The sequence below is a fragment of the Variovorax ureilyticus genome, from assembly GCF_037889935.1.
Taxonomy (GTDB): Bacteria; Pseudomonadota; Gammaproteobacteria; order Burkholderiales; family Burkholderiaceae_C; genus Variovorax; species Variovorax ureilyticus.
In genome coordinates this window covers 57,672-114,574 of sequence record NZ_JBBKZU010000014.1, presented here as the reverse complement: position 1 = coordinate 114,574, position 56,903 = coordinate 57,672, and the positions used below count along the sequence as shown (strand labels likewise).

Here is a 56,903-nt window from a genome sequence, read left to right as displayed (position 1 = left end):
GTTCTGCGTGATCTTTCGCCGCGCGATGTTATCGAGCAGAACGGGATGGTCAATTGCCAGCGAGCTGTCACACGCCGCGAAGGCAGCGACACGCTGCGGATGGTCCAGCGCAGTCTTCAGCCCGATGAAGCCACCGAGCGATTGGCCGATGATCGCGGCGCGGTGGATTCTCTCCCCGTCCAGAACCGCAATCGCGTCCGCGACAAAATTGTCCAGCGTGAACTCAGCAAGCGGCGCGATCGAGCGGCCGAAGCAGCGAATGTCCATAGTAATGCAGGTGTGCCGCGCGCCGAACGCGGGCAGTTGCTGCCACCAAGTCGCGGCATTCGAGCCGGCGCCATGCAGGAACAGCACCGCGGGGCCTGCGCCTTGTCGCTCGTAGTAGACCCGGCGGCTGCGGGATTCGACAAAGGGCATGTCAGTTTGCCTTGATGTTGAGACTGCGAACGAGCTGGCCCCAGCGCTCCGCGTCGCTGCGCACCAGCTCCGTGTACTCTGCCGGCGTGCTTGTGCGGGCCACCAGACCCAATGCATCAAGCTTCTGCAGCAGCGCGGGGTCTTTCAGCGCGTCTTGGAGAGCAAGGCTGATCTTCTGCACGATTGGAACGGGCGTTCCCTTGGGGGCCGAGAGACCGACCCATGCCGTCATGGTGAGTTGCTTGTACCCGAGCTCCGCAAACGTCGGAGCCTGCGGTGCCATGGCGCTGCGCTCCGCAGTCGATACGGCGAGCAGCTTCAGTTGCCCGCTCTTCACGTACGGGATCGCGGAGCTTGATGGAACCACGAAGACGGGCACCACACCCGCCAACACGTCCTGCATTGCTGGCGCGGCGCCCTTGTACGGAACGTGCGTCAGGCGGATGCCGGCAGCACGTTGCAGCAACTCCATTACAAGGTGCCCGGTGCTGCCCGCACCAGAGCTCGCGTAGTTGATCTTTTCGGGGGCGCGCTTCGCCTGATCCACGAGGTCCTGCAAACTGCGGATTCCGGCGTCGCTGCGGACGACCAGCCATTGCGGCCCGCCACCAATCAGTCCAATGTGCTCGAAATCGTTGACGATGTCGAAGTGCAGGCCCGAATACTCCGCCTGTGCCATCGTATTCAGCATTCCGGTCATCGTAAGCGTGTACCCGTCGGGCATCGCGGCGGCGCCGGCCTGGGTTCCTAGGATGTTGCCGGCGCTCGGGCGGTTGTCGACAACAATCGGTTGCTTCAGCCTCTGCGCCATGCGCTGCGCGATGGGTCGTATCGTTGCGTCGTACGGCCCACCCGCGGGCGCGGGCACGATCAAGCGAATCGGGTGCCTAGGCCAGTCATCAGACTGGGCTCGCGCGGGAACGGCAGATATTGTCAAACAGGCGGTCGCCAGGACGGCGCGCCAGGTAACACGGAATCTCATTTCGTCTCCTTGTTCGGTACGAATGTTGCGGCTGAGCTTCGTCACCAAACCAAATCCGCGGCGCACTTATCGTTGCGCGACGCTCCGATGCTATGGCGGTCGCTGCGCCTCCGCCGACGGCGCGCTCGTGCAGCCAACGGAGAATGCACTGCTAGATCGAAGGCCGGTCCTCACTGGCTCACGCAGGTGTAGTTGCTCGCGAGGTTGCCGCCGCTCGGATCCGTGCCGGTGTATTTCGGATACGTACCGTACCGGCACAGCGGCTTCGAGGCGATCACGTTATACGGCGGCAGGGCCGCCTTGTTCACGAGCGTCAGTTGCGCGCCCGGAGCCACACCGTTTTCGACCCAGTTCTCCAGCGGCGCAAGCAGGTCCACTGAACCCGGGATTCCGTAGCTCGGTGCGTTCACAGTGCCGGCGGCAACTCCGGCCGACGTGTGCGGCAGGCCGGTCGCGACGAAGGCTGCAAAGAAGTCGTCGACGGTGGAACGGCCCATTCTCGCCACGACGGAGTCCCAGTAGTTCAAGCCGGTCAGCTGGCTTTCCGCGGTGTCGGAGAGGTCCTCACGCAGGATCAGTTTGCCGCCGTGCGCGTAGAACGCGCTCAGGTCCGGGTTGGTCGCATCGATCATGTCCGACACCTGCAGGACGCGGGCCTTGAAGTTGGCGGGATCGTACGAGAGCGGGTCGAAGTTGGGATCCTGCGCGATGAAGTAGCGCACGTACGCATTGCCGAACTGGTAGAGGCGGCTCGCGGCGACGTCGGCGGCGTTGGCCGTGGTGGGCGCCTTGCTGCCGGCCATCCAGCGGTCCCAGTTGCCAGCCAGTCCTTCTCCGCCATAGTTGAAGCCCGCGTAGGAAGTCACGCCGTTCGCGAGGGGGAAGCTGAACTGGTAGCCGGCGTGTGCGGCGTTGATGGCCGCGAGCTGCGCATCGGAGAAGCACGTCGCAGCTTCGTCCGCACCGCTCGGGCAGCGCTTCGCGGCCAGTGCAGCGTCGGCCAGCGGCTTGCAGGCCCGGGTATTGGAGACAACCTTGTCGGCGATGCCGTCCATCGAATCGCACGCGCCCGCGATGGTGTCGTGCACCAGTTGGACCTTGTTCCCCAGCCACGCGCCTGGCTTCGCCTGCATGATGCCGCCGACGTAGTTGCCGAAGGTCTGCAGCGCGCTCCAGTTCATCACGGGGTCAATGGACACGATGCCGTCGTAGTCCTGCGGATAGCGCTGTGCCATCGCGAGCCCCTCGCGGCCGCCCTCGGAGCCGCCCATGTAGTAGCTCTTGATGGGAAGGTGCCCGTAATAGGCCACCCCGATTCGGAGTGCCGCATCATGGGTCTTCTTGTACGAACCAAACGCGTGGTTGGCCAGCGCCTCCGCGTTCAGCGCGAAGGCATAGGGATCGGCGTTCGCGGGGCTTTCGTGCCCGCTGTCCGTGCCGGCGGTCATGTAGCCGCGCGTGAGCGGCATCGGCACATCCGGCGGCGCATTGCGGCTTGGCTGCACGCCGGTGATCAGGGTGCCGTTGTAGCCACCGCCGCCGAACTGGAGCTTCTTGCCGTTCCACGAGGTCGGGAGGTTTACCTGCGAAAGGATCTCCGGCGCTGCGGAGTCCACGGGGTGGATCGACAACATCACTTGGCAGTAGTCCGGCGTCCCCTGGACGATGGCGGTGTTGCTCGCATTCGGCTTGTCCGCTGTGGCCGGGATGAGCGTCGCCGACGCCACAACCGCGCCCCGGGTCGGCTCGCTGATGGCCGACGCGTCGATGGTCATCCCCTTGAGTGCGGGACAGGCCTTCGCCGCATCCGCGACCACTTGCGGAAACGAGGGGCCGAGGACGGGGTTGCCCCCGCCGCCCCCACCGCCCCCGCAGGCGCTGAGGGCCGCGGCCGCAAGCAGTGCGACCGGAACCGGCCTGGAAACGCGCCCGTGGCGCCTTGTGAAGCTATCTTGGTTCAAGCTATGTCTCCTGGTGTGTGCTGCCCGGCGAGCCACTCGACGGGAAGGCGCAGTGTGGAAAGGCCCGCGAAAACCGTCCAATAAAATGAGTGTCCCGGGTATTCCAGGTCGTTATATGGGCCAGTTCAGTTCCACCACGCTCGAGAACCGACTCCTGGCCCGCGCCCGCTTCCGCCACATGCAGGTGCTGGTCGCGGTCGCGGAACTGGGCAGCATCCGGCGCGCGGCCGATGCAGTCGCCATGACGCAACCCGGCGTAACCAAGGTGCTCGCCGACCTGGAGGGGCTGCTCGAAACGGTGCTGTTCCATCGCCATTCCAGAGGGGTGCGCCCGACACCTGCTTGCATTGAGTTGCTGTCACTGGCTCGGCAGATCGTCGGCGGGGTTGCGAGCACGGCAGCCGCTATTGGCGCGCGCCACCGTCAGGGCGAAGGTACGGTCCGCGTCGCGGGCACGTCTGCCGCCATCAACGGCGCCATTGCCGCTGCGCTGCTGGCGTTCAACGAAAAGCATCCCAAAATCCAGGTGCAGGTGAGCGAGGCCGACGCCGACGACTTACTGCTGGCCACTGCGCGGGGCGAAGTGGATGTCGCGGTTTGTCGCGAGCCGCGGCTCGTTCCGGAAGGCTGGTCGTATCGCGACCTGGTCCAGGATCGACTTGTGATCGCATGCGGAGTGCATCATCCGCTTGTGCGAAAGCGCCGTGTTCGGCTCAAGGACGTGCAGCACGAACTCTGGTTGCCAGGCCATGCCGCTGCGCTTTCGCGGCGGCACATGGATGCATTCGCTGAGGAGCTTGGCAAGCCGTTACGCTACTGCGAGCTGGTCACCCGTATACCGGCCCTCACCTGGACGGCACTGCGCACTAGCAATGCCATTGCGCTCGTTCCCTACAGCGTGGTGCGTCCGTTCGTCGAGGCACGGACTTTGTCGATTCTCTCGTTCGAACGGAATCCGCCTCTTGCGCCCATAGGCCTTCTGCTGCCGGAGATCTCTCCTCGACCGGCAGCATTACTATTTTCCGAGTACCTTGAACGGTTCCACGCGATCACCTGAGAAGCATCGGGCCGTTTGCATGGCGACTAATGGCACCGTGCCATCATGCCTTGATGCGACGTACGGCCCCCGCAGGCGGCGCCTTCGCTCCGACGTATTCGCCATCATCGAGCGGCTTTGCGAGCGCCGACCAGCGCCTCCTGCAGCACCTTCATTGATCCAATGTGATTCGCGAGCAGCAATACAAGGCGCGCGTTCATCGCGTGGCTTTGCTCTGTGCTCAAGTCAAGGTGCGCCTCGATAAGCGCCTCGTAGAAGTCATCTGGAGACTCGAGATTCAGATTGGTTTCTAGTTCCATTTGAAAAGGCCCTCAATGAGCGCATCCCACCGCCTTGAACATTGCTGCGTGAATAGCATCTGCATCGGGTGAGCGCCAACGAGCACAAACATGCTGATCCGGACGCAGCAAATAGGCGGTATCGGGTCGCCCATCGAAGCGCCGAGCGAGGAAGCCTTCTACATCAGAGATTGTCCGTGCTCCGCTCAAAGAACGGTCGCCGATCAATAGTATCGATGGAGGTGCGAGCCCCTCTGGGACGGCTTCCGTTTCGCGAATTAGCGTCGCGGCATTCGGCCCGTCGAACACCAAGAGTGTGAACGCGCCCGAAATCAGTTGCCGCATTAACCATGTCGGTTTCCCCTGTGCTTTCACAGGTGCATCCGCAGCCGCCGCACCAGGCCTTATGGCGCTCTCAAAGATTTCTCGGTCAGGTGTATTGAGCTCGGACGCATCGACGGTGCAAGGAACGGAAAGCCGACCACTGTTCACGAGGCGGCGGGCGAACGCGTGATCGCGCGCAAGAAGCAGCGTCGAGTCGCGAAACAGCCGGCTGATGTCGCTCTTTGGCGTTATGAAGTCCGTCGCGCGGGTGGAGTTGAGGATGTTCTCGTCTGCCGCCTGGACGCGCTCGGTGTCATAGCTGCCCAGGACTTCGGGCGATGCCTTGCCGTGCAGCACGTACGCCAACTTCCAAGCGAGATTCTCGGCATCCTGAATGCCGGAGTTGGCGCCCCGGGCGCCAAAGGGCGATACGCCGTGGGCGGAATCCCCAGCGAAGAAGACGCGGCCATTTCGAAAGCTGTCCATTCGAAGGCAGGAAAACGTATAGACGCTGGCCCACTCCAGCTCAAACTCTGCATCCTTCATGGCCGTATGCGCCAGTAGCGCACGTACTCGAGGCAGGATGTTCTCGGGCCGCTTCTCGAGGTCGGGATCTGCGTCCCAGCCAAGCTGAAAGTCGATTCGCCAGACATCGTCCGGTTGCTTGTGGAGCAACACGCTCTGGTTGCGGTGGAAGGGTGGATCGAACCAGAACCAACGCTCTGCCGGAAAGTCAGCCTTCATCTTCACGTCAGCGATCAAAAAACGATCACGGAAGGTCTGACCATGGCTTTCCTCGCCACATAGGAGACGCATCGGCGAACGCGAACCATCGCACGCGACAACGTACATCGCTTCCAGGACGTAGCTTCCCTCGGGCGTTTCGACAGTCAGCTGAGCATGGTCGGCATGCTGCACCAGCCCCGTGACGGCACTTTTCCATCGCAGGTCGATCAGCGGCAACTCTTGAGCTCGCTCAACGAGAAAGCCTTCGACGTAGTACTGCTGCAAGTTGATGAACGCGGGGCGCTCGTGTCCCGCCTCAGGCAACAAGTCGAATCGATAAACCATCTCATCCTGGAAGAACACTTTGCCAACGCTCCAGGACACGCCCCTGTCGACCATGCGATCCCCGCAGCCAAGACGGTCGAAGACTTCCAGTGTCCGCTTGGCAAAGCAGATCGCCCGCGACCCTGTGGAAAGCCTGTCGTCGTTGTCGAGAAGCACGACAGCCACCCCTTGTTGCGCCAGATCTATCGCGAGCGAAAGTCCTACCGGGCCGGCGCCGACCACCACGACCGGATAGCGCAAGACTTTCGGCGCATCGTGGTCCGCGCAGCGGTGGTAGGAAAAGACAGTATTCTGGAAGTCGATGGAGCTCATAGAGGTGCCTCTTCGCCTCATCCCTCGAGAGCTTCCCACATCTGGCGGTCGCGTTCAGCTGTCCAGACGCGCGGGTCGGCGTACAGCGTGGACTCATCGAAGCAGCGCGTCACGTCGAAGGGCAGGCAATGGTCAAAGATCACCCAGTGACCGTACTTTGGCTTGAGCGCCGCGTATGTCTCCTTGTACACCGCGCTGAGATCCTTGCCAGCAGCTACGCCGGCCTTGACGGCAGCATGCATGTCGGTGATGAAGCTGCGAGTGCCGGCCAGGCCTTTGGCCACGTCATCAGGTGTGGTGAGTGCGGCGCCGCGACCAGGCACCAGAGCAACGGGCTTCAAGGCGGCAATGTTGTCCAGTGTCTGGGGCCAGTCGCCAAAGTAAGCGTCGCCGGCATACGGCGTAGCGTCAAACTCGACGAGGTCACCTGAGAACAGGATCTTCTGGTCCGGCAGCCAAGCCACAGTATCGCCCTTGGTGTGGCCGCGGCCCAACTGGATGAGTTGCACCTCGAGTTTGCCCAGCCAGATGGACATCTTTCCCTCGAAGGTCATAGTCGGCCAGGTCAGTCCCGGCGGCACCGACTCCACAGCCTGAAACAGACGCGGAAAGCGTCCGATCTCACTGGCCTTGTCCTGCTCGCCGCGCTCAACGATCAGGTCGTAGGTGTCGCGGCTGGCAATGATGTGCTGGGGCTCGTAGCCCGAGGCGCCCAGCACCCGCACCGCATGGTAATGGCTCAGCACCACGTACTTGATGGGCTTGTCGGTCACTTCGCGGATGCGGCGGATTACATCCTGTGCCATCACTGGCGTGGCCTGCGTGTCGATGACCATTACCGCGTCGTCGCCGACGATGATGCCGGTGTTGGGGTCTCCCTCGGCGGTGTAGGCATATGCGTTGTCCGAAAGCTTGGTGAAGGTCACCGGCTTTTCTTGAAGATCGGCCTGGGACGCAAAAGTCTTGCTCATGATGTTGCTAGAGTTTGATTGGGGGTTATCGAGGTTCGATGCCTTTTCGCGCGCGCGCCGGAGAATGGGCTCGATTCGCGAGTTCGCGGGAACGGACGCGATGTCGCGTCCAGAGCCGCAATGGGGAGCTTCTTGGTCTTAGTCCTCATCGCGTCGGCCGCATGCTGACAGTTCCTGCGCGGGCAAGTCAGGAAGTCAGTTCCAGCTTGATGCCAGAACGCTTCACCACCGGAACCCACTTCGCACGCTCGGCCTGGATGTAAGCCGAGAACTCCGCTGGCGTGGTCCCAAGTGGCTCGCCGCCGTATTCCTGGTAGCGCTGGATGACTTCGGGTCTACGGGCCACGGTGGCGCAAGCAGAGGCCAGTTTCTCGAGGATCGGCTTCGGCGTTCCCGCGGGGGCGAGCAGCCCGAACCATGTCGAAGCGTCGTAATCGGTAAACCCGAGTTCCTGAAACGTTGGAACATTCGGGAGGAGCGGATGCCGGCTCTTGCCGGTGACGGCCAGGGCTTTGAGTTTTCCCGCACGAATGTTGCTCATGGAAGCCGGAAGCCCGTCGAACATCACTTGTGTTTCGCCGCCCAACAGCGCCGTGTAGGGACTGGTCGTGTTGTAGGGGACGAACTTGTAGGTCGTACCCGTGATCGCGCCGAACCACTCACCCAGCAGGTGCTGGAACGTGCCCACGCCCACTGTTCCCACGTTGATGCTTCCCGGCTGTGCCTTCGCCAAGGCGACCAGTTCGGTCGCGTTGGACGCCGGCAAGCTGGGGTGCGCCACCAGAACGCTGCGCAGGGTTGTGAGCTGGCTGATTGCGTCGAAGTCCGTTGGCTTGTATGGAAGGTGCGTGTACAGCTCGGACATGTAGCAAAGCGAACTCGGGATCCCCATGAGCAATGTGTAGCCGTCAGGAGCCGCCTTTGCAGCCAGTGCAGTGCCGATGGTCGTGGCCCCGCCGGGTCGGTTGTCGACGATGACGGATTGGCCCAGGATGCTGGTCAAGCCTGCCGCCCAGTATCGGGTGTCCGCGTCCAGGCCCGATCCCGGGGGATTCGCCACGATGATGCGAATCGGTTTGGCGGGATAGTCTTGGGCGAATGCGCCCTTGACGAGCGCCGACATCAACAGGGAAGCACCGGCGCCCAGCGCCTGCCGTCTTGAAACTGCCATGCCTTGTCTCCACTTGCGCCACCGCCCTGGCTAGGACGGCTGCTTGTTGAAATACACGAGTCGATTCGTCTTCAAGGATCTTGTCGCGAGACTTTCATGTCGCTACTCGGCACGAATGTGCCGGGCGCGGACGACATCCGCCCAGCGGTGCTGCTCCGACTGCCACAGCGCCCCGAACGACTCGGGGTCGGTGAATGCCGGTTCGGTGGCCGTCTTCACGAAGAACTGTTTCATCTCGGGATGTTGGACTGCCTTTGCGAGCGCATGGTTCAGCTGCCGCACGAGGCCGGCAGGCATGCGCGGCGGACCGGCCAATCCCATCCAGAAATCAGCTGGCGCATCGAGGATCTTGTCCTCGACGAGCGACGGCACGTCCGGCAGCAAGGGCGAGCGCTTGCCCGAAACGATCCCCAGCGGCGTGAGGCGGCCAGACTGGATCCATGGCATCGAGGTACTGATCTCGCCGAACAGAACCTGCACCTCGTTGCTTACCGCAGCCTGCAGCATCGCGGCCCCACCTTTGTATGGGACGTGAACGATGTCCATGCCGGTTCGTAGCTTGACCAGCTCCATCACGAGATGCGGATTGCTGCCGATGCCGGTGGAGCTGTAGTTCAACTTCCCCGGCCGCGCCTTGGCGTAGCTCACCAAGCCCTGGAAGTCGCGAACGGGCACCGACTTGTTCACCAGAAGAACGGCTGCCGTTCGGAGGAACTGTCCGATCGCCGTGAAGTCCCTGGCGCCATCGTAAGGCGGCTTCTCGAGCATCAGCGGCGCAGTAATCTGTGCCGACGGCAGGGACAGCAGCAAGGTGTAGCCGTCCGCGAGTGCCTGCAGCACGTTGGCTGTGCCCAGTGTTCCTGCGGCTCCCGCGCGGTTGTCCACCACGACCGGCTGACCCAGTTCCTCACGCAGACGTTCGGCGATGGCGCGCGCAGCCAGATCGGCCGGACCGCCTGGCGGCACCGGCACGACCAGGCGGATCGGCCGCGAAGGATAGGCGTCCCGCCCCTGAGCGAGTGTGCAAGCCGGCAGCGCGGCCATGGCCGCGAGCAGCTGGCGGCGCGAAAGCGATGGCGCCACGGCCACATCGGGGCCGTGCACGCCCCGGAGTGTCTTCATTGCGGATTCCGACCGATGAAGAAGGCCTCGTCGGGATCCGAAGTGGGTGCCAGACCGGCGGCCTCGAGACCGCGCCGCAGGACGGCCATGTCGCGGCCATGCAAGCGCGGCGTCGGCTGCGGGATCGGGCCACCGTTGTAGCCCTGCAGCCAGGCCTGGTACTTCCAGATCGTCCGGTTGATGAGACCGCCCATCGCCATCGGGACGGTGCCGAAGGCCTTGCGCGCGGGGTCGACCTGGTACCAGGCCTGCGTGGCTTCATCGAACTTGCCCGCCTGGATCAGCTTGTGAACACGCGGCAGCCACGGTCCGTAGTAGGCCGAGTAGTTGGTGCCGCAGAAAGGAATGGGGATCACCTGCGCCAGTGGCACGAATTCGTATTCCAGCGGCGAGGAAATCACGACCTCCTTGTGGAACTCGCGATGCACCTCGATGGCCGACATGATGTGCGGCATGCCGCCTTCGGCCTTGATCGACACCACGTTCGGGCAGTCGTCCACCAGGCGGCGCAGCAGCGGCAGCGGGATGTCCGCGGGATGCAGGCGCCCGAATCCCCAGGCGGGCACCGGGAACAGGATCACGCCGAGCCGGGTCGAGTCGCAGACCGCCTTGGTGTAGGCGTAGACATCGTCGAGCGACTTGGGATGGAAGAACGGCGGATAGCCCAGAAGGACGAGGTCCGCGCCGGCTTCTTCGGCCAGCTTCACCGCCTCGATGTTCTCCTCGAGCGAGTTGAACACGGCATGGTGGATCACCATGATGCGGCCGGCCGCCTGCTCCACCATGGCCCGCGTGAATTCGGCGTACTGCGCCAGGGTGATCGCGTGCTCCGAACAGGCGAGCGTGCCGACGAATCCGTGGCCGATCGCGGTTTCGACGTCGTGCCGCGCGGCCTTCGTGTTGATGCGCTTGAAGTCGGACGTCATGGTCGGAATCGTCACGTTCGCGACGCCGTTCATGTGCTCACGCGCCCATTCGCGCGCTTCGTTGCGGTGGTATCGGGCCATCAGGTACTCCTTGGGTTGTCTCAGGGATTGCGCATCAGCGCTTGGATTCGAACTGGATGGGAAGCGGTGTGGCCAAGCCGGCCTCCAGCGCCTTGCGTACGATGAGTTCGGCGACGACGATGTCCTGGAGCCCGCCGCCGACCGACTTGAACATGCGGATGTCGGCCGAACGCACACGTTCGTCGCAAGCGCCGCTCACGAGGTCATTGAGGCTGAAGGCCTTGTCCCGGAACGCCAGGCCTGCCGCCTTGGCAGCGATCATGTCGCCGGTCTCGGTCAGTACTTCTTCCAGGCTGTCGCAGACGATCAGGTCGCTGCGTTCGACGACGCTGGCGTCGATCTCTCGCTGCTGGGGAATGGTCGAGCCGATGGAGACGACCGTCGCGCGAGGCTTGAGCCAGGCGCCGAAGAGGATCGGCTTCTCCCCCTGGGAGCGCGCAGCCGCCAGCACGATGTCGGCACCATCGACGGCCGCCTCTGCGTTAGCCGCAGCGCGCGCGGGCACGCCGAGGTCGCGCTCGAGGGCCTGTGCGAAGGCTTCCCGGCGCTCCGGCGTGGGACTGTAGACCACCACCTCGGTGAGGGGGCGGACCGCCGCGAAGGCTCTTGCATGATGGGAAGCCTCCAGGCCGCTGCCGAGCACCGCAAGGCGGGCCGGTGTGGCAGGCGCCAGTCCATCCAGCGCGAGGGCCGAGGTCGCCGCCGTGCGGAACGCGGTGATCGCGTTGGCATCGAGGAAGGCCGCGATGCGGCTCGTCTCCCGGTCGAACAGCACGATGACGTACTCGATGCCTGCGCTGACTCCCTGCACCCCCGCAGCCATCAACTTGGCGCCGAAGTAGCGCCCCGCGGGCGGAAAGGCCGGCAGCGTGCGCAACCACGCCTTGCCCACGGTGGCTACGGTTCGAGGCGGCGTCGCCCCTGCCTGCTCGGGCAGGCGGTACGAGGCGCGCAGGGACTCGATCGCCTCGCTCCAGGTGAACACCTGGCGCGCGACCGCGCCGGACACGAATACGGGACTGTCTGGATGTGTGCTCATGGCTTTTTGGTCTCGGTGATCTGTCAGGCGAAGGCTGGATGAAGGCCATCCCAGCACAGGTACTTCAGCTCGAGAAACTCGTCGATGCCGTAGTGCGAGCCCTCCCGGCCCAGGCCGCTTTGCTTGATGCCACCAAAGGGGGCAAGCTCGTTGGAGATCAGGCCCGTGTTGATGCCGACCATGCCCGATTCGATCGCTTCGGCCGCGCGCCAGATGCGTGCCGCGTCCTTGCTGAACAGGTAGGAGGCGAGCCCGAACTCGGTGTCGTTGGCCAGCGCGATGGCTTGCGCGTCGCTCTCGAAGCGCACGAGCGGCATCACGGGGCCGAAAGTCTCTTCCACCGCCACGGCCATGCCGGCCTCGACGTCCGCGAGCACGGTGGGCTCATAGAAACAACCGCCGAGTGCATGGCGTCGGCCGCCAGTCAGCACGCGCGCACCGCCGGCCACGGCGTTGTCAACGTGCTGCTCCACCTTGCTCACCGCGCCAGCGTCGATCATCGGCCCGATCTGCACGCCGGGCTCCAGCCCGTTGCCGATCTTGAGTTGCCCCACTCGCTCAGCCAGCCGCGCGGCCAGCGCATCGTAGATGCCAGCCTGGACCATCACTCGGTTGGCGGCGATGCAGGACTGCCCGGTGTTGCGGAACTTCGCGACGAGGATGCCTTCCACTGCGGTGTCGAGGTCGGCGTCATCGAACACGATGCACGGCGCGTTGCCGCCCAGTTCCATCGAGCACTTCTTGATCGTCGAGGCGGACTGCTGCAACAGAACCCGGCCGACCTCGGTCGAGCCGGTGAAGGTCACCTTGCGCACCAGGGGGTGGGAAGTCAGCACGCCACCGATGGCCCGCGTGTCGCTGCCAGTCACGACGCTGAAGATGCCGGGCGGCACACCGGCGCGCAGCGCGAGCTCGCCAAGGGCCAGTGCGGTGAGCGGCGTCTGGCTGGCCGGCTTGACCACCATCGCGCAGCCGGCGGCGAGCGCAGGGCCGGCCTTGCGCGTGATCATGGCTGCCGGGAAGTTCCACGGCGTGATGGCCGCGCACACGCCGATCGGCTGCTTGAGCGTGACGATGCGCTGCGTTTCCCGGGGCGCCGGAATCACGTCGCCGCGCACGCGCTTGGCTTCCTCGGCAAACCACTGCACGAAGCCGGCGGCGTAGTCGATCTCACCGAGTGCTTCGCTCAGGGGCTTTCCCTCTTCCAGCGTGATCAGCGTCGCAAGGTCTTCCTTGTTCTCGACGATCAACGACCACCAGCGACTCAGCACCTGCGAGCGGTGCCTGGCCGTGGTCTGGCGCCACGCGCGAAAGGCCTTGTCGGCCGCCACGATGGCTTGCGTGGTCTCCTCTTCCTTGCAGCGCGGCAGTTTGGCGAGAACCTCGCCCGTGGCGGGGTTGCGCAGCTCCGTATGGCCATGGGCTGTCTCGGTGATCCATTGCCCATCGATCAATGCCGCTTCGCGCAGCAGATCAGGGTTCTTGAGAAGGTGGCGAGTCACGGCACTCCTTTGGGGTTCTGGTCCATTCGACCGGGCTTCGATTCGACCACTCATGCGGAAAGTCGATCCAGCCTAGTTGCGATACGGCCCGTATTGTATGACTACATGACGGCCGGAAAGTCCAAGGGAAAACCCGCCCCGGAAGAAGCTTTTTCTCCTTGAGCGAGCGAACGTCCATGCACCCTTCAGCGTTCGGGTTTGCCCCCATATCGAAACGATGCGATCAACTTACCATGACCATTAGTGAGACTAGTCGTCTCGTATTTAAACGCAAGCGATTTCTTCGACAAGGGGACACCATGGACCGATCGATCGATGGCCTGAAAGGCCGTACCTCTCTCGTGCTCGGCCACTGCGCCGGCATGATCGACATCGTTGCGCTGCCGGTGTGGGTGGGCATCGTGCTGATCGGGCAATTCGGCCTGAACCCGCAGCGCGCGGGCTCGCTGGTCACGCTCTTCCTGGCCGCGGTCGTCATCTGCAGCCTGTTCGTTTCCCCGCGCGTCGATCGCATTCGCGGAGCGATCGCGGTCCCTGCAGCCTTCGGCGTCGCCGCGGCGGCTTTCTTCGCGCTGTCCACTACGAAGGACTATGGAGCGATGGCAATGCTGCACTTCATCGGCGGCCTGGCGGTCGGATGCGGCCTGTCGATCACCCACTCGACCATCGGTGCCAGCGCGAATCCTCACCGGCTGATCGCCATCGCGTTCACCGCGCTGAGCGTGCTGTCGTTCGGCTTCCTGGGGGGTGTTCCGCAGCTCGTGAGCGTGAAGGGCGGGCCCGTCCTGTTCGTGGTGCTGGGCTCGATCATGCTCGCGGCCGCGCTGGCCGCGGCCATCGGTTTTCCCGCGCGGGCGAGCACGCCGTCGCCGGCCCACAAACCGGTCGTGCACACGCCGCTAGCGCGCGGCGTCTGGTTCGCCATGGTCGGCACCAGCTTGATGACGCTGAGCCACTCGATGATGCTCAGCTACATGGAGCGCATCGGCGACGCGCACGGCTTCAGCAAGCAGATGGTGATGAGCGTGCTGCTCGCCGTAGGCATCGTGAACCTGTTCCCAGGCGTGCTCGCCGCGGTGTTCGAGCGCAAGTTGTCCTCGCAGACCGTGATGGTTGCCGGCCCCGTGCTGCAGGTCGTTCTGGGCCTGACGCTCACCCAGTCATCGCAGTTCGGCCCCTATGCCTTCGCGGCCGCGATCTTCCCGGCGGTGATGATCTTCACCCACACCTTTGTGTTCGCCTTCCTCGCTCGCAACGACGCCTCCACGCGCGCGGTCGCCGCAACGCCCGTCATCACGATGACCGGCTCCGCGCTGGGCCCGATCGTCGGCGGTGTGGTGGCCCAGAACCTGGGCTACTCGAGCATCGGCTGGGCCGTGGCGGTGGTGGCGACGATCGGCGCGTTGTGCTTCCTGCAGGCCGGCCGCGGAACGGCGCGCAAGGTGTCTGCAGCGGAAGCGGCCGCCACCTGAGCGACACCGCCGGTCGCGCAGCACCTTCTTCTCATTTCCTCACTGAAAGTTGACCTCATGAACATCATCGGACCCGACGAGCTCATCTTCGGCGTCACCGACGCCGCCGCCGCCGAACAATTCATTGCCGACTACGGCCTCCTGCCTCGCGGGCAAGGCCGTTTCGAGGCCCTTGACGGCACGGCCGTCATCATCAAGGCGGCCGACGATCCTTCCCTGCCCCCAAAGACCCTGGATACGGCGAACATGCTGCGAAAGACGGTCTACGGCGTCGCCGACGAAGAGGCGCTTCGCGCGATCGCAGAGGAACTCGGGCGCGACCGCGAGGTGAAGCACCTGCCTGATGGCTCCCTCGAATGCATCGATGACGTCGGCTTCGTCCTGGGCTTCAAGGTGTCCGGGCGACGGCCCGTCAACCTGCCCGCGGAGCGGGTGAACGCCCCCGGCGACCTGAACCGGCCGGTCAACACGCCCATCTCGCCCTCGTCGGGGCCCGGCGAACAACCGCGGCCGCGCACCCTTTCCCACGTCGTCTACTTCGTTCCCGATGTCGAGCGGGCCGAAGCTTTCTATACGCACCGACTCGGCTTTCGCGTGAGCGACCGATTCATCGGCATGGGCCCCTTTCTGCGACCGGCCGGGACGATCGAGCATCACACCCTCTTCATGATCAAGACGCCGCCCCACATGCAGGGTTGCGAGCATTTCACCTTCCACATGGGCGGTCCGGGCGAGCTCCTCACGGCGGGCTGGAACCTGGCGCACAAGGGCTATCAGTCGTACTGGGGGCCAGGTCGCCACCGCTTCGGCTCCAACTGGTTCTGGTACTTCAACTCCCCGTTGGGCTGCCACATCGAGTACGACGCCGACATGGATCTTCACGACGACCAGTGGGTCCCGCGCGAAGTACCGGCTGAGACCGACATGTCGCAAATCTTCCTCTTCGACTGGCGCGAGAAGTGGGCGCCGGGCGGCCCGCCGCCCAAGGCTGAGTAGGCATGCCCGCGCGGCCTCTTTGCCACATCGACGGATTGGAGGAAGGTTCCGCCCGGGGATTCGCGCTCGATCGCCGGGGCCGGGACACCATGTTCCTGGTAAAGCACGAGGGGTCGGTCTACGGCTGGCGCAATGACTGCCCGCACTGGCCCGGCAGTCCGATGGCGTGGCGGCGCGACGGCTATCTGAATCGCGACGCCAGCCGCATCGTCTGCAGCGGGCACGGCGCAGAGTTCGAGATCAGGACGGGCCGCTGCACACTGGGTCCTTGTCTGGGCAGCTCGCTCTCGCCCGTGGAATTGAAAATCGACGCGCAGGGGTGGATTCTTGCCGCGCTCGATGTCGATACCCCCGTCCCGCCGCGGGACTGAGCATCGCCTCCCTGGCGCAGATCAGGCGGTCTTGCGTCGCTGCGCCGTCGGCGCGACGGCCCCCGCCTGCGGCGGTGTCAGCATCTGCATGACCGCGGCGCAATGCGAGTCGGCGAACTTCTTGTCCAGCGGAAGGTGCCTCATGAGGAGCCGGAAATAGATGGGCGCGTAGAGCAGGTCCATCTGCAGCTCCGCGTCCATGTCGCCTCGGATCTCGCCGAGCCGGCGCGCATCTTCGAGCACTTCGCGCACGACCGCGCGCCGCCCGTACCAGAAGCGCTCGCGGAACTCGCGCAACACTTCCGGATCGCCTTGTCCCTCGGCCAGGACCTGCGCGACGACGCGCCCCGACCAGCCGCTGTACTCATCGATCAGCAGGTGGATGTGGCGGATCAGCGCCTCGCGCGGACTGCCGAGTCTTGGCATCGGCGTATGGCTGAGGTGCGTGTGCAGGAACGCCTCGATGACCACCGCGGCCTTCGAGTTCCACCAGCGGTAGATCGTGGCCTTGCCGACGCCCGCTTCGCGCGCGATCGACTCGATCGAGATCTGCTGCAGCGGGGTCGTGCCCAGCAACTTGAGCGTCGCGTCCAGGATGGCGACGCGCGAGGCATCGCTGCGCGCACGCCCGGGCGAACGCGGAGGCGGAGCGCCAACTCCCGCCGTTTCGGGACGGGCGGATGAGCGGCTGGAAGAACGGGTGCCGGTCTTGGCGGCCGTTCCTTTGGGAGAAGTCTTGGTAGGCAAGGTAGTGCGTGATCTAGAAGGACACGTTCATTATCTGGGACTCACCTGCCTGACACCACATCTGTGACGGGCGATTCCCTTTGACGTTGCCGGGTACGGCCCTCGGTGCATTCAGAAGGCCATGAGGTCACGGGCCACTTTCACCGGACCCTTGTAGTGCTTTCGAACCCCGTCGACGAAGAGCGACTCCGGTTCTTCCCGGCCCGGGATCAGGTGGGTCAAAACGAGCTCCTTGACACCGGCAGCCTGGGCAAGCCGTCCTACGTCCTCGGCGGTCGTATGCTCCTGGACCATGTGCTGGTAGAGCCCATGGGCAAGCTGCGGCGGGAGCTCCTTCGTCAGCAGTTGTTGAATGGAAGGCAGGTCGACCACTTCGTGCAAGAGCAGGTCCGCGCCGCGCGCGAAATCCACCATCGCCGCACATTGGCCCGTATCACCGCTGAAGACGATGGTCCTGTCGGGTGTCTGGATCCGGAAGGCATAGGACTTGTCGTCGCTGCGTGCGCCGCCCGCGGAAGCCGCATGGAAGTGGCAGTTCTCCACCGCCGTGACGGTGATGAGGTCATCCTTGAACACGAGGCCAGGGCCGACGATGTCGTGTGCCTTGAACATTTCGTCGGGCCGGCGCAGGCCCTTGGCGTCCGCCATGCGGATGCGCGCATTGGGCGCGAAGTATTGCAGGAAGCCCTGCAGCATGGATTCGGTTCCGGCGGGGCCCCAGACGTGAATGTTCCCGCGCCGGCCGGTGCTCCATGCCAACCCCATGACCGTGCCCCAATCGGCGTTGTGGTCGTCATGGTTGTGGGTGATAAAGATGTGGTCGACCTTGCGAAGGTCCAGCCCGGCAGCCAGCAGCTGCCGGCCGACGCCATTGCCGGCATCGACGAGATACACGCGGTCCCGAACCACGAGGGCATTGGCGGGCTGGGAACGTTCCAGCGACAGGACGGGCCCGCCGACGGTGCCAAGTGTGACGACACGGGTTTGGGCAGCCGCAAGCGCGCTGGTCAAGGCAAGGGTGGCGGCGACGAAGAGGGAAACGGGTCTTTTCATACGGAGATCAGAAAACAATGGAAGTGGGTCAGACGGGTTGCAGCGGATTGAGGGGGCTCAAGCCCTCTCTCCAAAAACGGCGAGCGACGATGTCGCACTCGCGATGAGGCGGGTGCCCTCCGCGTCGTAGAGCCTGGCATGGGCGAAGGCAACTTGCCGCCCTACCTTGTCCACGCCCGCCACGGCCACGAAATCGCCCTGCGTTCCGGCCGCTTGCATGTTCACCGTCAGGCTGATGGTCGCGCAGGTCAGTCCTGGCTTCAGGCGCGACAGCACCGACATCGCCATGGCCAGATCGAGCATGCTGGCGAGCGTGCCGCCTCCGACGACACCATTTCCCTGAGTAGCCGACTGCGGTGCGGTGAACCGCATCACGATCTCGTCATTGGCCCGGCTCTCCACCAGCGTGGCCGACAAGCTCGCCAATGCCGGGTTGATGTCAAGGACGACGTTCCGGCGACCGGAGGCGACGGCATCGGCCACGAATGCCCGGGTGGGGTTGTCCGCCTCGGGCATCGAAATCACTTTAGAGGACATCTCGCGCACGCCCCTGCTCAATGGGCCAGCAATGCGGCGCGCGCGTGGTCAGGCGTGGCAAGCTCATAGCCAAGATCCTCGATGATCCTCGCCGCCTTGGTGACCAGATCGGCGTTGTCGCGCGCCAGCTTGCCCGGTGCGACATAAAGGTTGTCCTCGAGTCCCACACGCACGTGTCCCCCGAGGATCGACGCAATGGCAACCATGGGGAACTGGTCGGAGCCGATGCCGAATGCGCTCCATTTCGAGCCGGCGGGCAGCAATCGCTGCATCTCTGCGACTACGCCCGGGGTGGCCGGAGCTCCCCAAGGCACCGACATGCAGAGCTGGAAATAGGCGCTCTTCGGAATCGCTCCGGTCGCGATCAGATGACTGGCGAGGCGCGCGTGACCCAAGTCGAAGACCTCGAGTTCCATGGTCACGCCGCTCGCCTGGATGGCCGTGGCCATCTCGCGCAGGTGGTTGGCCGGATTCACGAAGACGGCGTCTCCGAAGCTCATGGTGGCGACGTCGAGGCTGCAGATGTCGGGCTTGAGCTTCACGACGTGCGCCACCCGTTCCTGCGGCGTCATGAGTTCGGCGTCGGCGATCGGCACGATGCGGAATGGCGCGTCCGTGGGCACCGTCAGCATCGTGCCGGGACCGGTCGTGAGGTTGATCAGGACATCGCAGCGTGAAGCGCGAATCCGATGCACGACCTCCTCGTAGTACGCGAACTTCGTCGAGGACTTGCCCGTTTCAGGATCCCGGACGTGGATGTGGACGATCGATGCACCTGCGCGCGCCGCATCGATGGCCTGGTCGGCGATCTCGCGCGGCGATGCAGGCACCGCGGGATTCTTGGCCCGGGTGTCGCCCGCGCCGGTGAGCGCGCAAGAGATGATGACGGGAGGACGCTTGCTCATGATGTTCCAAGGTTGCGAGTGGAGATGAAATGGCCGCCGCGCGGGGCGGTCTTCGGCAGGAGGAAATGGGCCAGTGCGGGCAGCAGCACGAGCGCGCCGAGCATGTTCCAGAGGAACATGAATGCGAGGAGCACGCCCATGTCGGCCTGGAACTTGATCGGGCTTCCGACCCACGTCACGACGCCCACCGCGAGCGTCAGCCCCGTGAGCATCACGACCTTGCCCGTGAAGAGCAGCGCCCGGTAGTAGGCCTCGGAAAGGGTCTTGCCTTCCCGCAGCTGGGCCAGCGTGACCGAGAGGATGTAGAGGGCATAGTCCACGCCGATTCCCACGCCCAGGGCGATCACCGGCAGCGTCGATACCTTGACGCCGATCCCCAGGCCCACCATCAGCGCCTCGGCCAGGATGGACGTCAGCACCAGAGGCAACACCGCGACGACCACCGCCCGCCAGGAACGGAAGGTGACGAAGCAGAGCACGACGACCGCGCCGTAGACCAGGAAGAGCATCTGGCGCCATGCATCCTTCACGACGATGTTCGTGGCCGCCTCGATACCTGCATTGCCCGCGGCGAGAAGGAAGCGCACGTCGGCGGTATCGTTCTGCAACGCGAAGGCCTCCACGTGCTCGCGCACCCGCGCCAGCGTGTCCGCCCGGTGGTCCCGAAGGAAGACGTACATCGTCAGCAGGTTGCAGGCGTCGTTGTAGAGGCCTCGCGGGGCCCCGGCAGTTACCGTGTTGAGCATGTCCTGGTTCGGAAGGAACTCAAACCACTTCGGATTGCCTTCGTTCAGGCCGATGAGTACGCGCCGGTTCAGCAAGGCCAGGGTGTTCGTGCTCTCCACACCGGGCAATTGGCGCAGCTGCCACTCCAGTGCGTCGACCTTGTTCAAGGTCGCATAGGACGAGCATTCGCCATCCGGCGTCTTCACCATGACCGCGAGCACGTCGCTCGACGCGCCATAGGCTTGGTTCATGAATGCGACGTCACGGTTGTAGCGGCTGCCGGGCCGCAGTTCGGGCGCACCGGGGTCGAGATCGCCGATGCGAAGCTGGCTGCCGGCCAGCAGTCCCATCGCACCCAGCACTGCAGCGACTGCGACGGCCAAGGTCGCGAAGCGTCTTTGCGTGAACAGGTCGAGAAAGGCCCACAACCGGCTCTTCGAGCCCGCCGCCTGCTCGGCCCGCAGGCTGCGCTGCGCGGCCTGCGCGCTCACGCCGGTGTAGCTCAGCAGGACTGGCAAGAGGATGAGATTGGTGAAGATCAGGACACCGACGCCAAGGCTCGCGGCAATCGCCAGCTCTCGAATGGCCTGGATGTCGATGACCAGCAGGACGGCAAACCCCACGACGTCAGCCAGCAGTGCGGTCAGCCCGGCAAGAAACAGGCGCCGGAACGTCAACCTCGCGGCCACCTGCTTGTCGATGCCCCGGCCGATGTCCTGCATGATGCCGTTCATCTTTTGGGCGCCATGGCTCATGCCGATGGCGAAGACGAGAAACGGAACCAGGATCGAGTACGGATCGAGCGCGAATCCGAGCAAAGGCAGCAAGCCCAATCCCCAGAGGACCGCCACCAGGGAAGCGAAGAGAACCAGCGTGGTCGAACGCAGGCACCGCGTGTACCAGAACACCATCGCCGCGGCGATCAGCACGGCGATGCCGAAGAACAGCAGGACGGAGCGCACGCCCTCGATCAGGTCACCGACGATCTTCGCGAATCCGGTGACATGGATGGTGACGCCCTCCCCTTCGTATTTCTGGCGAAGCGACTCGAGCTGTTCGGCCAGGACGCCGTAGTCCAACGGCCGCCCCTTCGCGTCCTTCGCGAGCAGCGGGACGTAGATCACGCTGGAGCGGGCGTCCACTGCGACGAGTTGGCCGATCTCGCCGGAGCGGGCGATGTTGGCCTGCAGCATGCCAAGACTGCGGGCCGAACCGTCGTAGCCGTCCGGGATGACGGGGCCGCCTTCGAGTCCATCCTCCGTCACGCCCACCCACCGCGTGGTGGGGGTCCAGAGCGACTTCATCTGGTTGCGCGCGACGCCGGGAACCAGAAAGACCTCGTCACTCAGGCGCCGGACCGTGTCGAGGTAGGGTGCCTCGTAGATGGTGCCCTTGGGATTCGCGATGGCGATGCGCACGGCGTTTCCGAGTCCGCTCAGGTCCGCCTGGAACCGGAGATAGTTCTGGATGTAAGGATGGTGGACCGGGATCGTCTTTTCGAAGCTGGCATTGAGCTGCAGCCTCGTGGCCTGCCAGCCCAGCACGAGCGTCACGAGGACGCAAAGCCACACGATCAGCCCGCGGTGATTGAAGATGGCCCGCTCGAGCAGGGATCCGGTGGCCCGGTCGAATTCAGCGCTCGCGAGAGGAGCGGCGCTCGCCGTAGAGTGCATGGGGAGGCTCAGTTCGATTTGTTGATGGAAACGAGGTGCACGCCTTCGACACTGAGCGCGAGAAGCGCCTGCCCGCCCACGGGGACCACGCCCGTCAGGGGCGGCAGCGGAGGGGCTTGCAGGGCTGCGAGCGCGTCGCCGGTGCCCGCCAGCAACTGCCCGGCCTGGCTGGCGAGGATGTAGCCGCCGTCGGGACGCAGGGCCGATCCCGTGATCGCGGCCGGCGAAGGGACTCGCACCGGGTGCCAGCTTCCACCCGCGTCGGCGGAATGCCAGACATTTCCGCGCATGCCCGCCACGACGATCTCATCCGGGCCGGGCAGTTCGAGCGCGAAGAAGCTGCCCTGGTAAGGCACCGCGACGCGGCGAAAGCTGGCTCCGGCGTCGTCCGACCACAGGAGCAGCCCTTGCTCACCCGCGATGGCCACCGCCTGACCGCGGCGCCGGGCTGCATACAGATGCAGATTTCCCGCGTTGTCGAGCCGGCCTGAGCGCAGGGACCAGGTCTTGCCGCCATCGATCGTGTCGAGGGCCAAGCCGAATGCTCCCACGACGAACACCTCGGAGGGACTCGCAACGATCAGGTCCAGCAACGGTTTGTCGGGGCCGTCCGCGACCAGTCTCTGCGCAGCCTTCTGCAAATTGACGTCCGAGCCACGCATCGCATCCTGCTGGACCAAAGCTGCGATGTCTCGCCCATCCAGTCGACGCGCCCATGTAGCTCCACCATCCTCGGTGGCGAGGACCGTCCCGCCATGCCCGGTCGCGAACCCGTGACGATCATCCGCGAACGCGACGGCCGTGAGCGTGACGCTGACAGGCACCTGCGCCTGCTTCCAGCTGCGGCCGGCGTCGTCCGACAGGACAACGAGTCCGCGCTCGCCAACGGCGACCCAGCGCCCGCCCGCGAGCGCTGCTCCGAGAAACACAGAACGCGAAGGCGACTGGACCGCCACCGCCGGTCGGTCCAAGGCAGAGCCCACCGGCGCGGCCCACGCCGTTCCGAAGCTGGCGAGTGTTGCAAGTAGCGCGCGTCGATGCATTGAATCCGGGTCTCCGTGGTCGTTTGGTCTTGACCGTCTTACGAGACGGTTCGTATCGTTGCCTATCGTAGGCGGACGGACGCCACCAGTCAATGGTGATACGAAGCTTTCTGCAAACCTGACCCTAGGGGTAAACACCGACGAATACAAATCAAATCGAGACGTATAGTTTCGCAAGCAAACAGCCGTTATTGGAGTCAAAGTGAAGCTCGGAAGATTTCTGGTTCAAGGCCTCGACGGCCTCGTCCACCGCATTTGCCTCGTGCAGCCTGAACAGTCGCGCGTCATCGATCTGCGTGCCGCGGAAGTTCTCCGCCAACAAGCCCGCGGCGCCAGCCGGGAGGCTGCACTTCGCTATGGCTCGACCGTCTTTCCCGAAAGCATGTCCGCGGCGATCGCGCTCGGGGAAGAGTTCCTGGAGACGGCCACGGAGGCCGCCCACCGGTTTGGCGACGATGCGTCCCTTCCCTTCGAAGGCCTGCGCTGGGCCGCGGCCTGCGATCCGTCGATCGTGCGTGACGGTCTCACCTTCGTGAAGCACATCCGCCAGTTCCACGAACGCATGAAGCTGACGCCGGCGCCCGCCCTGCTGCAGGTGCCTGGCTACTTCAAGGGCTCGCCCTGGACCGTGATCGGGCACGACGCCGAAGTGCCGTGGCCCGCCCGAGCCGAGAAGATGGACTACGAACTGGAGATCGGATGGGTCGTCGGCCGCACGGCTCACAACATCACGCCCGATACCGCCCGTTCGCACCTCTTCGGCGTCACGATCTTCAACGACTTCTCGGCCCGCGACCTGCAGGCCAACGAATTCGCGATCGGCATGGGCCCCACTAAGAGCAAGGACTTCGCCTACGGCATCGGTCCGTGGATCACGACCATCGACGAGTTCCCCCGCCTGGACAACATCCGGATGGCCGTGCGGGTCAACGGCGAAACCTGGGGCGAAGGCGATTCCTCGGAACTGCTCTGGAGCGTCGAGGAACTGATCGCGTATGTGTCGCTCGGCGACCATGTCCAGCCGGGCGACGTGATCGGCTCCGGCACCATGGGCAACGGCTCGGCACTCGAATTGGGGCGCAGTCTGAACCCCGGCGACGTGGTGGAGCTCGAAGTCTCCGGCGTCGGCGTGCTGCGCAACCGCATGGGCCAGCGCGAGACAGGTACGTGGTGGCCGACGCCGCGCAAGCCCTTCATGTGAGCGACTGCCAATGAAGTTCTCTCTTGGAACCTTCTCCAGGGATGGCAGCGACAGGTTCGCCGCCTTCTGCTTCGACGAGCGCGTGATCCCCCTGCGCGAAGTTCATGGGCAGGCTGTGCGCGGCGGAGCGACCTGGGCCGAAGGCGCGAGCGTCCTCGACCTTCTTCAGTCCTGGGATCGCCACCTGCCGAAGCTGCGCGCACTGGCCGAGGAGCTCGGCCCCCAGCCCGATGCCGGCGTGGCCATGAGCAGCCTGCGTGTGCATCCCCCTGTGGACCTTCCGCGCCAGGTGCTCTGCACGGGAGCCAACTACCGCAAGCACGTGGTGGACCTGACCCTGGACATGGGCGTGGGGCCGGAGGGCCTCCAGGGCGAGGCATTGCGCAAGTGGGCGGAAGACATGATGGACGAGCGCGCCGCCAAGGGCGAGCCCTATGTGTTCCCCAAGCTGCCGTCCGCGATCACCGGCGCCTTCGACCCGGTCGTGCTGCCGGCCACGACGCAGAAACCGGACTGGGAGCTGGAACTGGCCGTGATCATCGGGCGGCCGGCGCGCAATGTCCGACGCGAAGAGGCTCTGGACTACGTCGCAGGCTATTCGATCGTCAACGACGTTTCCGCGCGCGACCTGATCGCCCGTACCGACTACAAGATGCTCGGAACGGACTGGCTGCGGTCGAAGTCGCCGCCGAGCTTCATGCCCTTCGGCCCCGTGCTCGTGCCCGCCTGCTTCGTCGACGACCCGCAGGACTTGCGCATCACGTTGAAGCTGAACGGCCAGACGATGCAGGACGAGAGCTCGGCCGACATGCTGTTCGATGTGGCACGGCAGATCGAATACATCAGCTCGCATGTGCAGCTTTGGCCAGGAGACCTCATCGCCACGGGATCGCCCGCCGGCAACGGCACTCACTACAACCGCTTTCTGCGCGATGGCGACGTGATGGATGCGGAGATCGAGGGCTTGGGCAGGCAGCGCAACGCCTGCGTTACCGAGCCCGGCACCCGCTGAGGACCGGGGACATTAAAGGAGACACTGAATGACAAACACGAAGCGAGTCCTGGTCGTCGGAAGCGGCATCGGTGGTGCGACTGCCGCCTACGCCTTGCGCAGGATCGGCATGGACGTGCATTGCATTGACACCAAGCCCGAGACCCCGGCGGCCGGCGCGGGAATCTGCCTGCTGCACAACACCATGCGAGCCCTTGGCACCATTGGCCTGGCCGAACCCTGCCTGGACAGCGGCCTGGCCTTCCAGGTGTTCAAGCAGCATGACGCCACTGGCAAGCTGCTGATGTCCAATCCCGCACCGCCCGGCTGCGGCATGCGCCGGCCGGAACTCGCACGCATCCTGGAAGGAGCGGCGCAGTCCGCGGGTGCCCTGATGGAAAAGTCCATGACGGTCAGCGACCTCGTCGATCGCGGCGAGAAGGTGGAAGTGACGCTTTCAGACGGCCGCGAGGAAGCCTACGACCTCGTCGTGGCCGCCGATGGCGCGTACTCCAGGCTTCGCGACAGGGTCTTCGGAAAAGAGCACGCCGTCCGGTTCGCGGGCCAGAGCGCCTGGCGATTCAATGCCCCACGGCCGAGCGAAGTGGATGGCTTCTGCCTCTACCGCTCCGCGGACGGAAAGCGCACCGTCGGGGCACTGCCGACCTCGAAGGAAACCTGTTATCTCTTCTTCCTCGAGAACAGCGTCGAGCATCTGCACATGCCCGACGACCAACTGCATGTGCTGCTGCATGAAAGACTCGAAGCGTTCAGTGCACCGGTGATCCGGGATGCGCTGGCCCAGGTGACAGGACCCGCGCAGGTGACCTTCCGCCCCTTCGACATCACGCTGGTTCCGGCCCCATGGCATCGCGGCCGTGTGCTGCTGCTTGGCGATGCCGCGCACTCCCCCACGCCGCAGATGACCTCGGGCGGTGGCATGGCGATCGAGGATGCCGTGGTTCTCGCCGAGTGCATCGCCGCGCAGCCGACCATCCCCGACGCCTTGCAGGCCCATTCGAAGAGGCGCTTCGATCGCGTGAAGACCGTGTGCGACGCCTCCCTGCAGCTTTGCAGGTATGAGCAGGATCCCGTTCCCGATCCGCAGCGCTCCGCGGCCCTGCTCCTGCAGACCTACCAGTTCCTGGGCCAGCCCATGTGATTCCCCACGGGTAGCAGGCACTGCCTCCCTGTCCTGGACGAGGTGCGTCGCAACGCACCCGATGGGTGCCCCTGCGCCCGACGCCTTCATAACGAACGACCACCACCACGAGGAGAAAAGCTTGAAAAGAACCCATCGAAAGAGTGCCGCGGCGCGGCAGGTCGCGCTGGCGGCCCTCGCGACTTTTTCGGGCGTGCACGCATCCGCCTTCGAGTTCGACACGGGCAACCCCGATCTGAGCGTGCGTTGGGATAACACCTTCAAGTACAGCGCCGGATGGAGGCTGAAGGACCAGGATCCTGCCCTGTTGCGAGGTCCGAACACCGACGATGGGGACAGGAACTTCAACAAGGGCCTCATCTCGAATCGCCTGGACGTCCTGACCGAACTCGATGCCGTGTACGCCAGGCGCTACGGATTTCGCTACAGCGCGGCCGGGTGGTACGACTCCGTCTACAACCACCCCAACGACAACCCGGGATTCGCCGGCGGTGCCTTTCCCAACCAGATCTCGGTGCCCTACAACGAGTTCACAGGCGCCACCCGGGACATTCACGGGCGCAAGGCCGAAACCCTCGATGCCTTCGCCTTCGCGGGCTTCGACCTCGGGAGCACCAGCGGGACGGTGCGCCTGGGCCAGCACAGCCTCGTGTGGGGCGAGAGTCTGTTCTTCGGTGGAAATGCCATTGCCGGCGGAATGAACTCGGTCGACGTGATCAAGCTCACTTCGGTCCCGAACACCCAGTTCAAGGAAGCCATCCGACCGATTCCGCAGTTGTCGGGACAGTTGCAGTTCACCCCCAATGTCTCGGTGGGCGCCTACTACCAGTTCAAGTGGCAGCCCAATCGCCTGCCGGCCGTGGGCAGCTATTTCTCCGGCATCGATACCAATCCCGAAGGCGGGGAACGCCTCCTGCTGGCGGGACCGGGAAGTCCTTTTGCCGCAAATGCGCTTCGTTTGCCTGACCAGCGCGCCGACGACAGCGGCCAGGGCGGCCTGCAGCTTCGACTTCGCTCCGACGAAACCGACTACGGCGTCTACCTGATCCGCTTCCACGAGAAGACGCAGCAGCAAGTCATCTCCGTCGGCCTCGTTCCCTCCGCTTTCGGAGGCGTGATTCCGGGGCCGTACGGCTATCGCCTCGTCTACCCCGAAGACATCACCGCGCTCGGTGCCAGCGCATCGCGCACCTTCGGCGATGTCAACGTCGCCATCGAGGGCTCGATTCGCCACAACCAGGATCTGGCGAGCACCAGCGGCGCAGTGGATGCGTCCTTCTTCGGCGGGCCGGCGAACAACAACAGCAGCAATCCGGCCTACGCGGTCGGTCGAACCGCGCACGTCAACCTGAACGCCATCTGGACGGTGCCTCGCACCGCGCTCTTCAACGAAGCGAGCTTCATGGGCGAAGTCGCCTGGAATCGCGTCCTGTCCGTCACGAAGAACCCTGGCGCGGTGGACGCGAACTCGACGCGCGACGCGGTCTCCATGCGCATGCAGTTCGAGCCGCAGTACCGGCAGGTTCTCTCGGGCTTGGATCTCGGTGTTCCGATGGGGGTCGGCTACACCCCGAACGGCTCGCGATCGCGCGCGTTGGGCATTGCCATGCCTCCGGACGGCGGCGGGGACCTCACCCTTGGCGTGAACGGCACTTATCTGGGGGTGTGGAAATTTACCGCCGCCTACACGCACTACTTCGGCTCCAAGGGCACCCTGCTGGACGCCAACAACAACTTCTCTTACCGACAGTACCTCAGCGACCGGGACTTCTTCGCGTTGTCCGTGAGCCGCACGTTCTGAGATCCGACATTCAGGAGACTTCGAAATGACGATGAAAACCACCAAGTACAGCGCGATCGTGCTTGCCGCGCTTGTTGCTTGCGGCGCTGCACACGCGGGCGTCAGCGCTGCGGAGGCCGCCAAGCTCAAGGGGGGCGAGCTGACGCCGCTCGGTGCCGAGAAAGCGGGCAATCAAGCGGGAACCATCCCGGCCTGGAATGGCGGCTTGACCACGCCGACACCGGGCTTCCAGAACGGAGGACGCCGGCCCGATCCCTTCGCATCCGAAAAGCCCACGCTCCAGATCACTGCGAAGAACATGGACCAGTATGCCGACAAGCTGACGGACGGCACGAAGGCCATGCTGAAGAAGTATCCGGACAGCTTCCGTATCGATGTCTATCCGACGCATCGGACCGCAGCCGCACCGCAGTGGGTCTACGACAACACGTTCCAGAACGCTACGCGCGCGTCCGTTCAGGAAACAGCTGCAGGGCCGATCACGAAGGGCGCGTACGGCGGGATTCCGTTCCCCATTCCCAAGAACGGGGACGAAGTCATGCTCAACACGCAAGTGCGTTGGCGGGGCTCCGCATGGAACCAGCAGAGCACCGGCTACCAGGTCACCACGGACGGAAGGCCGGTGCTCGTGCACCAGGTCAACGTGGACAACGTCGCCCCGTACTACTACCGCGATGGCAAGGCCGAGAACTTCGATGGGGCCTACTGGATGGTCCGAGTGAGCACTTCTGCCCCGGCCATTCGCGCGGGCGAGGCGATCCTCGGGCACCTGCTCATCGACGAGAGCAAGACTGCGACATGGGTGTATCTCACCGGCCAGAGGCGCGTGCGCAAGCTGCCCAATTCCTGCTGCGACACGCCCCACCCCACCTCCGCCGGCATCGTGACGTTCGACGAGATCGAGACGTTCGCAACCAGGCTGGAGCGCTACGACTGGAAGCTGGTCGGCAAGAAGGAGATGTACATCCCGTACAACTCAAACCGGATTCTTCTACCGGCCAAGGACACCGACGTGCTCGGGCCGAACCATCTCCAGCCTGATCACGTCCGCTGGGAACTGCATCGCGTGTGGGTCGTCGAGGCGGCATTGAAGCCAGGCCAGCGACATACCTCGCCGAAGAGTCGCTACTACGTGGATGAGGACAGTTGGTGGCCCGTGCTCGCGGATCGCTGGGACGCCAACGGACAACTCTGGCGCATGCCGTTCTCGATCCCGGTCGCGATGCCGGATCTCCCCGGCGTCGTCGGCACTGCCTGGGGGACCTACGACCTGCTCTCGGGCACCTACTTCGTCGCGGAGCTCATGAATTCCGCGAGGGAGCAGTACCGGCTGCTGCCAGATGGCTTGCCGGAGAAGCACTTTTCACCGGATGCACTGGCTGGCGACGGCGTGCGCTAGGCACGACGATCAATACGAACCGACTCGCAATTTAGGTAAATGAAAGGAATCCAGGCGTGACCACCGAAGCAACCATTGAACAGCGACCCGAGAAGCCTCGCACGCTACACCGGCCCGTGAGGCGTATCGTCACCGGCGAGAACGCGCAGGGCAAGTCCGTGTTCATCTCCGACGGGCCCACGCCCAACCACACCACGGACCCCGGCTCCCCTGTGGCCCAGGTGGTTTGGGTGTCCGGCGAGGCAGCCGCGGCCGGAGACGATCCCGCACCTGCGGGCAAGGCATTCGGCTTTCACTCCAAGGGAGGGTCCCTGCTGCGCGTCGTCGACTTTCCACCGGATGAGTCCTACGACACGAAGGAGTTGGCGCGCTTCCTGGACGACCACGGCGTGCGCGACAAGAGTGATGCGCGGCACTTCTGGTTTCACAAGACCGAGTCGCTGGACTACGCCATCGTCCTCGAAGGCGAGATCTACGCGATGATGGACGAGGGAGAGACGCTGATGCGTCCCGGGGACATCCTCATTCAACGCGCAACCAACCATAGCTGGTCGAATCGTTCAGGAAAGCCCTGCAGAATGGCCTTTGTCCTTCTCGATCTGGAACTGGGCGCCTGAAGGCAGAGCGGCCCGCTGCCGAAGCCGCCCGGTGCATCTTCAGCCAGCGGGCAGCAAGGTGCCGTCCACCAGCGCGTTGTAATCGGTGTCGGCCCCGGGCAGACCGACCCGGCGGCGCTGCTCGATCAGCAGCTTCACTCCCGCCACGTCCGGACGCAGCGTCGAAGGGGTGGCACGCAGCATCGCTTCAACGGCCGGCGGCGGAAAGCCGGCCTGGATCAGGGCCTCCCGCGCTGAACTGGGGTCGTTGCCCATCCGCTCGCGAGCGCCGTCGAGTCCGTCTAGCCAGGCCGTCAACGTCGGCCGCAGGCGCTCCAGCGAACCGGCACGTGCAACGAGACCCTGCCCGGGGAACGCCGGATAGCGTTCCTGCACGCTGGCGATTCGGCGAAGGCCTGCCTGCAGTGCCATGACGTCGAACGGCGGGCCGAGAAGCGTGGCATCGCCCTGCCCCGCAACCAATGCGTCGAAGCGCTCCTTGACGCCGCCCACGGGTTGCAGCGCGTAGTCATCGGGACCCACGCCTTCTTCGGCAAGCATGGCCCGCAAGGCCACGATGAAGCCGTTGCGGGGCGCATCGACGAGGATGGTGGAGCCGCGCAGCGCCTCGAGATCCCGGCGGCCCGGCTGGCCGACCAGCGTCAGCGGCGTCGTCTGCTCCATCTGGGCGACGATCCGGAAGTCACCGGGCCCTTGCCGCAGGTTCCAGTCCATCACGTTGTCCATGGCGGTCACCACCGCATCGACGCGGCCTGTGGCCAGGGCTTCGAACTGGGCATCGGACGAAGGGTTGCGCTCGGCGTGAAGCTCCACGCCCGGCGCCAGCCTCAGCGACTCCACGACGACCGCGATGGGGGATGGAACGAACCAGAGAACTCGAAGTGTGTGCATTCGGAAGAGGGGTAAAGGTGATGGAGTGCGGGTTTGTTCGATCTCGTCTCAGATGTCCAGCACGAGCTCGTCATCGAGCGCGCGAGAGATGCAAGGAATGATGGAGGCGTTGGCGGCTCTCTCTTGATCGCTCAAGACGAAGTCACGGTGATCGGCCCTGCCCGCGATCAACGGGATCTCACATGTACGGCACAAGCCCTCACGGCAGGAGCAAGGCAACGCGATCCCGTTGTCTTCCAGCGCCTGAAGGATCGAGCGCCCGGCCGGCACCATGAAAGTGCCGCCTTTGCGCTTGAGCGTGACACGGAACGCGCCATCTGCATTCGCGTTCGCGGGTGCGCCCTCGGCCGAGAAGCGCTCGAAGTGCACGGCTTTCGCGGGATGTTCCGCGGCGGAGGCGGCGGCCCCCACTGCGTTCATCAGAGGTGCAGGGCCGCAGCAGTAGATGTGCGCGGTGCGCGAGACCGATCGAACAAAGCCAGAGACGTCGGCGGGGCCACCCTGCTCCTCGTCGACATGCAACTGCACCCGGGCATGATGCTCGGCCAGCCGCCAGAGATAAGCCGCACGCGCACGCGTGCGCACGCAATAGAGAAGCCGCCATCGCTCCTCCTTGGCCCTGCATGCCTCGATCATGCTCATGATCGGGGTGATGCCGATGCCTCCGGCGACGAAGACGTGCTCGTCAGCCTCAGCGTTCAGGCTGAAAAGAGAGCGTGGCGTGCTGATTCGCATCTGATCACCAGCGCGCAACCGCTCGTGCACGTGGCGCGAGCCGCCGCGCGATTCATGCGCCAGGCCCACGCCGAGACAGTACCTCCCCTCCTCGGTCGGAGCATTGGTGATGGAGTACTGCCGGCACAAGCCGCCCGGCAAGTGCAAGTCGACGTGCGAACCGGCCGTGAAGGCGGGAAGCGTTCCATCCGCAACAGCACGCAATTCGATACCGAGCACCCCCTCTGCCTCATGCGTGAGGCGGGACACAACCACATCCAACATGGTCATGCAGGCTGTCGCTGTACTGTGATCAGCTGTGCGGCCTCACCCGACGTCGCGGCTGCCGTCTCCGCCGCTTCCTGTTCGAGCCGTCGTGCCACGACCCATCGGAACTGAGACAGCGCCGCGTCCATCGCAAACGGGGTCATCTTGAATTCGGGGTCCAGCGAGAGATTCCTGTGCTGCGCCGTGATGATAGCCCGGTCTTCCTCGAACGCGGTCACGATGTTCTGGTGGATGGACTTCGTCACTGCCGGCTCGTCGATCGAGAAGTTGTGCGGATGCGAGAAGAAGTAGTGCGTGGAGTTCTCCGTCTCGGGCGTGATCGCCTGGCAACCGCGAAACTCCACTGCATCGACACGCCGACCTTCCGGGGCCCCGGTCCCCGCCGGCGCGTTGCCCGAGTCCATGAGAAGGATGGCCGGGATCGTGAAGTTGTAGATGTTCCAGCGATCAACCTTCCCGGTCCAGTCCTTGACCGCCTTCACGAATGGAGGCGGCTCGGTGTTCAACGCCCAGCGCGTGATCCGCACGCCGTCCTCGAGTCGCTCGACCTTCGGTGGGTGCTCGGCATAGTCCGCGCTGCCACCCAAAGTCGTTGGATGCACGAACGGCAGATGCGAGAAGTCCAGCAGGTTGTCGCAGATCAGGAGGTAGTTGACGTCGTAATGGATATAGCCGTCCAGACCGCGCCAGTCAGGATGGTCGAGCCATGGCGTTTTCGGGATCAGCGTCGGATCAGCCTTTGCGGGATCACCCATCCAGATCCAGATCCAGCGGTGCTGCTCGACCACGGGATAGGTCCGGACCTTCGCCTGAGGCGGGATCCGGGTCTGTGCAGGCGCCTCGATGCACTGGCCGGCAGCGTCGAACTTGAGACCGTGGTACATGCAGCGCACGCAGTCTCCTTCGCGCCTACCGACCGAAAGAGGTGCGCCTCGGTGGCAGCACCGGTCGGCCATGGCAACCAATTTGCCGTCGGCCGTGCGATACATGAGGATGGGCACGCCGATGATCGTGCGCGCGAAAAGTCCGTCGGTGGTGACTTCGTGGTCCCAGGCGGCGACGTACCAGGTGTTCTTGATAAACATTGCGTGTCTCCTGCAGTGCAGCACTTGCGCACTCGCATGATAACGATACGATCAGGCTCGCAATGAGTCAATCTCATGTTGCTCATACCGGCAATGAGGGATGTTCATTCCCAAAGACCCTGGAAGCCTTTCGCCATGAGCAACCCAACGCGCCTCGGACAACTGGATCTGAATCTGCTCACCCTCTTCGACGCGCTGCTGCGAGAGCAGAGCGTGACGCGCGCGGCCGAAGCCGTGGGCGTCACTCAAAGCGCCGTGAGCCATGCCTTGAACCGGTTGCGCGATTTCTTCGACGACCCCTTGTTCGTCAAGGCGCCCGAAGGAATGGTCCCCACCCGCAAGGCGGAGGCGCTGAAGCCCGCGGTCGTCGACATCGTGGCCGCCATCAGGCAGCGCATCCTGTCCGAGGCGGCATTCGATCCGGCCACTTCGCACCGGATCTTCACGCTCTGCATGACGGACATGGGCGAACTCGTCTTCCTGCCGCCCTTGCTCAATCAGTTCAGGGCGCTCGCTCCCCGTTGCCGGGTACGGACGCTGCAGGTTCCGTCGGAGCAGATCGAAGGCCTTCTGTCCTCCGGCGAGGCCGACCTCGCGCTCGGCTCCATTCGCACCGCGCCCGAGGGGCTGTATCGCCAGCGCCTGTTCATGCACTTGCTCGTCACCATCGTGAGCGCTCGCAACCGGCAAGTCGGGGAACAGCTGACCCTCCAGCAGTTCGAGCAGATGCCTCATGTGGCGGTGTCGCTCGCCGGCCGCCCCGGGGACGCATACGACAGCGCGCTGGAGGAGCAAGGCATCAAGCGCACGATCTTCCTGGCCACGCCGCATTTCCTGACGGTGCCCCTGCTGCTGGAGCAGCAGCCGGACTTGATCGCGACGGTGCCGCTCGAATTGGCCAACGTCTTTCAACGCTACGGCACGGTTCGCGTCGTGCAGCCGCCCGTCGAACTCGCGCCCTACGCGCTCAACCAGCATTGGCATCCACGCTTTCACCACGATCCCGCAGTGGTGTGGATTCGCGAACTCGTCAAGAAAACCTTCGAGGGCTACCCCGACCACGCGGCGAGAAAGGGTGAGGCACAGCTGCGGCAGGACGTCAGGAGGTGAGTTCGAGCTTGATGCCCGAGCGCTTGACCACCGGAATCCACTTCGAGCGCTCCGACTGGATATAGGCCGTAAACTCCGCTGGCGTGCTTCCGACCGGCTCGCCACCGTAGTCGCGATACCGTTCGGCCACTTCCGGTTTGCGAGCCATGGTTGCGCAGGCCGATGCCAGCTTCTCGAGAACCGGCTTGGGCGTGCCGACGGGCGCGAGCAGGCCGAACCAGGTCGACGCGTCGTAGTCGGCAATGCCGAGTTCCTGGAACGTGGGCACGTTCGGCAGGAGCGGGTGGCGGCTCGTGCCGGTGACGGCCAGCGCCTTCAGCTTTCCAGCCCGAATGTTGCTCATGGAGGCCGCAAGCGCATCGAACATCACCTGCGTCTCGCCACCTAGAAGCGCGGTGTATGGACTGGTCGTGTTGTAGGGAACGAACTTGTACGTCGTCCCTGTCAGCGCGCCGAACCATTCGCCCAGCAGGTGCTGGAAGGTCCCGATCCCGACCGTCCCCGCATTGATCGATCCTGGCTTGGCCTTGGCCAGGGCGATGAGCTCGGTGACGTTCGACGCCGGCAGGCTCGGGTGCGCGACCGCCACGCTGCGAAGCGTCGTGAGCTGGCTGATCGCATCGAAGTCCGTGGGCTTGTAGGGGAGGTGCGTGTACAGCTCGGACATGTAGCAGAGCGAGCTGGGAATCCCCATCAGGAGGGTGTAGCCATCGGGCGCGGCTTTCGCGGCCAACGAGGTCCCGATCGTCGTGGCCCCACCGGGACGGTTGTCCACGATGACGCTCTGGCCGAGGATGCCGGTCAGGCCCGCGGCCCAGAACCGGGTGTCGGCGTCCAATCCCGATCCGGGCGGGTTCGCAACGATGATGCGAATCGGCTTGGTGGGATAGTCCTGGGCGAACGCACTCTGGCCCAGCCCCGTCATCAATATGGAAGCGCCAGCACCCAGCGCCCGTCTTCTAGTGATCGCCATGACATCGTCTCCACTTGCGGAATCCACCTTCAACGAATCCCACTCTAGATACGATACTATACGATCCGTCTTGCAATAGGCCTATAGTAAGCCCCAATGGTGGCTGGTATCGCCGATCGAATCGCCTACCCCGGATTGCAACCACTGGTTTGGGCGTTGTCGACCATTCGCTCGAGCAAGCCGCGAAGTTCCCCAACCTCCGAGTCGTCGAAACCGCGAAGCAGTTCCGCCTGAATCCGCTGCAGTTCGGGGGCGAGGCCCCTGGGGGATTCCCTTCCGCGTTCCGTCAGCATGGCATTGACAACCCGACGGTCGGCTGGTGCCCGAACGCGTTGGCACAGACCCTGGCGCACCAGTCGATCGATCATTCGCGTGATGCCCGCAGGGTCGGTCTCGCAGAGTCTGGCCAGCTCGACGATCTGGAGCGGCCCGCGCAGATTCAGATAGTGCAGGAGGCGCCACTGCGTACCAGTGGGCCCGCCCGCCTGCCGCAGACGCGCGTCGAGCGTCGTGCGGGAGAGCGAGAGAATGCGCCGGATCAGATAGGCAAAGCTATCGTCGATCCGATAGTCCGATGCGTTGCTGATCGAGATTGACGAGCCGTTCAAGATAAAAAACCTTCGCTGTGATGGTTCCGCGCAGCGGTTGAGAGCGGACCACAGGGCCACGATTTTGCCGCTAGCGTGCGGGCAATCATCCGCATCCGCAGTCAACCGCGCGACGCTAACTTCGTGCTGCCTCGCCATGAAATTCCAGGAAAGCCTTCACCGCAGGTAGCTTGGCATGCCGAGGTGGATATACGACGAAATGCACTTTGACAGGATCGCGCCTGAGCCCATCAACGTGACCGAAGTGCTGAAGGCCGGGTAGCTCCTCGCTGATGGTGGATGCCGGCATGCGCGAAATGCTCGTCGAGAACTACGCGGAGCCTGCTCTGCCGGCGGACGTCCTGCGTGGCTCCTATCGCTTCGGCCGCTACAGCCCGGCGGCTGCGAAGCAGAAGGGGATCACCGCCATCTCGCCCGCGAAGGCCGGGCGTAGGCTTTGCAGTTTGAAATGGTGGCTGCCACCGGGTGGCTGGTGCCGTCCTGGTGGTGAAGACCCTCGCCGCCCAGCGTGGTGCGGCCCGAGGGGGCGCCAAGCAGAACGCCACGGTCGCGCTGGTCTGCTGCGGCCCAGATCGCGTCGCCCACTCGCTGGAAGCCGAACATCGAGTAGTAGATGTATAAGGGCAGCAACGCCAGCCCGTGCACGCTGTAGCTGGTCGCAGCGGCCGTCCAACTCGCGATCGCGCCGGCCTCGCTGATGCCTTCTTCCAGGATCTGCCATTCGGCCCCCTGCTTGCGACTCGCCGACTGGTTACCAGGAGCATTAACTTCTTGCGGCTTCTGCGTGGATCCATGCCAGGAAAGCTTCGACGGATGGACGCTTGCCGTGCCGTGGTGGATAGACGGCAAAGTGCGCCTTGACCTTCACGGCTTGATCGAGACCGAACACGGGTTTAAGTTTGCGCTCGGCAATATGCCTTGCGGCAATGGTCGTGCTTTCAAGCGCAACACCGAGTCCTTGCGTGGCTGCGTCGAGCGACATCTGGGCCCGATCGAAGCGCACGGGAAACCAGTCCGGCGCCCGAATGTCGCTGAACTGTGCGAACCAGTCCGACCATTGCACCACGCTGACATTGCTCTGAATCAACTTCAGGGTCGAAAGTTGATCTATGCGCTTCAGGCCATGCTGTCGGATGAAGGCAGGACTGGCGAGCGGCACGATCAGCTCTTCGAACAGCGGTTCCACCACGAGGTCGGGCCAATTGGGTATCCCGTAGCGAATGTCGATGTCGGACTGGCCGAGCGCGAAATCGCTCGGCGTATGCGCCGCAGAAAGGTTGAGCGAAATGTCTGGGTGGGCCTGAGCAAAGCCCCGCAGGCGCGACATCAGCCATAGGCTGGCGATGCTGGGTGCCGAGTGCACATACAGGCTATTCCTTACTCCCTGGCGAAGGTCCTCAGTCGCCGAAGCGATGGCCGAAAGCGCACCACCGACTTTCGACAGGTAGAGATCGCCCGCAGCGCTCAGTCGCACGCCATGGGCGCTGCGCTCGAACAGTCTTACGCCGAGATCCGCTTCCAGTCGCGAGATCTGGTGGCTGATGGCAGAAGCTGTGAGATGCAATTCCGATGCCGCAAAGGCAAAGCTCTTCCTGCGTGCGACGGCTTCGAAGGCCTGAAGGTTGGTCACGGACGGTAGCGTTGGCATAGGGTCTACCCGGTCTTCAAATGACAAAGCATCATCTTAGGCTGAAAACATATCGCTTGTCGTCATTCAGGCTTTTGAAGACCATTGACCCCATCGCAGCAGATCACCCTCGCGCTGCGGCGGTCACAGGCAAGAAGGGGCATGCCCCGGCCGCATCACATTCGCACCCCTCTGGAGACACATCGATGCTACTCAAGGACAAAGTTGTCGTTATCACCGGCGGCGCCGGCCTCAACGGCCTCGGCTTCGCCACCGCACGCCTGATGGCAGCCCACGGAGCCCGGGTTGCGGTTCTCGACCTGGAGCGCGCCGACCCTGCCGCAGCGGCAGCTCAACTGGGGTCCGGCCATCTCGGGCTCGTCGCCGACGTGACCGACAAAGTTTCTTGCGAAACTGCCGCCGCGGCGGTGCTGAAGTCATTCGGGCGCATCGACGCACTGGTCAACAACGCCGGCATCACGCAGCCGGTCAAGACGCTCGAGATCAGCGGTGCGGACTACGACCGCATCCTTGATGTCAGCCTTCGCGGCACCCTGTACATGTCGCAGGCTGTTCTGCCCACCATGCAAAAGCAAGGCAGCGGTTCAGTGGTCTGCATTTCATCGGTATCGGCACAGCGCGGCGGCGGCATCCTCGGTGGTCCGCACTACTCGGCAGCAAAGGCCGGCGTGCTCGGCCTCGCGCGCGCCATGGCGCGGGAGTTCGGTCCCGAAGGCATCCGCATCAACAGCATCACGCCCGGCCTGATCGGCACCGACATCATCAAGGGCAAGCTCACCGAAGAGAAGAAGGCCGAGATCGCCGAAACCATTCCTCTCGCCCGCTTAGGCCGTGCCGAGGACATCGCCGGCGCCTGCGTGTTCCTCGCCAGCGACCTCTCGCTTTATTGCACGGGCATCACGCTCGACGTCAATGGCGGCATGTTGATTCACTGAAGCCGGCGCTTCTCATTCACTACATAACCAGGAGACAGACATGACCGGGCACAAGCTCACCCCCACGCTCAACCGCCGGCAGCTGCTGGCCGCAGGTGCGGCATTGCCGCTGTTCTCGATCGTCACGCGCCGCGCGGACGCCGCCGAGTTCGAACTCAAGTACGCGACCGGTCAGGACCCGACCCACCCGGTCAACCTGCGCGCGAAGGAAGCGCACGATCGCATTCGAGAAGCGACCTCGGGCCGGGTCAACATCAAGCTCTTCCCCGCCAATCAACTCGGCAGCGACACGGATCTGCTGGCGCAGGTGCGCAACGGCTCCGTCGAGTTCTTCAACCTGTCGTCGCTTGTCCTGTCGACCTTCGTGCCCGTCTCTGGCATCACGAGCGTCGGCTTCGCCTTCAAGAACTATGACGATGTCTGGAAGGCGATGGATGGCGATCTTGGCAACTACATCCGCGCCGAGATCGCGAAGACGCCGATCTTCACGGTCTCGAAGATCTGGGACAACGGCTTCCGCCAGATCACTTCGTCGACGCGCGAGATCAAGACCGCGGCCGACCTGAAGGGATTCAAGATCCGGGTGCCGGCCGCGCCGCCGCTGACCTCGCTGTTCAAGGCGCTCGAAGCCGCGCCGTCGCCGATCAACTTCAACGAGGTCTACACGGCATTGCAGACGAAGGTGGTCGAGGGCCAGGAGAACCCGCTCGCCATCATCGCGACCGCGCGGCTCTACGAGGTCCAGAAGACCTGCAGCATGACGGGCCACGTCTGGGACGGCTACTGGGTGCTCGGCAACAAGCGCGCCTTCGACAAGCTGCCCGCCGATGTCCAGCAGGTCATCAAGCGGGAGCTCGACAAGTCCGCGACGGACCAACGCGCCGACGTGGCCAAGCTGAGCACCAGCCTCGTGGCCGATCTCAAGGCCAAGGGCATCACCTTCGTCGACGCCCAGCAGGACGACTTCCGCAAGAAGCTCGCAAGCACCGGCTTCTACGGCGAGTGGAAGTCGAAGTACGGCGCCGCCCCCTGGGACCTGCTGGAAAAGGTCTCCGGCAAGCTCGGCTGACGCTGCCACTCGCCCGCCCTTCGGCCTCCGGGGCGAGCGGGACATTCCTCGATTGTTTTGCGACAGGTGCGCCGCGTCACTGCGGAGGCCGGCGGCCGCCTGTCGCCCGAAAGAAAACCATGCACATCTCTACTGAAGAGCCCGGCGCCGCCGGGACCATGGATCCCCCGGGCCGCGCGTCGCCGATCGCCTGGCTCGAGACGCTGAACAAGGCCCTGGCCACGCTGGTCGAAGTTCCGGCCGCCCTGCTGGTGCTGGCCGAAGTGGTCGTGCTGCTGATGGGGGTGACGAGCCGGTACGTCCTGCACGAGCCTCTGGTGTGGTCGGACGAACTGGCATCGATCCTGTTCCTCTGGCTCGCCATGCTGGGCTCGATCGTTGCGCTCCAGCGCGGCGAGCACATGCGGATGACGGCGATCGTCGGCAAGCTCGACGCGCGCCGCCGCGCCTTCCTGGACCTGGTCGCGATCGCCGCGGCCGTCGCGTTCCTGGCATTCATCCTCCATCCGTCCTACGAGTTCGCGCAGGACGAGGTCTTCGTCACGACGCCCGCCATGGGCATCCCGAACTCGTGGCGGGCCGCCGCCCTGCCCATCGGCCTCGGATTGATGCTGCTGGTCGCCGTGATGCAGATCTTTCGCCTCGGCCGCATGAAGGATGCGTTGCTGGCCTTGGGCCTCGTCGGCCTCGTCATCGGCGCGCTGGCGCTGGCCGGTCCGCTGTTCATGTCGCTTGGCAACTGGAATCTCTTCCTGTTCTTCGTACTCGGCGTCGGCGCCATGGTGCTCCTGGGGCTGCCGATCGCGTTCTCCTTCGGGCTCGCGACCTTCGGCTACATCGCGCTGACCACCACCACGCCGACGGTCGTGGTCGTGGGCCGCATGGACGAGGGCATGAGCCACCTGATCCTGCTGGCCGTGCCGCTCTTCGTGCTGCTGGGCCTGCTCATCGAGATGACCGGCATCGCACGCGCCATGGTCAACTTCCTGGCCAGCCTGCTGGGGCACGTGCGCGGTGGACTGTCGTACGTACTGATCGGTGCGATGTACCTGGTGTCGGGCATCTCGGGTTCCAAGGCGGCGGACATGGCCGCCGTCGCACCGGCGCTCTTCCCCGAGATGCGCAAGCGGGGCGCGAAGCCGGGGGACCTCGTGGCATTGCTTTCCGCAACGGGCGCGCAGACCGAGACGATCCCGCCCTCGCTGGTGCTGATCACGATCGGCTCCGCGACCGGCGTATCGATCGCAGCCCTCTTCACCGGGGGCCTGATGCCGGGTGTCGTGGTCGGCGTGACCCTGGCCGCACTCGTGTGGTGGCGCTACCGGCGCGAGGACCTGTCGGGCGTCCGCAAGGCCAGCGGCCGCGAGATCGCCAAATCCTTCCTGATCTCGATCCCCGCGCTTGCGCTTCCCGTCGTCATCCGCGCCGCGGTGGTCGAGGGCGTCGCGACAGCGACGGAGGTGTCCACCATCGGCATCCTGTACGCGGTGGTGGCGGGACTTCTCGTCTACCGGCAATTCGACTGGAAGCGGGTCTATCCGATGCTGGTCAGTACCGCGTCGCTGTCGGGATCGATCCTGTTCATCATCGGCGCCGCCACCGGCATGGCCTGGGCACTGACGCAGTCGGGATTCTCGACAGCCCTGGCCGACGCGATGAAGGCGCTGCCGGGCGGTGCTGTCACCTTCATGGCGGTCTCGGTGGTTGCTTTCATCATCCTCGGCTCCGTGCTCGAAGGCATCCCCGCCATCGTGCTGCTGGGTCCGCTGCTGTTCCCCATCGCGCGCCAGGTCGGTATCCACGAAGTGCACTACGCGATGGTCGTGACCCTCGCCATGGGCATCGGCCTCTTCGCGCCGCCATTCGGGGTCGGCTACTACGCGGCCTGCGCGATCAGCCGCATCCATCCGAACGAAGGCATGAAGCCCATCGTGGGCTACATGGTCGCGCTGTTCCTAGGAACGGTCCTCGTGGCCGCCGTCCCGTGGATCTCGATCGGGTTCCTCTGATTTTTCGCCACTCACACTTTCAGGAGATCTTCATGTCCGACTTATCGACGCTTCAACAGAGCGCCTACCGCATTCGCCGCTACGCACTGCGCATGGGCGAAGTCCAGGGGCAGGGCTATATCGGCCAGGCGCTCGGCTGGGCCGACGTCCTCGCCGTGGCCTACAAGCACGCGATGGCCTACGAGCCCGCGGATCCCCAATGGGAAGGCCGCGACCGCTTCCTGCTGTCGCACGGCCACTACGCCATCGCCTTCTATGCGGCGCTGATCGAGGCCGGCATCGTCCCCGAAGAGGAACTCGAAACCTACGGCAGCGACGACAGCCGGCTGCCGATGTCCGGAATGGCCACCTACACGCCCGGCATGGAGATGTCCGGCGGCTCGCTCGGGCAGGGGCTGTCCATCGCGGTCGGCATGGCGCTGGGCCTTCGGCTGAAGAACAGCCACGCCGTCGTCTACAACTCGATGTCGGACGGCGAACTGGACGAGGGCTCGACCTGGGAAGCCGCGATGGGCGCCGCCCACCACCGGCTGTCGAACCTGATCTGCCTGGTCGACATCAACAACCAGCAGGCGGACGGCCCCTCCGGAAAGATCATGGGCTTCGAGCCGCTCGCCGACAAATGGGCCGCGTTCGGCTGGCACGTCCAGCGCGTGAACGGCAACGACCTGCCGGCCGTCGTCGCGGCCTTCGATGCCGCGCGTGCGCTCGCGGAAGACAAACCCCGCGTCATCCTCTTCGACACCCTGATGGGCAAGGGCGTGCCCTTCCTCGAGACCCGCGACAAGAACCACTTCATTCGCGTCGATCCTCCCGAATGGCAGCAGGCGATCGCCCATGTCGACAGCACCCAGACCGAAGGAGCCCTGTGATGAACGCCACCACCGAAAAGAAGCCGAGGCTCACCACCTCCGCGATGATTGCCTCCATTGCCAGCGAGGGCCAGCGTGTCACGGCGGCGCCGTTCGGCAAGGCCATGGTCGAGCTCGGCCGCAACCGGCCGGAGGTCGTCGGGATGACGGCCGATCTCGCCAAGTACACCGACCTGCACCTGTTCGCCAGGGAATATCCCGAACGCTTCTTCCAGATGGGCATGGCCGAGCAGTTGCTGATGGCGGCTGCGGGCGGCATGGCCAAGGAGGGGTTCATCCCCTTCGCGACCACGTATGCGGTGTTCGGCACCCGCCGGGCCTATGACTTCGTGCATCAGGTGATCGCCGAGGAGAACCTCAACGTCAAGATCTGTTGCGCGCTGCCCGGACTGACCACCGGCTATGGCCCGAGCCACCAGGCCACCGAGGACCTGGCCTTGATGCGAAGCATCCCGGGCCTGACCATCATCGACCCGTGCGACGCGCTCGACGTCGAACAGGCGGTGCCGCAGATGGCCGAACACGCAGGCCCGGTCTACATGCGACTGCCGCGCGGCAACGTGCCGCTCGTGCTGGACGAGTACGACTACAAGTTCGAGCTCGGCAAGGCCAAGCTGATCCGCGACGGAAAGAGCGTGCTCGTGATCTCCAGCGGCTTCATGACCATGCGCTCGCTGGAAGTGGCGCAGCAACTGCAGGGCGACGGCGTCGACGTCGCCGTGCTGCACGTCCCGACGATCAAGCCTCTGGACGAAGCGACGATCCTCGCGGAGGTCCGGAGATCGGGGCGGCTGGTCGTGGTCGCGGAGAACCACTCCGTGATCGGCGGCCTTGGCGAGGCGGTCGCGAGCCTCCTGATGCGCTCGGGCGTTGCGACGACGTTCCGCCAGATCGGCCTTCCAGATGCTTTTCTGGACGCCGGCGCGCTGCCGACCTTGCATGAACGCTACGGCATATCGACGGCGGCGATGAGTCAGCAGATCAAGGGCTGGATCTAAGGAGCCGAATGGCGGAATAACCACGTTCACGTGGTTCTTCCGTCGACATCAGTCAGTTTGTCGGACGTCTCTGCGTGACCTCGCCATGAGGCTTCCGGCCATATAAAAGGATCCCCATGTTCATAGGCGTGCCGGCCGAAACTGCGCCAGGCGAAACCCGAGTGGCCGTCACGGCGGAAACCGCGAAGAAACTGGTGGCGCAGGGCCATACCGTGCGAGTGCAGTCGGGAGCGGGCACCGTTGCCAGCGTCACCGATGCGGCCTACCAGGCAGCGGGCGCGGAGATCACCGATGCCGAGGGCGCCTTCGGCTGCGAGATCGTGCTGAAGGTGCGCTCGCCCTCCGAAGCCGAGCTGGCGCTGATGAAGCCGGCTGCCGTGCTGGTGGGCATGCTCAACCCCTTCGATGCCGAGGGCCTGCAGCGCCTGGCCACGGCCGGCCTCACCTCCTTCGCACTCGAAGCCGCCCCGCGCACCACGCGCGCGCAGAGCATGGACGTCTTGTCCTCGCAGGCCAACATCGCCGGCTACAAGGCCGTCATGATGGCCGCCGACAAGTACCAGCGCTTCTTCCCGATGTTGATGACGGCCGCCGGCACCGTGAAGGCCGCGCGGGTCGTGATTCTGGGCGTCGGTGTTGCCGGATTGCAGGCGATCGCCACGGCCAAGCGCCTCGGAGCTGTCATCGAAGCCTCCGACGTGCGCCCCTCGGTCAAGGAGCAGGTCGAGTCGCTGGGCGCCAAGTTCATCGACGTGCCCTATGAAACCGCCGAGGAGAAGGAAGCCGCAGAAGGCGTCGGCGGCTATGCGCGCCCGATGCCCCAGAGCTGGCTCGATCGCCAGAAGGTGGAAGTGGCCAAGCGCGTGGCGCTGGCCGACGTGGTCATCAGCACGGCCCTCATCCCCGGGCGCGCCGCACCGACCCTCATCACCGAGGACATGGTCAAGGCCATGAAGCCGGGCTCGGTGATCGTGGACATCGCCGCCGGCAAGGGCCCTGTCAATCCCGATGGTGGCGTGGGCGGCAACTGCCCGCTCTCGGAAGCCGACAAGACCGTCATCAAGCACGGCGTGACCCTCATCGGCGAAACGAACCTGCCGGCGCTCGTGGCGGCGGATGCCTCCTCGCTCTACGCGCGCAACGTGCTCGATTTCCTCAAGCTCGTGCTGCCCAAGGAAGGCGGGATCAAGATCGACCTCGAGGACGACATCGTCGCCGCCTGCCGCATGACGCAGGACGGCCAGGTCACGAAGAAGTAGACGACATCGACGATCAAGAACCCCGAGGAGAAGAAAAGCCATGGATCCCGTATCCCACACCGTCATCAACCTCATCATCTTCGTGCTGGCCATCTACGTGGGCTACCACGTCGTGTGGACCGTCACGCCGGCGCTGCACACGCCGCTGATGGCCGTCACCAACGCGATTTCCGCCATCGTCATCGTGGGCGCCATGCTCGCTGCGGCGCTCACCGAAACGGCGCTCGGCAAGACCATGGGCGTGCTCGCGGTGGCGCTCGCCGCGGTGAACGTCTTCGGCGGCTTCCTGGTGACCCGGCGCATGCTGGAGATGTTCAAGAAGAAGGACAAGAAGGCACCTGCTGCCAAGGCGGAGGGCCACTGACATGTCCATGAACGTCGTCACGCTGCTGTACCTCGTTGCCAGCGTCTGCTTCATCCAGGCCCTGAAGGGCCTGTCCCACCCCACCACCTCCATCCGCGGCAACATCTTCGGCATGGTCGGCATGGCGATCGCCATCCTGACCACGGCAGCCCTGATCGTGCAGCTCTCGGGCGGCAAGGCCCTCGGCATGGCCTGGGTGCTGCTGGGGCTGGTGGTGGGCGGCGGCTACGGTGCGTATCGCGCCAGGACCGTCGAGATGACGCAGATGCCCGAACTCGTCGCCTTCTTCCACAGCATGATCGGCCTGGCGGCCGTGTTCATCGCGGTGGCGGCGGTGGTGGAGCCCTGGGCCTTCGGCATCACGCCGCTGCCGGTGCCGGCGGCCGTGGGCGTGCAGACGCCCGAGGGCGCCGCGATCATCGACGGGTTCCTGCGCTATGCGATTCCGGCGGGCAACCGGCTGGAGTTGTTCCTGGGCGCGGCCATCGGCGCGATCACCTTCAGCGGCTCGGTCATCGCCTTCGGCAAGCTCTCGGGCAAGTACAAGTTCCGCCTCTTCCAGGGCGCGCCCGTGCAGTTCAAGGGCCAGCACATGGTGAACCTCGTGCTGGGCCTCGTAACCATCGCGCTGGGCCTCCTCTACATGGCCACCGAGAGCTGGCTCGCCTTCGGCCTGATGGTGGTCCTGGCCTTCGTGATGGGGGTGCTCATCATCATCCCGATCGGCGGGGCGGACATGCCGGTGGTGGTGTCGATGCTCAACAGCTACTCGGGCTGGGCGGCGGCGGGCATCGGCTTCAGCCTGAACAACGCGATGCTGATTGTGGCGGGGTCTCTGGTGGGCTCCTCGGGTGCGATCCTCTCGTACATCATGTGCAAGGCGATGAACCGCTCGTTCTTCAGCGTGATCCTGGGCGGCTTCGGCGGCGAGGCGGCCGCGGCCAGCGGCGGCGCCAAGGAGCAGCGCCCGGTCAAGAGCGGCAGCGCCGACGACGCGGCCTTCATGCTGTCCAACGCGGACACGGTGATCATCGTGCCGGGCTACGGCCTCGCGGTGGCCCGGGCGCAGCACGCGGTCAACGAGCTCGCGGAGAAGCTCACGCACAAGGGCGTGACGGTGAAGTACGCGATCCACCCGGTGGCCGGGCGCATGCCGGGGCACATGAACGTGCTGCTCGCCGAAGCCGAAGTGCCCTACGACCAGGTCTTCGAGATGGAAGACATCAACGGCGAGTTCGGCCAGGCGGACGTGGCGATCATCCTGGGCGCCAACGACGTGGTGAACCCGGCCGCGCTGCAGAAGGGCACGCCGATCTACGGCATGCCGATCCTGGAGGCCTACAAGGCCAAGACGGTGATCGTGAACAAGCGCTCGATGGCCGCGGGCTACGCGGGGCTGGACAACGAGCTGTTCTACATGGACAAGACCATGATGGTCTTCGGGGATGCCAAGAAGGTCGTGGAGGACATGGCAAAGGCCATCGAGTAGGCACGGGTCAGGCTTTCAGCTTAGGGGCCACCCCCCGGCATTTGCTGAAGCGGAGCACTTCGCCACATAGCAGACCCTCGGCCCCAAGGCCGCGCCACTGTCTGCAGAGGCCACATGACCCTGGCGCGCTGAGTCAGTGCGGCAACAGAGCGCGCCGGGCGGCTGCGACGAGTTGCCTGGTCAAGCCATCAAGAAGCGCTGAGGCGGCACGGGCATGCTGCCAGTGCAGGGCGACGTCCAGCGGCGTTTTCGGCACCAACTCGACGAGCGACCCGTCTTTCAAGTGCGGCGCAATCAAGGCCTGCGGGTGCAGGCCCCACCCCATGCCGGACAAGGTTGCCGTGACGAACGCCTGGGAGGACGGAAGGATGTGCCGCGGTAGTTCCACATGCCGATGGCAAAGGCGCTGTGCCCACTGGGTTTGCAGCTCATCCTTCGCGTTGAACGCGAGGCTCGGTGCGCAGGCCAGACTTCCCGCTCCGACGCCGTCAGCAAAATGACGGGCCATGAATTGCGGACTGGCAACAGGCAAATAGCGCATCGACCCCAATGGTCGACTGTTGCATCCGGCGGCGGCACGGCTACTGCCGGTGACGGCACCCAGCACCGCGCCGCTGCGCAGCCATTCGGCGGTGTGGTCTTGGTCATCTACCGAAATCTCCATGAGAACCGGCGCTGATGCCGCGAACTGGGCGACGGCCGGAGCAAACCATGTCGCCAGACTGTCGGCATTGACCGCGACAGGAAGAGGCACCCGTGCAATCCCCTCGGGCGCCAGCGTTGGAACGGCTCCTTCGAGTTCTTGCTCCAGAAGGCGGACCCGATCGACATGCTGGCATAGGCGACGGCCCGTCTCCGTAGCGCGGCACGGCTGGTCACGCACTACCAGCGCGCAACCGATACGCTCCTCCAACAGCCGAATGCGCTGTGAGATGGCCGATGGCGTTACGTTCAGCGCGCGGGCCGCGCGCTCGAAGCTTCCTTCTCGTACGACTGCGGAAAGTGCGGATAGCGCCGAATAGTCTAACATGCCGTAAGTGTCCCTAAATCGGCCTTAGAAAAGTTAGTTTCCTTCATCGCCACGCGCAAGCAAGCTTCGCTCATGGTGAACTTTTCAGACTCCGCTTCACTTGCGCTTCCGGTATTCATGCAGGGCTTGGCCCTGAGTTTTGGGCTCATCGGTTCCGACATGCTCGCGACGCAGCCCCTGGCGTAACACGAAGGCGTTCTGAGCGCCTATTGCAATGTTGTTCTGCGCGGTGCTAGACGGGGCGCTGATTGCCGCGGGTGTCCTGGGCATGGCGCAGGCCTTGAGTGGGCGTCCGGGGCTTGCACGCGCGCTGGCGCTGGCTGGCGCCGTTTTCCTGGCGGCGTATGGGGTCCGGGCGCTGCGCCGAGCACGCACACCCCAGCACCTGCGGGCAGCGGAAGGGAATGCGGTCCTCGGCCGGGGGGCGGCTGTGGCGCAGGCGGCAGCCTTCACGCTGCTCAATCCGCATGTCTACCTGGACACCGTGCTTCTGGTGGGCAGCATTGGGGCTCAGCAGCCCGGCGTGCTGCGCGGGTGGTTCGTCGCCGGCGCGAGCATGGCCAGCATGCTTTGGTTCGGACTTCTTGGCTATGGCGCGCGCTGGCTCGCACCCTGGTTTGCTCGCCCGCGAGCCTGGCAGATGCTGGACGGTCTGATTGGGCTGACCATGATGATGTTGGCTGCGATTTTGGCAGGTCGCGTCGTCACGGGCTTCTGACGTCGTAGTTCAGCTTCTCTTCTGTGGAATGACATGCCATGGCATCGGTAATCAATCATCCAGCGTTCAATGCTCGTCCAAACGTTGGGCAGTTCGCGAAAGATGGCGAGTGGGAAGCGGCGTGGGGGTTCGCTGTCGCCTCAGCTCCGTCATTCGAAGACGTTTGCAACTACCTCGACGGGGCGACAGAGGTTGCATTCGAGCATTCTTTGATGCAGCATTTTCGCATACGGTTGTGCGGCACAACGCAAGACACAGCACGACGTGCGTTTGAATGCGTGGCTGCCTAAACTTGACCCGCTGGGGCGCGATGTTCTGTTTGCGGAGGTCGGCGCCGTCAACGCATGGCGTTCAGCGGGGCCATCAGAGTTGACCGACTGTCCGACTTCTCGGAGCGCTTCGATGCGTTGTGGCAGTTGCTCTGCGCGAGCCCAGTCGGGAAGGATGTTGCACACAGAAAGGCAATCAAGTTCGCCTACGACATGCCGCCCCCGCACTGGTTCACGCTGCCGGTCGGCACGTCGGTTGCGCCGTTTGAACTTGATTCGGATGCACTATTGCAAGCCGCCCAAGTGTGGACTCGCCATGAAATAGCTAGCACCCGTGTCCTTTGGACCGCTTCGGAGCAAGTTGTCCGACCGCTTAGGGCACGAACCCGCCCATCCACCCTGCCCTCCCGAAGGACGCTTCACGCTGCACAACGGAATCTCCAGCTCGGCCTTTCGATAGCAATTCCGGGACCACTGCAGTCCTAGAGTTCCTGCAACTGCAACGGCTGATCTCTGGCATCAAGCAGCAGTCATGCAGATTCACGCCTCTGCCTGCGCCGGAGTGCCGGTCGAGTCGAGGCCCACTGATCGCCCGCCATATCAGAGCAAGGCATCGCATCGATCGCGCCGCTCTAGGCAAGATGGCGAAACCTCTCGTCATTCTGACGATCTTATGCACCGTCTCGTCAATGTGGTCCGTAGATTCTGCCAGCACCTCACCCTACATTTCTTCTCAGGCATCGAATCGCTTCAAGGAGAAACGAATGGCAAATCATCCCTGGAAAAACGTACTGGTACTCGGTGCTGGAAAAGTCGGCGCAACGGTTGCCGACATGGTGGCCGAGTACCATGGTCTGCCGGTCACGCTGGGCGATGCAAAGCCCGAGGTTCCGATGCGTGCGGATCCACTTGTCAAACGGATTCTGCTGAATGTAGAGGATGAAGCGCAGCTCGGCGGCATCATCGCAGAGCACTCCGTCGTCATCAACGCCCTGCCTTACTTCCTTGCTGCTCGCGTGGCAACGGCCGCTGCCAAGCAAGGGGTCCACTATTTCGACCTCACCGAGGATGTTGCTGCTACACGAGCAATCCGCGAGCTTGGTAAGGATGCAGAGTCCACACTCATGCCGCAAAGCGGCTTAGCGCCCGGCGTGATCGGAATGCTCGGCGGCGATCTCGCGAATCGCTTCGACGAGCTGTACGACCTTCGCCTGCGGGTGGGTGCATTGACGCGCAACGCAACCAACAGTCTGCGCTACAACTTCACGTGGAGCATCGACGGCGTCATCAACGAATACTGCAACCCTTGCGACGCAATCGTGAATGGGGAGTTGGTCTCGGTCCAGCCCATGGAGGGTCATGAGACCTTCACGCTGGACGCGGAATCGTTCGAAGCCTTCAATACTTCGGGTGGTCTTGGCACTCTTTGCGAGACGCTCAAGGGCAAGGTACGCAACCTCGACTACAAGACGATCCGCTACCCGGGCCATCGTGACGCGATGAACTTTCTTCTGCACGACCTGCGGCTGATCGAGCGACGCGAGCTGCTCAGGGACGTCCTGGAGCATGCCGTTCCGCACAGCCGCGAAGATGTCGTCATTCTTTTCGCTTCCGCATCGGGGATGCGCGATGGCCGGTTCGAGCAACAAACGCGAGTTGCGCGTGTGTTCGGGTCGCGGCTGCGCGGCAGAGCGCGCACGGCCATCGAGCTCACCACGGCGGCAGGGGTGGTCGGCGTGTTCGAACTCCTGAAGCAAGGCAAGTTGCCACAGCGCGGATTCGTTGGGCAGGAGCAGGTGTCGCTCACCGATTTCCTGGAGACCAAGGTCGGCCACTACTACCGCAGCCTCGCCGTGTCGGCCGAACGCGAGCAGGCACTGGCCTGAGCCCTGGAACCATAAGAGACCAAGGAGCACTTGCTTCTTGGAACCGCTCAACCGCATATATCAACCGACTGGAAAACAAAATCATGCTTGGCGCCGACGTACTCGTGCAAATGTTGATCAACTACGATGTGGATGTACTGTTCGGCGTGCCGGGCGACACCAACGTTCCGTTCTACGAGGCCCTCCAGCGCCGCAAGGGCGACATCGAACACGTGATGGCTCGGGACGAACGTTCAGCCGGGTTCATGGCGGACGCATATGCTCGCCTCACGGACAAACCGGGCATCTTCGAATGCCCATCGGGGGCTGGAGCAATGTATTCGCTGCCCCCGGTCGCTGAATCCAACGCATCTTCCGTCCCGGTCATCTTGCTGACGATCGACCTGCCTCTACCCGGCGAAGGCCGCGGGATGATCACCGAGCTGGATTGCGCCCGACTCTTCGAACCTGTGACGAAGATGTCGGTCCAGATCAAGTCGGCTGAGAAGCTGCCTGAGATCATCCGCCGCGCGTTTCGCGTGGCGTGCTCTGGCACCCCTGGTGCGGTGCATCTGCAAATCCCTGAGGATATGCTGCTGGCCGAGATTGATCCGGCCAAGATCTCGCTGCACGCAGAAGAAGAATGCAAGACCTTTCCGGCCTTCCCGATGGGCCCTGCGCCGGGCAAGCTCGAAAGCCTTTTCGAGCTGCTGGCCTCCGCGCGCAAGCCGCTATTTGTTGCGGGCGGCGGCGTGAATCGCTCTTGCGCGGGCAGCGCGCTCACCGAAGTTGCACAAGCGCTGAACATCCCAGTTGTGAACACCATCACTGGTCAGGGCGTGCTGCCGGATGACCATCCCCTCGCCATCGGTGTGATCGGAGACAACGGCTTCCACCCACATGCCAATCGCGCGCTCGAGGAATCAGACCTGACCATTTTCATTGGCTCGCGCATGGGCTCTGTCGTTACGGTCGGTTGGACGTTCCCCAAATCATCGCTGAACAAGCGAGTGGTTCAGATCGACATCAATCCCGAGCGTCTGGCGAACAACTACGAAAACTTGCTGTCTATTGCTGGCGACGCACAACTCGTGCTCAACCAGATCCTGCAGACGGTGCCGAAGGACTTCGATCAGACGCGTCACCAGGCGTGGGTTAACCAACTCAACGGCTACCGCTCGAATTTCTGGGAACACGCGCAGGAGGTCCTGAATTCCGACGAATTTCCGCTGCGTCCTGAGCGCGTCGTGCAGGAATTCAACAAGCGATTGGATGCCTATGGCAAGGCTGTCCACATCCTTTCGGATGCAGGGACACCGACTCCCTACATGACCCGCTTCCTGCGCATCGGCGATCGCCGGACGCGCTTCGTGATCCCGCGTGCCTTCGGCGGCCTGGGGTCAGCCATTCCGGCCGTCGTTGGGGCCTGGTACGCAGATCGCAATCGCCGTCCGATCGGTATGTTTGGCGATGGCTCTTTCAACATGACAGTGGGCGAACTGGAAACGCTCGTACGCAAGAAGGTGCCTGCACTGCTGATGTTGTTCAACAACGGTTGCTTCGGATGGATCAAAGGCTTGCATCGCCTGAAGGGCCATGAAGAGTGCTTTGGCGTTGACTTCCTCCCGCCGCGTGGTCAAGCCATCGCAGAAGCGTTCGACATCAAATCCTGGACTGTGGAGACGCCCGAGCAGTTGATCAAGGCGCTCGATGAAGCCTTCGCGTACGACGGCCCATGCCTCATGGATATTCGGGTGGAGTCGTTGGCCGACCGGGTACCACCCGTGTACTCGTGGCTGAACAAGAAGGGTCGCGATCCTCTGGCGCTGAAGCCTGAGGACGTCGCCTACGTCTGATTTCAGGTGGCGTTGACCAAGGCATTCTTGCCATCACAACGCCACATCATCTTTCCCTCCCAAGCTTCTTCGAGAATCGCCATGACTCAATTCAAGTCCGTGCTGGAACGCTGCGGATTCAAGACCGCCGAATTCACCGAAGGCAGCCTCACAGTGCGCTCGCCCATTGACGGTTCAATCCTGGCTCAGCTCCAGGAGACACCTGTCGACTCCATGCAAGCGGTCATCAACCGCTCCCACGCTGCATTCCTCACCTGGCGGATGGTGCCAGCGCCCGTGCGCGGCGAACTCGTGCGGCTGTGGGGCGAAGAACTCCGCGCCGCCAAGCAGGATATTGGCCACATCGTCTCTATGGAAGTCGGCAAGATCGTTGAGGAAGGCCTGGGCGAGGTGCAGGAAGGCGTGGACATTTGCGAGTTCGCGCTGGGTCTGTCGCGTCAGCTGCACGGCAAAACGATCGCCTCGGAGCGCCCAGGCCACAGGATCATGGAGCAGTTCCACCCGTTGGGCCCGGTCGCAGTTATCACAGCGTTCAATTTTCCTAGCGCCGTGTTCGCCTGGAACGCCGCGCTGGCACTGGTCTGCGGCGATCCCGTGATCTTCAAGCCTTCGGAGAAGGCGCCGCTTTCGGGCTTGGCCACGTTCAAGGCATTGGAGCGTGCGATAGCCAAGTTCGGTGACCGTGCGCCCGAAGGGCTGGCGCAGATCGTCGTAGGTCTGACGCCATTGGCCGAGGCTCTGGTCGAAAGCCCCAAGATCCCCCTGGTCTCGGCCACCGGTTCGACCCGCATGGGTCGAATCGTGGGGCCCAAAGTGGCAAGCCGCTTCGGAAAGCGCATATTGGAACTGGGCGGTAACAACGCGATGATCGTTACTCCTGCGGCAGACCTAGACATGGCCGTTCGCGCCGTGCTGTTCGGGGCTGTAGGCACGGCCGGCCAGCGGTGCACATCCTTGCGCCGCGTGATCGTGCATCGCAGCGTCAAGGACGCGCTGCTGGAGCGAGTCCAGAAGGCATACGGCAATCTCCGAATCGGAAATCCACTCACGCCCGGAAATCTCGTGGGACCGTTGATCGACGAGGGCGCCTTCACTGCCATGCAAAAGTCCCTCGAAACGGCGCAGGCCGAGGGCGGGAAGCTGCTGCGTGGAGGCAAGCGCGTGCTCGAAAAGGAATATCCAAAAGGCTTCTTCGTCGAACCCGCGATCGTTGACATGCCGAGTCAGACGGCAATCGTGAAGCACGAAACCTTCGCTCCGCTCCTCTACGTGCTGACCTATGACGATCTCGAAGAGGCCATCGAACTCAACAACGACGTGCCGCAGGGCCTGTCGTCCTGCATCTTCTCCACCAACATGCAGGAAGTCGAACTCTTCATCTCTCAGGCTGGCTCGGACTGCGGGATGGCCAACGTCAACATCGGCCCGAATGGTGCGGAGATCGGCGGCGCCTTCGGCGGTGAGAAAGAGACGGGGGGAGATCGCGAAAGCGGTTCGGATGCGTGGAAGCAGTACATGCGCCGTACCACCAACACGATCAATTTCTCGAAAGAGTTGCCGCTGGCCCAAGGCATCAACTTCGGTTGACCGCAACAGACCTGGAGGGTCCCGAGCCCCTGCAAGAACGAGAATAGAGATATGACGAAGACAGTTGCGGTGCTCGGTGCAGGAATGGTCGGCGTGAGCTGTGCTCTCGAGCTACAGCGCAGAGGCTGGGATGTGGCATTGCTCGACAAATCCGCACCCGGTCATGAAACCTCCTATGGGAATGCGGGCGTTCTCGCCCGCAGTTCCCTCATGCCGATGAACAATCCGGGTCTGTGGGCTTCATTGCCCCGGCTGGTGCGCAACACCAGTGCCCAACTGCGCTATGACCCGGCGTTTCTGCTCCGAAACGGGCGCTGGATGGCCAGGTTTCTTTACAGCGCTCGACAGACCTGCTTCGAAGAGACGACGGCCGCTCTTGATTCGCTGATCAGACTGTCCGCAGATCTGCATCGCCAATGGTTGCCGGAAGCCGGGGCGCAAGCGCACCTGAGAACCAATGGATGGTTTTTTCTGTACAGATCTGCACAGGCGTTTGAGAGAAGCCAGCTGACCCGCGACACGCTGGACAAATTCGGCGTTGCGACACAGGTCCTCCAGCCGGTCGACATCCAGGCGCTGGAACCGAGCTTGAAGCCCATTTTTGCGAAAGCACTCTGGATCAAGGATGCCGCGTCGGTCGACAACCCGGGCGCGGTGGTAACCGCCTATGCCGAGCTCTTTGTTTCCCGGGGCGGCCGCATCTTGCGCGGCCAGGTCACTAAGCTCGCCCGTCTCAATGAGGACTGGCAGCTCTCCATCGGCCAAGAACAAGCTCTGCGCGCCAAAAATGTGGTGGTCGCGCTTGGCCCTTGGTCGCGAGAATTCTTGCGCGACAGCCTTGGATTATCTGTGCCGATGGCCTACGAGCGCGGCTACCACAGACACTTCAACGCGCAAGGCAGCGCCAAGTTGGAGCGGCCGGTCTACGACACGGGAGGGGGCTATGTGCTCACTCCCATGGAGATGGGCCTGCGAATGTCAACCGGGGTGGAGCTTGCCGACTTGAACGCACCGAAAAGCGATGCTCAACTCGAGCTCGCGGAAAAGGCTGCACGAGAGGCGTTTCCCCTGGCCGACAGCCGCGATGCCGAGCCTTGGCTCGGGAGCAGACCCACATTGCCAGACAGCCGGCCCGTGATTGGCGCCTCCAAGTCGGATCGCTCGCTGTGGTTTGCGTTTGGTCACCAGCATATCGGCCTAAGTACCGGTCCCGGAACGGCGATGCTATTGGCGGACATGATGGCAGACAAAAAGAGTTCTATCGATGCCGCGCCGTTCGCACCGTCGCGGTGGGGCCTGTGATGTCAATACGTTTATCAGCTGGATGCACGGAGCCCATCGGCCAAGACCGTTTCTCAAATAGCGCCATCCTGTCAGATAGGCGAGCACCTCGCTGAGTTCCCTCTCGGAGGTGGCGCGCTCGTCTGCCCTACCGCGACCCGAACTCCGCATTCCATCGCGCGATCAAGAGCGTCTCGATGTCCACCACGTTTCGCCCGGTCGCTGCTGCGACGGCGCGGCGGTACGGCGGCATATTTGTACATTCGAGCACGATGGTGTCCACTTCCGGATGCGCCGCCGTGAGGGCCTTGGCGGCATTCACAACGTCGGCTTCCGCTTGTTTGAGATCGAGTTGCGACTGATTGCCGAGGATTCGCGTGTGGAACTCGCTTCCTGGTTCAATCCCCTGCACGGGCGTCTCGGCTGGAACCCTGGCGGCAGCCAGAATCGATGAAGACATGGACGCCGCGTCAAACGTGACGATGCCTGGCGCGGCGTGGTCACGGCACTGGAGGATGCTGGACGTGATCACAGGGACTGGCACAGCGTCGGCCAATGCATCCTGGTAGGCAGCAAGAAAGCCACAGCTTGTGGTCAGCATGGCGGCACCCTGGTTCGCCAGTTCGGTCGCTGCGTCAATGAAAGGTCGTAGGAATCCCACGTCCGCGTCGCGGACGATGCGCTGTGGCGAGGCTCCCCGTACCACGGAGTAGCGAACGGGGATTCCAGCGCGCTTGAAGGTCTCCGGATTCCCGATGTCCCCCGGCGGGCGTGGGAACTTCGTATCGAGCATCAAGACACCGAGGAAGCCTGGTTCTGTGAATGGAGGCATGATGAGAATCGACTGGCGGTGGACGGTTGCTAAGTGACCGAACTTCGTCGGTCAATTTTGCGGCTAAGCACCAGCGACGTGTGGGTTTGGCTGATGCCGTCGATCAGGCCAATTTGATCGAGCAGTGCATCCAGCTTTTCAGGTGTCTCGCAGCGGAACAGCACCATGTAGTCATACTGGCCGCTCACCGCCCACACCTCTTCGACCTCCGGCAACCGCTCAAGGGCTCGAATGACCGCTGAGGCACTGCGCGCGTTGCAGCTGATCCCGCAAAACGCGCGCACCGCGGCATGTTCGATCCGCTGGCCGAGCCGAACACCGTAGCCCGCCACGATGCCCTCTCGCTCAAGACGAGCGATTCGCGCCACGATGGTCGTTCGTGCCACCTTCAGTTTTCTGGCTAGATTGGCTGCAGGCTCTCTTGCGTTGGCTTGCAACAGGCTCAGAAGATGGCGGTCGATGTCGTCCAGGCGAAGGTCCATGGCCTCACGGCTCCTCATTCGAAAGCCACATTTTTACATTGCGGAAGCGTTGGATGTTCTATCGGAGCTTCAGTTGGCGCATCGATCGGGCCAGTCGGGCGGCGCCTTCCTGGATACCAGTGACGTCTTGGGTTGCGAAGGAGAGCCTGAAGAAGGCGGGGTCCGCGTCCTCGGCGAAGAATGCGGAACCGGGAACGAACATCACGCCGTGTTCGATTGCGGCAGCCAGCCACTCCTGCGCGGAGACGCCGGGAGCGCGACCCCACATGAACATGCCGCCCTGTGGTTCGGGCATCTCGATCCGATTCCCGAATTGCACCTGCAGCGCCCCAAAGAGCGTCATCGCTCGATCGCGATAGCTTTCTCGCAGGATCGGCAGGTGCCGCTGGAAGGCGCCGGACTTCAAGTACCGTGCCGCGGCCGTCTGGGTCAACGTCGAAGCGTGCATATCATCCACTTGTTTCGCCAGGACGCAGGCGCGACGGATTGCAGGGGGGCCCAGCATCCAACCGATTCGAAGGCCTGGGGCCATTGTTTTGGACAGAGACGCCAGATAGATCAAGACTTCATCCGCGCCTTCGACGGCGTTCCTGGCCGCATGAATGGGAGCGGGCGGAGGCTTGTCGAAGTACAGCTCGCCGTAGGGATCGTCCTCGATCACCAAGCACTGATAGCGCACGGCGAGCTCGACCACGGCTCTGCGCCGGTTCGCAGCCAGCGTCAAGCCGGTCGGATTGCCAAATGTAGGCACGGTGTAGAGCAC

50 protein-coding genes and 2 pseudogenes (2 of these 52 cut by a window edge) are annotated in these 56,903 nt (G+C 64.0%); 24 read left to right on the top strand and 28 right to left on the bottom strand.

Annotated elements, in window-relative coordinates:
- The 3 genes from WKW77_RS26785 to WKW77_RS26775 all read right to left on the bottom strand — a co-directional run.
- Positions 1–417 carry the 5' portion of an alpha/beta fold hydrolase gene (locus WKW77_RS26785; protein ID WP_340359934.1) on the bottom strand. It extends 390 nt beyond the left edge of the window, so 417 of the gene's 807 nt are visible here — the first part of the coding sequence; the start codon lies at positions 415–417; its stop codon lies off the left edge, out of view.
- 1 nt (position 418) lies between these two features.
- Positions 419–1,399: a Bug family tripartite tricarboxylate transporter substrate binding protein gene (locus WKW77_RS26780; protein WP_340360011.1), complete on the bottom strand. Its 981-nt coding sequence runs from the start codon at positions 1,397–1,399 to the stop codon at positions 419–421.
- 170 nt (positions 1,400–1,569) lie between these two features.
- Positions 1,570–3,360 (bottom strand): tannase/feruloyl esterase family alpha/beta hydrolase, encoded by a 1,791-nt coding sequence (locus WKW77_RS26775; protein WP_340359933.1) that lies wholly within the window; start codon positions 3,358–3,360, stop codon positions 1,570–1,572.
- Between the two features lie 115 nt (positions 3,361–3,475).
- Between WKW77_RS26775 and WKW77_RS26770 the strand changes: the two genes are divergently transcribed.
- Positions 3,476–4,417: a LysR family transcriptional regulator gene (locus tag WKW77_RS26770; protein WP_340359932.1), complete on the top strand. Its 942-nt coding sequence runs from the start codon at positions 3,476–3,478 to the stop codon at positions 4,415–4,417.
- A gap of 104 nt (positions 4,418–4,521) precedes the next feature.
- On the opposite strand, the gene WKW77_RS26765 is transcribed toward WKW77_RS26770, so the two are convergent.
- The 8 genes from WKW77_RS26765 to WKW77_RS26730 form a co-directional block, all read right to left on the bottom strand.
- Entirely contained in the window at positions 4,522–4,716 is a 195-nt protein-coding gene (locus WKW77_RS26765) for a DUF2783 domain-containing protein (protein WP_340359931.1), read from the bottom strand.
- Between the two features lie 12 nt (positions 4,717–4,728).
- The gene (locus WKW77_RS26760) at positions 4,729–6,402 is read right to left on the bottom strand and encodes an FAD-dependent oxidoreductase (RefSeq protein ID WP_340359930.1); all 1,674 of its coding nucleotides are present in this window, start codon (positions 6,400–6,402) and stop codon (positions 4,729–4,731) included.
- 17 nt (positions 6,403–6,419) lie between these two features.
- A complete protein-coding gene (locus WKW77_RS26755; protein ID WP_340359929.1) occupies positions 6,420–7,373 on the bottom strand; it encodes an MBL fold metallo-hydrolase in 954 nt (317 codons plus the stop codon).
- A gap of 187 nt (positions 7,374–7,560) precedes the next feature.
- Positions 7,561–8,544, bottom strand: coding sequence for a Bug family tripartite tricarboxylate transporter substrate binding protein (locus tag WKW77_RS26750; RefSeq protein WP_340359928.1), 984 nt, complete (start codon positions 8,542–8,544; stop codon positions 7,561–7,563).
- Positions 8,545–8,646: 102 nt separating this feature from the next.
- Positions 8,647–9,666: a Bug family tripartite tricarboxylate transporter substrate binding protein gene (locus WKW77_RS26745; RefSeq protein ID WP_340359927.1), complete on the bottom strand. Its 1,020-nt coding sequence runs from the start codon at positions 9,664–9,666 to the stop codon at positions 8,647–8,649.
- Positions 9,663–10,673, bottom strand: coding sequence for a dihydrodipicolinate synthase family protein (locus WKW77_RS26740; protein ID WP_340359926.1), 1,011 nt, complete (start codon positions 10,671–10,673; stop codon positions 9,663–9,665). Before WKW77_RS26740 ends, WKW77_RS26745 begins: the two co-directional genes overlap by 4 nt.
- A 34-nt stretch (positions 10,674–10,707) precedes the next feature.
- Positions 10,708–11,712 (bottom strand): ornithine cyclodeaminase family protein, encoded by a 1,005-nt coding sequence (locus WKW77_RS26735; protein WP_340359925.1) that lies wholly within the window; start codon positions 11,710–11,712, stop codon positions 10,708–10,710.
- A 23-nt stretch (positions 11,713–11,735) separates the two neighbouring features.
- Complete coding sequence (locus WKW77_RS26730) at positions 11,736–13,214, bottom strand: NAD-dependent succinate-semialdehyde dehydrogenase (RefSeq protein WP_340359924.1); 1,479 nt, start codon at positions 13,212–13,214, stop codon at positions 11,736–11,738.
- Between the two features lie 299 nt (positions 13,215–13,513).
- On the opposite strand from WKW77_RS26730, the gene WKW77_RS26725 reads away from it, so the two are divergent.
- The 3 genes from WKW77_RS26725 to WKW77_RS26715 are packed head-to-tail and all read left to right on the top strand — an operon-like array spanning position 13,514 to position 16,053.
- Positions 13,514–14,686: an MFS transporter gene (locus WKW77_RS26725; protein WP_340359923.1), complete on the top strand. Its 1,173-nt coding sequence runs from the start codon at positions 13,514–13,516 to the stop codon at positions 14,684–14,686.
- A 57-nt stretch (positions 14,687–14,743) separates the two neighbouring features.
- Positions 14,744–15,682 carry a VOC family protein gene (locus WKW77_RS26720; protein WP_340359922.1) on the top strand — a complete coding sequence of 313 codons (939 nt, stop codon included), beginning with the start codon at positions 14,744–14,746 and terminating at the stop codon, positions 15,680–15,682.
- 2 nt (positions 15,683–15,684) lie between these two features.
- Positions 15,685–16,053 (top strand): Rieske (2Fe-2S) protein, encoded by a 369-nt coding sequence (locus WKW77_RS26715; RefSeq protein WP_340359921.1) that lies wholly within the window; start codon positions 15,685–15,687, stop codon positions 16,051–16,053.
- A gap of 21 nt (positions 16,054–16,074) precedes the next feature.
- On the opposite strand, the gene WKW77_RS26710 is transcribed toward WKW77_RS26715, so the two are convergent.
- From WKW77_RS26710 to WKW77_RS26685, 6 genes are all read right to left on the bottom strand, one after another.
- Positions 16,075–16,800: a TetR/AcrR family transcriptional regulator gene (locus WKW77_RS26710; protein WP_340359920.1), complete on the bottom strand. Its 726-nt coding sequence runs from the start codon at positions 16,798–16,800 to the stop codon at positions 16,075–16,077.
- 111 nt (positions 16,801–16,911) lie between these two features.
- A complete protein-coding gene (locus WKW77_RS26705; protein ID WP_340359919.1) occupies positions 16,912–17,853 on the bottom strand; it encodes an MBL fold metallo-hydrolase in 942 nt (313 codons plus the stop codon).
- Between the two features lie 57 nt (positions 17,854–17,910).
- Positions 17,911–18,390: a PaaI family thioesterase gene (locus tag WKW77_RS26700; protein ID WP_340360010.1), complete on the bottom strand. Its 480-nt coding sequence runs from the start codon at positions 18,388–18,390 to the stop codon at positions 17,911–17,913.
- A gap of 17 nt (positions 18,391–18,407) precedes the next feature.
- Positions 18,408–19,295 (bottom strand): beta-keto acid cleavage family enzyme, encoded by an 888-nt coding sequence (locus WKW77_RS26695; RefSeq protein WP_340359918.1) that lies wholly within the window; start codon positions 19,293–19,295, stop codon positions 18,408–18,410.
- Positions 19,292–21,694, bottom strand: a complete 2,403-nt coding sequence (locus WKW77_RS26690; RefSeq protein ID WP_340359917.1) for an efflux RND transporter permease subunit — start codon at positions 21,692–21,694, stop codon at positions 19,292–19,294. The genes WKW77_RS26695 and WKW77_RS26690 overlap by 4 nt, the downstream gene beginning before the upstream one ends.
- Before the next feature lie 8 nt (positions 21,695–21,702).
- Entirely contained in the window at positions 21,703–22,737 is a 1,035-nt protein-coding gene (locus WKW77_RS26685; RefSeq protein ID WP_340359916.1) for a WD40/YVTN/BNR-like repeat-containing protein, read from the bottom strand.
- Between the two features lie 202 nt (positions 22,738–22,939).
- On the opposite strand from WKW77_RS26685, the gene WKW77_RS26680 reads away from it, so the two are divergent.
- From WKW77_RS26680 to WKW77_RS26655, 6 genes are all read left to right on the top strand, one after another.
- On the top strand, positions 22,940–23,938 hold the full coding sequence (locus tag WKW77_RS26680) for a fumarylacetoacetate hydrolase family protein (RefSeq protein WP_340359915.1): 999 nt from the start codon (positions 22,940–22,942) through the stop codon (positions 23,936–23,938).
- 10 nt (positions 23,939–23,948) lie between these two features.
- Positions 23,949–24,950: a fumarylacetoacetate hydrolase family protein gene (locus tag WKW77_RS26675; protein ID WP_340359914.1), complete on the top strand. Its 1,002-nt coding sequence runs from the start codon at positions 23,949–23,951 to the stop codon at positions 24,948–24,950.
- A gap of 28 nt (positions 24,951–24,978) precedes the next feature.
- Positions 24,979–26,091, top strand: coding sequence for an FAD-dependent monooxygenase (locus WKW77_RS26670; protein WP_340359913.1), 1,113 nt, complete (start codon positions 24,979–24,981; stop codon positions 26,089–26,091).
- Positions 26,092–26,212: 121 nt separating this feature from the next.
- Positions 26,213–27,892: a DUF1302 domain-containing protein gene (locus tag WKW77_RS26665; protein WP_340359912.1), complete on the top strand. Its 1,680-nt coding sequence runs from the start codon at positions 26,213–26,215 to the stop codon at positions 27,890–27,892.
- Between the two features lie 25 nt (positions 27,893–27,917).
- The gene (locus WKW77_RS26660) at positions 27,918–29,291 is read left to right on the top strand and encodes a DUF1329 domain-containing protein (protein WP_340359911.1); all 1,374 of its coding nucleotides are present in this window, start codon (positions 27,918–27,920) and stop codon (positions 29,289–29,291) included.
- A 56-nt stretch (positions 29,292–29,347) separates the two neighbouring features.
- The gene (locus WKW77_RS26655) at positions 29,348–29,908 is read left to right on the top strand and encodes a cupin domain-containing protein (protein WP_340359910.1); all 561 of its coding nucleotides are present in this window, start codon (positions 29,348–29,350) and stop codon (positions 29,906–29,908) included.
- 39 nt (positions 29,909–29,947) lie between these two features.
- Here WKW77_RS26655 and WKW77_RS26650 read toward each other — a convergent pair whose 3' ends face one another.
- From WKW77_RS26650 to WKW77_RS26640, 3 genes are read right to left on the bottom strand one after another with little or no spacing between them, the layout of a single operon-like run.
- Positions 29,948–30,799, bottom strand: coding sequence for an ABC transporter substrate-binding protein (locus tag WKW77_RS26650; RefSeq protein ID WP_340359909.1), 852 nt, complete (start codon positions 30,797–30,799; stop codon positions 29,948–29,950).
- 48 nt (positions 30,800–30,847) lie between these two features.
- Positions 30,848–31,804, bottom strand: coding sequence for a PDR/VanB family oxidoreductase (locus WKW77_RS26645; RefSeq protein ID WP_340359908.1), 957 nt, complete (start codon positions 31,802–31,804; stop codon positions 30,848–30,850).
- Positions 31,801–32,886 carry an aromatic ring-hydroxylating dioxygenase subunit alpha gene (locus tag WKW77_RS26640; protein WP_340359907.1) on the bottom strand — a complete coding sequence of 362 codons (1,086 nt, stop codon included), beginning with the start codon at positions 32,884–32,886 and terminating at the stop codon, positions 31,801–31,803. Before WKW77_RS26640 ends, WKW77_RS26645 begins: the two co-directional genes overlap by 4 nt.
- A 135-nt stretch (positions 32,887–33,021) precedes the next feature.
- On the opposite strand from WKW77_RS26640, the gene WKW77_RS26635 reads away from it, so the two are divergent.
- Positions 33,022–33,996, top strand: coding sequence for a LysR family transcriptional regulator (locus tag WKW77_RS26635; RefSeq protein ID WP_340359906.1), 975 nt, complete (start codon positions 33,022–33,024; stop codon positions 33,994–33,996).
- Here the strand turns inward: WKW77_RS26635 and WKW77_RS26630 are convergent.
- The 4 genes and pseudogenes from WKW77_RS26630 to WKW77_RS26615 all read right to left on the bottom strand — a co-directional run bounded on the left by WKW77_RS26630 (position 33,986) and on the right by WKW77_RS26615 (position 37,225).
- A complete protein-coding gene (locus tag WKW77_RS26630; protein WP_340359905.1) occupies positions 33,986–34,969 on the bottom strand; it encodes a Bug family tripartite tricarboxylate transporter substrate binding protein in 984 nt (327 codons plus the stop codon). The genes WKW77_RS26635 and WKW77_RS26630 overlap by 11 nt on opposite strands.
- Positions 34,970–35,094: 125 nt before the next feature.
- Positions 35,095–35,577 carry a MarR family winged helix-turn-helix transcriptional regulator gene (locus WKW77_RS26625; RefSeq protein WP_340359904.1) on the bottom strand — a complete coding sequence of 161 codons (483 nt, stop codon included), beginning with the start codon at positions 35,575–35,577 and terminating at the stop codon, positions 35,095–35,097.
- Positions 35,578–35,967: 390 nt separating this feature from the next.
- Positions 35,968–36,297 (bottom strand): annotated as a pseudogene (locus WKW77_RS26620) (pyruvate dehydrogenase (acetyl-transferring), homodimeric type); the annotation flags it as partial.
- 43 nt (positions 36,298–36,340) lie between these two features.
- Positions 36,341–37,225, bottom strand: a complete 885-nt coding sequence (locus WKW77_RS26615) for a LysR substrate-binding domain-containing protein (RefSeq protein WP_340359903.1) — start codon at positions 37,223–37,225, stop codon at positions 36,341–36,343.
- A 185-nt stretch (positions 37,226–37,410) separates the two neighbouring features.
- On the opposite strand from WKW77_RS26615, the gene WKW77_RS26610 reads away from it, so the two are divergent.
- The 8 genes from WKW77_RS26610 to WKW77_RS26575 all read left to right on the top strand — a co-directional run bounded on the left by WKW77_RS26610 (position 37,411) and on the right by WKW77_RS26575 (position 46,220).
- Complete coding sequence (locus WKW77_RS26610) at positions 37,411–38,160, top strand: SDR family NAD(P)-dependent oxidoreductase (protein WP_340359902.1); 750 nt, start codon at positions 37,411–37,413, stop codon at positions 38,158–38,160.
- A 40-nt stretch (positions 38,161–38,200) separates the two neighbouring features.
- The gene (locus tag WKW77_RS26605) at positions 38,201–39,229 is read left to right on the top strand and encodes a TRAP transporter substrate-binding protein (protein WP_340359901.1); all 1,029 of its coding nucleotides are present in this window, start codon (positions 38,201–38,203) and stop codon (positions 39,227–39,229) included.
- A 119-nt stretch (positions 39,230–39,348) separates the two neighbouring features.
- Positions 39,349–41,238 carry a TRAP transporter large permease gene (locus WKW77_RS26600; protein WP_340359900.1) on the top strand — a complete coding sequence of 630 codons (1,890 nt, stop codon included), beginning with the start codon at positions 39,349–39,351 and terminating at the stop codon, positions 41,236–41,238.
- A 32-nt stretch (positions 41,239–41,270) separates the two neighbouring features.
- A complete protein-coding gene (locus tag WKW77_RS26595) occupies positions 41,271–42,110 on the top strand; it encodes a transketolase (RefSeq protein ID WP_340359899.1) in 840 nt (279 codons plus the stop codon).
- Positions 42,110–43,108, top strand: a complete 999-nt coding sequence (locus tag WKW77_RS26590) for a transketolase family protein (protein ID WP_340359898.1) — start codon at positions 42,110–42,112, stop codon at positions 43,106–43,108. The genes WKW77_RS26595 and WKW77_RS26590 overlap by 1 nt, the downstream gene beginning before the upstream one ends.
- Positions 43,109–43,224: 116 nt before the next feature.
- Complete coding sequence (locus WKW77_RS26585; protein WP_340359897.1) at positions 43,225–44,367, top strand: Re/Si-specific NAD(P)(+) transhydrogenase subunit alpha; 1,143 nt, start codon at positions 43,225–43,227, stop codon at positions 44,365–44,367.
- Between the two features lie 40 nt (positions 44,368–44,407).
- On the top strand, positions 44,408–44,731 hold the full coding sequence (locus tag WKW77_RS26580) for an NAD(P) transhydrogenase subunit alpha part 2 (RefSeq protein WP_340359896.1): 324 nt from the start codon (positions 44,408–44,410) through the stop codon (positions 44,729–44,731).
- A gap of 1 nt (position 44,732) precedes the next feature.
- A complete protein-coding gene (locus WKW77_RS26575; protein WP_340359895.1) occupies positions 44,733–46,220 on the top strand; it encodes an NAD(P)(+) transhydrogenase (Re/Si-specific) subunit beta in 1,488 nt (495 codons plus the stop codon).
- Between the two features lie 133 nt (positions 46,221–46,353).
- Here the strand turns inward: WKW77_RS26575 and WKW77_RS26570 are convergent, their stop codons facing one another.
- Positions 46,354–47,250: a LysR family transcriptional regulator ArgP gene (locus tag WKW77_RS26570; protein WP_340359894.1), complete on the bottom strand. Its 897-nt coding sequence runs from the start codon at positions 47,248–47,250 to the stop codon at positions 46,354–46,356.
- Between the two features lie 72 nt (positions 47,251–47,322).
- On the opposite strand from WKW77_RS26570, the pseudogene WKW77_RS26560 reads away from it, so the two are divergent.
- The 5 genes and pseudogenes from WKW77_RS26560 (at position 47,323) to WKW77_RS26540 (ending at position 54,847) form a co-directional block, all read left to right on the top strand.
- Positions 47,323–47,968, top strand: a pseudogene (locus tag WKW77_RS26560) (LysE/ArgO family amino acid transporter).
- 1,033 nt (positions 47,969–49,001) lie between these two features.
- On the top strand, positions 49,002–50,123 hold the full coding sequence (locus WKW77_RS26555; RefSeq protein ID WP_340359892.1) for a saccharopine dehydrogenase family protein: 1,122 nt from the start codon (positions 49,002–49,004) through the stop codon (positions 50,121–50,123).
- 83 nt (positions 50,124–50,206) lie between these two features.
- Positions 50,207–51,958, top strand: coding sequence for a thiamine pyrophosphate-binding protein (locus WKW77_RS26550; RefSeq protein ID WP_340359891.1), 1,752 nt, complete (start codon positions 50,207–50,209; stop codon positions 51,956–51,958).
- 81 nt (positions 51,959–52,039) lie between these two features.
- Complete coding sequence (gene amaB / locus WKW77_RS26545) at positions 52,040–53,545, top strand: L-piperidine-6-carboxylate dehydrogenase (RefSeq protein ID WP_340359890.1); 1,506 nt, start codon at positions 52,040–52,042, stop codon at positions 53,543–53,545.
- A gap of 51 nt (positions 53,546–53,596) precedes the next feature.
- Entirely contained in the window at positions 53,597–54,847 is a 1,251-nt protein-coding gene (locus WKW77_RS26540; RefSeq protein ID WP_340359889.1) for an NAD(P)/FAD-dependent oxidoreductase, read from the top strand.
- A 127-nt stretch (positions 54,848–54,974) separates the two neighbouring features.
- Here WKW77_RS26540 and WKW77_RS26535 read toward each other — a convergent pair whose 3' ends face one another.
- The 3 genes in view from WKW77_RS26535 to WKW77_RS26525 are tightly spaced (at most 58 nt apart) and all read right to left on the bottom strand, a layout consistent with a single transcriptional unit that may run on beyond the window.
- Positions 54,975–55,658, bottom strand: a complete 684-nt coding sequence (locus WKW77_RS26535) for an aspartate/glutamate racemase family protein (RefSeq protein ID WP_340359888.1) — start codon at positions 55,656–55,658, stop codon at positions 54,975–54,977.
- A gap of 29 nt (positions 55,659–55,687) precedes the next feature.
- Positions 55,688–56,140: an Lrp/AsnC family transcriptional regulator gene (locus WKW77_RS26530; protein WP_340359887.1), complete on the bottom strand. Its 453-nt coding sequence runs from the start codon at positions 56,138–56,140 to the stop codon at positions 55,688–55,690.
- Between the two features lie 58 nt (positions 56,141–56,198).
- Positions 56,199–56,903, bottom strand: partial view of an aminotransferase-like domain-containing protein gene (locus tag WKW77_RS26525; RefSeq protein ID WP_340359886.1) — the 3' portion only. It continues 495 nt past the right edge of the window; 705 of the gene's 1,200 nt are visible here — the last part of the coding sequence; its start codon lies beyond the right edge, outside the window — the gene reads right to left on this strand; it ends in the stop codon at positions 56,199–56,201.

Excerpts from the sequence above, each read along its gene's own strand:
- WKW77_RS26570 (WP_340359894.1), bottom strand. The coding sequence starts at position 47,250 with ATGTTAGACTATTCGGCGCTATCCGCACTTTCCGCAGTCGTACGAGAA.
- WKW77_RS26670 (WP_340359913.1), top strand. The coding sequence starts at position 24,979 with ATGACAAACACGAAGCGAGTCCTGGTCGTCGGAAGCGGCATCGGTGGT.
- WKW77_RS26635 (WP_340359906.1), top strand. The coding sequence starts at position 33,022 with ATGAGCAACCCAACGCGCCTCGGACAACTGGATCTGAATCTGCTCACC.
- WKW77_RS26745 (WP_340359927.1), bottom strand. The coding sequence starts at position 9,666 with ATGAAGACACTCCGGGGCGTGCACGGCCCCGATGTGGCCGTGGCGCCA.
- WKW77_RS26675 (WP_340359914.1), top strand. The coding sequence starts at position 23,949 with ATGAAGTTCTCTCTTGGAACCTTCTCCAGGGATGGCAGCGACAGGTTC.
- WKW77_RS26780 (WP_340360011.1), bottom strand. The coding sequence starts at position 1,399 with ATGAGATTCCGTGTTACCTGGCGCGCCGTCCTGGCGACCGCCTGTTTG.
- WKW77_RS26750 (WP_340359928.1), bottom strand. The coding sequence starts at position 8,544 with ATGGCAGTTTCAAGACGGCAGGCGCTGGGCGCCGGTGCTTCCCTGTTG.
- WKW77_RS26760 (WP_340359930.1), bottom strand. The coding sequence starts at position 6,402 with ATGAGCTCCATCGACTTCCAGAATACTGTCTTTTCCTACCACCGCTGC.
- WKW77_RS26555 (WP_340359892.1), top strand. The coding sequence starts at position 49,002 with ATGGCAAATCATCCCTGGAAAAACGTACTGGTACTCGGTGCTGGAAAA.
- WKW77_RS26590 (WP_340359898.1), top strand. The coding sequence starts at position 42,110 with ATGAACGCCACCACCGAAAAGAAGCCGAGGCTCACCACCTCCGCGATG.
- WKW77_RS26715 (WP_340359921.1), top strand. The coding sequence starts at position 15,685 with ATGCCCGCGCGGCCTCTTTGCCACATCGACGGATTGGAGGAAGGTTCC.
- WKW77_RS26720 (WP_340359922.1), top strand. The coding sequence starts at position 14,744 with ATGAACATCATCGGACCCGACGAGCTCATCTTCGGCGTCACCGACGCC.
- WKW77_RS26740 (WP_340359926.1), bottom strand. The coding sequence starts at position 10,673 with ATGGCCCGATACCACCGCAACGAAGCGCGCGAATGGGCGCGTGAGCAC.
- WKW77_RS26770 (WP_340359932.1), top strand. The coding sequence starts at position 3,476 with ATGGGCCAGTTCAGTTCCACCACGCTCGAGAACCGACTCCTGGCCCGC.
- WKW77_RS26755 (WP_340359929.1), bottom strand. The coding sequence starts at position 7,373 with ATGAGCAAGACTTTTGCGTCCCAGGCCGATCTTCAAGAAAAGCCGGTG.
- WKW77_RS26615 (WP_340359903.1), bottom strand. The coding sequence starts at position 37,225 with ATGCCAACGCTACCGTCCGTGACCAACCTTCAGGCCTTCGAAGCCGTC.
- WKW77_RS26725 (WP_340359923.1), top strand. The coding sequence starts at position 13,514 with ATGGACCGATCGATCGATGGCCTGAAAGGCCGTACCTCTCTCGTGCTC.
- WKW77_RS26650 (WP_340359909.1), bottom strand. The coding sequence starts at position 30,799 with ATGCACACACTTCGAGTTCTCTGGTTCGTTCCATCCCCCATCGCGGTC.
- WKW77_RS26540 (WP_340359889.1), top strand. The coding sequence starts at position 53,597 with ATGACGAAGACAGTTGCGGTGCTCGGTGCAGGAATGGTCGGCGTGAGC.
- WKW77_RS26595 (WP_340359899.1), top strand. The coding sequence starts at position 41,271 with ATGTCCGACTTATCGACGCTTCAACAGAGCGCCTACCGCATTCGCCGC.
- WKW77_RS26645 (WP_340359908.1), bottom strand. The coding sequence starts at position 31,804 with ATGACCATGTTGGATGTGGTTGTGTCCCGCCTCACGCATGAGGCAGAG.
- WKW77_RS26535 (WP_340359888.1), bottom strand. The coding sequence starts at position 55,658 with ATGCCTCCATTCACAGAACCAGGCTTCCTCGGTGTCTTGATGCTCGAT.
- WKW77_RS26700 (WP_340360010.1), bottom strand. The coding sequence starts at position 18,390 with ATGTCCTCTAAAGTGATTTCGATGCCCGAGGCGGACAACCCCACCCGG.
- WKW77_RS26690 (WP_340359917.1), bottom strand. The coding sequence starts at position 21,694 with ATGCACTCTACGGCGAGCGCCGCTCCTCTCGCGAGCGCTGAATTCGAC.
- WKW77_RS26695 (WP_340359918.1), bottom strand. The coding sequence starts at position 19,295 with ATGAGCAAGCGTCCTCCCGTCATCATCTCTTGCGCGCTCACCGGCGCG.
- WKW77_RS26735 (WP_340359925.1), bottom strand. The coding sequence starts at position 11,712 with ATGAGCACACATCCAGACAGTCCCGTATTCGTGTCCGGCGCGGTCGCG.
- WKW77_RS26640 (WP_340359907.1), bottom strand. The coding sequence starts at position 32,886 with ATGTTTATCAAGAACACCTGGTACGTCGCCGCCTGGGACCACGAAGTC.
- WKW77_RS26660 (WP_340359911.1), top strand. The coding sequence starts at position 27,918 with ATGACGATGAAAACCACCAAGTACAGCGCGATCGTGCTTGCCGCGCTT.
- WKW77_RS26600 (WP_340359900.1), top strand. The coding sequence starts at position 39,349 with ATGCACATCTCTACTGAAGAGCCCGGCGCCGCCGGGACCATGGATCCC.
- WKW77_RS26765 (WP_340359931.1), bottom strand. The coding sequence starts at position 4,716 with ATGGAACTAGAAACCAATCTGAATCTCGAGTCTCCAGATGACTTCTAC.
- WKW77_RS26705 (WP_340359919.1), bottom strand. The coding sequence starts at position 17,853 with ATGAAAAGACCCGTTTCCCTCTTCGTCGCCGCCACCCTTGCCTTGACC.
- WKW77_RS26550 (WP_340359891.1), top strand. The coding sequence starts at position 50,207 with ATGCTTGGCGCCGACGTACTCGTGCAAATGTTGATCAACTACGATGTG.
- WKW77_RS26580 (WP_340359896.1), top strand. The coding sequence starts at position 44,408 with ATGGATCCCGTATCCCACACCGTCATCAACCTCATCATCTTCGTGCTG.
- WKW77_RS26605 (WP_340359901.1), top strand. The coding sequence starts at position 38,201 with ATGACCGGGCACAAGCTCACCCCCACGCTCAACCGCCGGCAGCTGCTG.
- WKW77_RS26630 (WP_340359905.1), bottom strand. The coding sequence starts at position 34,969 with ATGGCGATCACTAGAAGACGGGCGCTGGGTGCTGGCGCTTCCATATTG.
- WKW77_RS26585 (WP_340359897.1), top strand. The coding sequence starts at position 43,225 with ATGTTCATAGGCGTGCCGGCCGAAACTGCGCCAGGCGAAACCCGAGTG.
- WKW77_RS26530 (WP_340359887.1), bottom strand. The coding sequence starts at position 56,140 with ATGGACCTTCGCCTGGACGACATCGACCGCCATCTTCTGAGCCTGTTG.
- amaB (WP_340359890.1), top strand. The coding sequence starts at position 52,040 with ATGACTCAATTCAAGTCCGTGCTGGAACGCTGCGGATTCAAGACCGCC.
- WKW77_RS26575 (WP_340359895.1), top strand. The coding sequence starts at position 44,733 with ATGTCCATGAACGTCGTCACGCTGCTGTACCTCGTTGCCAGCGTCTGC.
- WKW77_RS26685 (WP_340359916.1), bottom strand. The coding sequence starts at position 22,737 with ATGCATCGACGCGCGCTACTTGCAACACTCGCCAGCTTCGGAACGGCG.
- WKW77_RS26610 (WP_340359902.1), top strand. The coding sequence starts at position 37,411 with ATGCTACTCAAGGACAAAGTTGTCGTTATCACCGGCGGCGCCGGCCTC.